Here is a 55,494-nt window from a genome sequence, read left to right as displayed (position 1 = left end):
ATGGGCCCAGATCATGTTTATGACCCCCCCGACGCCCCCGCTTGCGTTACGAGAGGAGGCCGGCCCCCTCAAGCTGCCCGCCACTCTGGCGCTCGGCGACCGCCTCCCGCCGCTCCCCGAGGTCCCGGCCCCGCTCGGCCCCGACGACGGCCCCCGCACCTGGGCCGACATCCGCTACCGCGAGGACGGCCCGGCCGGCTTCCTGGAGTTCTCCTTCCCCGGTGGCGCGATGAGCACCGACCACTGCCGGCGCCTGCTCGCCGCCTACCGCCACGCCTGCACCCGGCCGACGTCCGTCCTGGTCCTCGGTGGCCGCCGGGACTTCTTCTCCAACGGCATCCATCTGCACGTCATCGAGGCCGCCGACGACCCCGCCGAGGAGTCCTGGGCCAATATCCAGGCCATGGACGATCTGGTGCAGGCCGTCCTCACCACCACCGACCGGCTGGTGGTCGCCGCGCTCGGCGGCAACGCCGCAGCCGGCGGGGCGATGCTGGCCCTCGCCGCGGACGAGGTGTGGTGCCGCTCCTCCGTCGTGCTCAACCCCCACTACCGGCTGATGGGGCTCTACGGCTCGGAGTTCTGGACCTACACCCTGCCCCGCCGTACGGGTCCCGAGGTCGCCGAGCAGCTCACCACCCGTGCCCTGCCCCTCACCGCGGCGACCGGGGCGCGGCTCGGCCTGGTCGACCGGATCCTCGACTGTGCCGCGCAGGAGTTCGCCGCGCGGACCGCCCGCCTCGCCGTCCGGCTGGCGTCGGCGGCCTCGACCCAGGCCCGGATCGCCGCGAAGAAGGCCGACCGGGAACGCGACGAGGCCGACCGGCCGCTCGCCGCGTACCGGGACGACGAACTGGCGCGTATGCACCGCATCTTCTTCGACCCGGAGCAGCCCTATCACGCGCTGCGCCGGGCCTTCGTGCGCAAGGAGCCGGCCGGCACCCCCGCGCATCTGAACTCCGCAGCGCCTGCCGGGACATGAGGCACTCCTGCCCGGTCATGAGCGGATATACCCCGACCTTTTCGGCGAGCACCGAAACGCCTCGCCGCAGGGGCCGGCCCCCGCCATGGTGGAGCCCGAGCGCGGGCACTCGTCCGGGCTCGGACCACACGGAACATTTCCGGGGGAAGGAACCCACATGATCCGCAGGATCTCCGCCGTCGCCGTGATGGGGGCCGCGGCCGCGGCACTCGCCCTGTCCGGTACGTCCGTTGCCGCCACCCGGGCCGACGGCCCGCCGGCCCCGGCGGCCCACGGACCGGTCAAGGCCCGTCCCGCCGCCGGCGCCCACCACGCCACGCACGGCCTGGCCAACGCCTGCTGGTACAGCGGCAGCCACTGGTGGTGCAACAACAGGAGTGGGGCGCCCGTCTACCAGCCCGGCAGTACGACGGTCGTCGGCTACATGAACTCCAACCCGTCCTGGTTCGTCTGCCGCAGCGACAACGGCGGTCACGTCGGCGGCCCGCACCCGAACCGGTGGGAGTGGACCCAGGCCGACAACGGGGCGTGGGGCTGGATGAAGGACACCGACATCTCCAGCGAGACCGACCCGCTGCCGGTCTGCTGAGGTGCGCCCGGGGCCGGTGACCGACACCCGTCGGCCACCGGCCCTGTGCCGTGCGCCGGTGCGGCAGTGGACCTATGGAGCGGGCTGGTACTTGTAGCCGATGCCGAACACCGTGGTGATGGCGTCGCGCGGGCCGGGCCCCAGCCGCCGGCGCACCCGCGCGATGTGGACGTCGACCGTACGGTTGCTGGACTGGCAGCTGGGCCAGACGGCGGCCATCAACTGCTCCCGGGTGAAGGTGCGCTGGGGATGCCGCACCAGGTGGGCCAGTAGATCGAATTCCAGCCTGGGCAGCTCCAGCTGGCGGCCTCGGGCGAAGACGGTGCGGGCCGCGGTGTCGATCCGGATCGGCTCCGGCCGGGGCCGGCCGGCAGGGGAGGCGTCGGGGGCGGGCTCCTCGCGCGGGGGCGCCAGGATGATGTGGACCTCGTCCGACGGCAGCCGGTGCACCGAGACGGGTTCCAGGTCGTGCAGGGTCAGTTGCCACGTGCCGTCGGGGAGCCGGTCGACCGCCAGCGGCGGCTCGTCGCCCGGCCCGGTTGTGGGCGGCTGCCCGGGGCCGGCCTCCTGTCGTAACGCAAGCGGGGTCGTCGGGGAGTTCATAAACATGATCTGGGCCCATTCCTCTTGCAAAGCAGGCGTGTACGGACAGACAGGGCGGTGCTCGACGTTCAGGGTGCTGAGGTGACGCAGCGATCGCGCCGCGGACGGGTGGTGCGGCGACCGGGCGCGTCTGCACAGAGGTGCGCCCAGCGGGGGCGATCGCTCCGTTCGTACCGCGAGAACGCTCGCGCCCATGCCCGTACCCAGCCATGACGTGGTGCGAAGTCACGGCTTCCGGTCCGGATGAACGCTACATGTGATCGAGCAGTTCCGGAAAGTAGCTTCCGCGAATTCGGTTGCTCTTGAGCCGACTTTGTGATTCGTGGCGCCAACTGGGTTGACGGCCCGTCTCGTTGGGTGAGACGGCCTGCCGCGCCGCCCCGTCCGGCGTGGTGGGGAGGGTCGTGCGGACCGGCCGGGATCCGTGGGGGGGGGTGTCGAGATCCTTTCGTGCGCGCCGCCTCGGCGGCGTTCCCCGGCGCGCGTCGGGTCTGCGGGGGGGCGGAGGGAGTCGAGGCCCGGCCCCTGTGGGCCGAACTGCACGGTGCCCTCTTGTCAGGTGCGATACGGAGGGGTAATAAGCATCGATGTTCAGTTGTGGAGGTTGCGTGAACGTGTGAATATGCCAAATTAATGCCCTGTAACTAACGGTGCGTCAAAGTGGAGAGGTTCGGGAGGACCTCCCGAGAAGTTGTTTCTGTTTCAATTTCATCGCAGACTAAAAGGTGCGGAACCAGATATTCCAGGCGGCTTGTTTTCGCGCGGAGTTGAGAATGAGTAGGGTGTGGCCGCTGTCACCTGACCAGTGGCGGCGATCCAGCTGAATTCGGCACAGCTGGAATGCGATGGGGGATGACGCCTTCGTGACCGGGAGGGGACCATGGCGGCCGGCTCATTCGAGGGACAGTACGTGTGGAGTCCAGCAGCCAATGACCGGGCGCTGGCGCACGCGTGTATGGACGTCAGTACGGGACGGTACTTGAGCGCGCACGAGGTGCTGCGGGAAGCGCGGGAGGATTTCGAGGTGCGGGCCCACCGGTCGCTGGTGCTGGCGTCCGTGGCGGCCGACTCCGACCTGGCGGAACGCTGGCTGGCCGAAGAGCCCGGCCCGGAGGCGGCGTTGCTGTGGGCCCGGGTGGCGATGCTCCGCGCGCTGCGCATGGCCGACGCCGGCGACCGGCGCCAGGGCGTCCTGGCGCGGATAGCGCAGACGGCGTGCGAGCGGGCCGCGAAGCTGCTCCCCGACGACCCCACCCCGTGGGTCGCCCAGCTGGCGCTGACCCGCCTGGACCGCCCGCGGGACCCGGCGCCGCAGGGGCTGCTGACCGCGCCGCCCGGCCCCTGGTACCTCTTCGCCCACATCCTCCGGCTGGCTCCCTGGCACCGGGAGGCACACCATCGGTTTCTGTCGTTCTTCTTCACCCGCTACGGCGGTTCGTCCAGCGCGAGCTGGGACGTTGCCGCGTTCCTGAGCCAGCGGGCCCCGGTCGACTCGTCGCTGCGGCTGCTGCCGCTGGTGGCGCTGGTCGAGGACTACAACCCGTCCGCGCTGCTCGCGGACCGCACATGGGAGCAGCCCCAGTGGATCACCACCGCCACGGGCATCTACCGCAACTGGTTCCCCAGGGTTGCCGATTACCGTTTCACGCCGGTGCTGGATCTGGCGTATCTGGCACATGCGCTGTTCATGGCGAATCGCGAATTCGAGGCGCGCGAAGTCTTCACGGCCATGGGGCCGTATGCCTCGCGCATGCCCTGGAGTGCATTCGGTGATCCCGAGGATCAATTGACCAAGGCCAGACGTTCCTGCGGGCTTCCCGTGCCGCACGACGGCTGATGCACAAAAAAGTGTCCGGGCGCGCTGGATTCATCGTCTCATCGTCGCGCGGGACCGCTTCATTCCGTTCCAACCGTTCGATCAACTCACCCCCACACATTCCCCGGTACCCCAGAAAGGTGCGGTTGTGTCCGAGCGTACGTCGCCACCTCGCTCGAAATCCCCCCACGCGGCAGATTCCGTCACTCTCGACGATGACGCCACGCTCCACGCCATGGGCTATCCGCGGAAACTCACCCGCAGATTCCGCGCGTTCGACAATTTCGCCATCTCCTTCACCATCATCAACATTATTTCCGGAATCTTCTCTTCCTTCGGCTTCGGGATGAACGCCGGCGGGCCGCTGGTCCTGATCTTCGGCTGGATCGGCGTCTCGGTCATGGTGCTGTTCGTCGGCGCCGCGATGGGCGAGATCGCCTCCGCCTATCCGACCAGCGGTGCGCTCTACTTCTCGGCCGGCAAGCTGGCCAAGCGCCACCAGGGCGCGTGGTCCTGGTACACGGGCTGGCTGAACTTCGTCGGCCAGGTCGGCGGCACCGCCGCCACCAACTTCGCCGCCGCCACGTTCATCCAGGCATTCCTCGCCATGCAGTGGCCGGACTACCAGCCGACGCCCCAGGAAACCGTCGGCCTCACCGCGGCCATCCTTCTTCTCCAGGCGCTGGCCAACGCCTATACGGTGCAGCTGGTTGCGGTGGTGAACCGCATTTCCGTGTGGTGGCTGCTGATCGGCATGGTGGTGATCGTCGGCGCCCTGACCGTGATCCCGACCGACCATCAGTCGCCTTCGTTCGCACTGCACTTCGTCAACAACACCGGCTTCACGCATGCGGTGTACGGCGGAATGCTGGGCCTGCTCGTCACGAGCTGGACCTTCACGGGTTTCGACGGCAGTTTCCACATGTCCGAAGAAACGGTGAAGGCAACCGTCAACGCGCCCCGCGGCATCATGCGCGCGATCAGCTACTCCGCGCTCACCGGACTGATCCTCATGCTCGCGTTGGTGTACGCGATCCGTGACTACGGGCATGCCGCGAGTGCCGACGCACCGCCCGTGCAGATTCTGATCGACGCGCTGGGACAGGGCACCGCGAAGTTCCTGCTGTTGATCGTTATCGGGGCCATGCTGTTCTGCGGTCTGGCCAACATGACCAGCAATACGCGGCAGATCTTCGCCTTCTCCCGGGACGGTGCGATGCCCGGCTCCCGCTGGTGGCATTCGGTGTCCGAGCGGACCCGCACCCCCGTCAAGGCCGTCTGGCTCGCCGCGGCCTGCCCCCTGGTGCTGGTGCTGCCCGGCTGGTGGTCCCACACCGCCTTCACCGCCGTGGTGAGCGTCAACGTCGTCGGACTGTTCCTCGCCTATGCGGTGCCCATCTTCCTGCGGCTGCGGCTCGACGACTTCCAGGCCGGGCCGTGGAACCTGGGGCGCTACGGCAAGCCCGTCGCGGCGATCGCGGTGGTCTGGATCCTGGTCAGCAACGTGCTGTTCATGCTGCCGCAGGCGTACCCGATCACCCCCGCCTCGTTCAACTACGCGCCCGTCGCGCTGGCCGTGGTGCTGATCATCGCCACCGTGTGGTGGTTCGCCACCGCCCGAGGGCGCTTCCAGGGGCCGGTCAGCTACGGCCGTCCCGACGAGGTCGCCGCGATGGACCTCATCTAGGGCCGGACCCCCCCGTGGTGCACAGGGCGGGCCGGCCGCTTACGTGGCCGGCCCGCTCCGCTCACCGTCACCGGCCCTGCAACACCCCCTGTTCGCTCGCCCCCTGACCCCACCAGAAGGGACGAACCCCCGGTATGCCCACGCTCGGAAACGCACCGGACCCGCAGCCCGTCACCGGCGAACTCACCGTCACCACCGCCGCGTTGGACGACTGGCACCAGGTCGCCCAATGGGCCGCCGACGAGGAGTGGAACCCCGGACGCGGCGACACCGCCTGCTTCCACCCCACCGACCCCGCGGGCTTCTTCGTGGGACGCCGCGACGGCCGGACCGTCTCCGCCGTTTCGGTCGTCAACTACTCCGACACCTACGCGTTTCTCGGCTACTACCTCGTCCACCCCGACCACCGCCGGCAGGGCCTGGGGCTCGCCACCTGGCGCGCCGCCCTCCCGCACGCCGGTGCCCGGACCGTGGGCCTCGACGCCGTCCCCGCCCAGCAACACACCTACGAGCGGGCCGGGTTCACCCCGGCGTACGAGACCATCCGCTACGGCGGACGCCCCGCCGGCCCCGGCACACCGCCGCCGGAGGTCGTCCCCGTCACCGGTGCGCACCTCGACGCGGTGGCCGGCTACGACCGGCGCTGCTTCCCCGCCGACCGCCGTGCCTTCGTCACCCGTTGGCTGACCGCCCCCGGCCACACCGCCCGCGTATTTCTGCGCGACGGAGCGGTCGCCGGCTACGGGGTGATCCGTCCGGCCCGCACCGGCCATCGCATCGGCCCGCTCTTCGCCGACACCACCGAGGCCGCGGCGGCCCTCTTCGACGCCCTCGCCGCGACCGCCGGCCCGGCAGCCGAGGTCTTCCTCGACATCCCCGGCCCCCGGCACGCCGCCCGCACCCTGGCCACCACCCGCGGCCTGACCCCGCAGTCGCACACCGTCCGGATGTACACCGGCCCCGTCCCGCCGGCGGACCAGGAGCGCACCTTCGCGGTCACCAGCCTGGAACTCGGCTAGGCCGGGCCGGGCCAGGGCAGTCGTCGGTTTCCCCGCCCGGTCCGGCGCCGGGCGGGGAAACCGACGGTCCGTCATGCGCCGACCGTGCCGTCGATGGCCTCGCGCAGGAAGTCCGCATGGCCGTTGTGGCGGGCGTACTCGTGGATCAGATGCAGCATCACCAGGCGCAGCGAGACATGCTCGTCCCAGCGGGGCTGGTAGCCCGTGACGTCGAGCGAGGCGGCCGCCCGCTCGATCCGGCGGGCGTGGGCCACCTCGGTCTGCCAGGCGTCGAACGCCTCCGCGCGGGTGGCCGTGCTCGCGTCGTACGCCACCTGGTAGTCGCCCTCGGCCGACCAGACCAGCGGGAGGTCCTCGCCGTTGATCACCCGCCGGAACCAGCTGCGTTCCACCTCGGCCATGTGCCGCACCAGACCGAGCAGGGAGAGCGTGGACGGCGGGCTCGATCGGCGTCTGAGGTCCTCGTCGGACAGGCCGTCGGTCTTCATGGCGAGCGTGGCCCGGTGGAAGTCCAGAAAGGAGCGCAGGGTCTCCCGCTCGCCGGCGCGTACGGGCGGGGCGATGCGTTCGGTGGTCACGGTGGGTTCCTTTCCGCGGCGCGTTCCCGGGCAGGGCACGGCCGGTGGGGTGTCGGGGTGCTGAGGGGATCACGGTGCTGCGCGCCGTCTGCGGGGGGCCGGACCTGGCGGAAGTGCGGTGGCCAGGGCGGCAGGACGAGAGTCCCGGGCGCGGGCAGGCGGCGGTCGAGAGGATCTTTGCGGCTGCCGCGGGCCGCCGCAAGGTGTTTACGGGAGCCGGCGGGACGGCGGGCGGTGCACGGCAGGTCGCGCCTCCCGGGGGCGGCGGATGACGCGTACCGGGTCCATGACGGCGCCGGAACCGGCCGCTCGCTCGTACCGGACTGCCCGGAGTCCGTGAACGGCCCCGGAACCGGCGGGCGGCCCGTTCCGCGGACGGTGCGCCCACGGCACACCCCACCGCGGAACGGGCCGCCCGGCCGCTCCCGGCCCCGGCCTCAGTCGTCGGCCGTCACGGCAGATACCGCTCGATGGCGCCGGGACCTTCCTCGGCGATCAGGCGCCTGGCCCATTCCAGGCTCGCGGGGGTGGGTTCGCGCCCGGACGCCTTCACCAGGTCCTCCGGGTCGTAGGGCCGCTCGCTACCGGTGTACAGCTCGGCCGGCCGCCGCTCGGCCGACTTCTCCCTGCCATTGGTCGTCACAGGTCCTCCTCTGTCCGCGCCCGCCGGGTCGCCGGGACCTCGCTTGGTTCCATCATGGGACCGCCTCCGAACACCCGCACGATGTGCGCCGGGCCGGTCCGGGGCCCCGGACCGCCGCGGCCGGTCAGCCGTCCGGCCGCGGAGCCCCCGGATACCGCGGCGGGAACGCCTGCTCGGTCCAGATCGTCTTGCCGTACGGCGTGTAGCGCGTGCCCCAGCGCTGCACCAGCTGCGCGACGATGAACAGCCCCCGTCCGCCCTCGTCGTCACTGGCGCTGTACCGCAGGTGGGGCGAGGTATGACCGGTGTCGGACACCTCGGTCAGCAGGGTCTGATCGCGCAGCAGCCGCAGGTGCAGCGGCCCGGACGCATGCCGTACGGCGTTCGTCACCAGCTCGCTGACCACAAGTTCGGTCGTGTAGGACAGCTCTTCCAGGCCCCACTCCGCGAGCTGCCGGGTGGCCAGCTCGCGGGCTTGGCCCGCGGCCGCGGGCTCCGTGGGCAGCTCCCAGGCCGCCACCTGCCGGGCGTCCAGCTCGCGGGTGCGCACCAGCAGCAGCGCCGAGTCGTCGGCGGCCGGCCCGTCCGGCAGCAGCGCGTCCAGCGCCCGGTCGCAGAGCTCGTCCAGCGGCCGGTCGTGCTCGCTCAGCACCCGGCCCAGGATCTCCAGCCCTTGGTCGACGTCCCGGTCGCGGGCCTCGACCAGCCCGTCCGTGAACAGCGCGATCAGGCTGCCGGCCGGCAGCTCGATCTCCAGGGACTCGAACGGCAGGCCCCCCAGGCCCAGCGGCGGGCCGGCCGGCAGAGCGGGGAAGGACAGGCCGCGCTGCGGGGCGACGACGGCCGGCGGCAGATGGCCGGCCCGCGCCATGGTGCACCGCCGCGACACCGGGTCGTAGACGGCATACAGGCAGGTCACGCCGATGGTCACATCGTCCGGCGGGCCGCCGTCCCCGGCGGCCGTGGCGGGCCGGCCCTCCGTGGTGGGTCCCACCAGATCGTCCAGCCGGCTCAGCAGCTCGTCGGGGGACAGGTCCAGCCGGGCCAGGGCGCGGACGGTCGTCCGCAGCCGCCCCATGGTCGCCGCGGCCTGCAGGCCATGGCCGACCACGTCCCCGACGACCAGCCCGACCCGGGTACCCGACAGGCCGATCACATCGAACCAGTCGCCGCCGACCCCGGCCCGGTCGTCGCTGGGCAGATAGCGGTAGGCCAGCTCGACGGCGGACTGTGGCGGCAGATGCTGCGGCAGCAGGTTGCGCTGGAGGGTGAGCGCGGCCCTGTGCTCCCGGGCGAAGCGGCGGGCGTTGTCCAGGCAGACCGCCGTGCGGATGACCAGCTCCTCGGCGAGTTCGGTCTCCTCCTTGTCGAAGAGCGAGGGATGGGAGTCACGGAGGAAGGTGACCAGCCCCATCGGGGTGCCGCCGGCCCGCAGCGGTACGACCAGGGCGCCCTCGTCGCGCACCAGCCCGCCCGAGGACAGGCTGCGGTACTGGAGCGAGCCGGGCGGGTACTCGACGCGGTGCGGCCCCGTCGGCGGGCCGTCCGAGGCGCCGTGGACGGAGCGGGCGGCGACCCGCATCAGGGTGGGCACGCGGCCGTCGGACCTCCCCGGCTCCTCGCCGTCCAGTACGGACCCGACCAGATCGACGGTGACCAGGGACGCGAAGTCCGGCACCGTCACCTCGGTGATCTCCCGCGCGGTGACGGTCATGTCGAGCGTGGTGCCGATCCGGGCACCGGCCTCCACCAGCAGGTTCAGCCGGCGTTGTGCCTGGTAGCGGCCGGTGATGTCGAAGGCGTCCTCGCACACCCCGAGCACCTGGCCGCGGGCGTTCTGCAGCCGGTAGTAGGCGCAGGACCAGACATGATCGACACCCGGGTCGGAGGGCAGCTGGCCGACGAGGTGCAGATCGAGGATCGGTTCGCCGGTGTCGATGACCTGGTGCATCACCGCGTCGAGGGTGCGCGGATAGCCGTCGGTCATGAACTCGGCGTCCGGGTACAGCTCGTCGGCCCGGGCGCCGAGGAACTCCCGCAGCGGCAGTCCGACCTCCCGTACGTACGCGGTGTTCGCCCAGGTCAGCCGCAACTCCGTGTCGTAGATGCCCAGGCTCACCGGGGACTGGGTGGCCAGGCCGTGCAGCATCGCCTGGCGGGACTCCCACATCCGGTGTGCGCCCAGCTCGGCCGCCACCAGCACCCGGGCCGGCAGGGAGCCCGCGCCGTCGGGCACCTTGGCGAGCGCGCAGATGGCCACCGCCATCCGCAGCAGCCGGCCGTCGCGGTGCCGCACGGCACGTGACTGGCTGGTGCTCAGCGAGGCGTCCGGCGACTGCTCGGCCCAGGCGTCACCGGCCGGAACCAGCGTTTCCAGGTGACGTCCGATGATCTCCTCGGGGCGGTAGCCGAGCAGATCCTGGGCGGTCGGACTCCATCCGATGACCGTGTCCTGGGCATCCAGAACCGCTGTGGCCGCCCTGGTGACGTCGAGGGGACCACGGAAGTCGGCACTCTTCGCCGCGTTCCATGCGTTCATGGCATCAACCCAGCCCGGTTCAGTATCTACAGCATCGAGCCGGAGCAGGACCGGCACAACCGCGCTGCACGAGGACGCGCCCTTGGTGCGGCGGTGCCCCGTCGCTGGCAGAGTGGGAAGGGGTGGTGAGCGACAGGAGGCAGATGTGAGGTCGGCTTGTGACCCCGTCACCGCGGTACGTGGTGCTCCGTGCTGGGTCAGCCTGATGGCTCACGATCTGGAGGCCGCCCAGAAGTTCTACTCCGCGGTACTGGGCTGGCGGTTCCGCCCGGCATCTCTCGGTGAGGAGTTCTGCGTCGCGGTGGCCGACGGGGAGCCGGTTGCCGGCATCGGGGCCCTCGCCCAGAGCTTCCAGGTCGCGGTGGCCTGGACGTCGTATTTCGCGGTGGAGAACGCCGATGAGACCGCGGACCGGATCCGCGAGCGCGGGGCGACGGTCGCCGTCGGGCCGCTCAAGCTCGGCCCCGGGCGCGCCGCCCTCGCCGCCGACCGCGACGGTGCCACCTTCGGCTTCTGGGAAGGGCAGACGCTGGCCTGGTCGGTGGGGCAGGGCAATGCCCCCGCCTGTCTGGAACTGCGCACCCGCGATGCCTTCGCCGCCGCCATCTTCTACGCGGAGGTCTTCGACTGGGCCTCCGGGAAGCCGGGTGGCTGCGACGTGACCTACGAACACGACCAGGTGATCGTCCGCGACGGCACCCACACCGTGGCCACCCTGCGCGGCGGTGGGGTGGAGTCCGCCCCGGACCCGCGGGTGCGCCCCCGCTGGCATGTCCACTTCCCGGTCGGTGACGTCGAGAAGGTGGCGGCCGCCGCGGTGGCGGCCGGCGGGACGGTCACTCCCGTGACACCGACCGAGAGCGGGGGCTGGCAGGCCGTCGTCCGCGATCCCGACGGCGGCCTCTTCACCATCACGTCGCCCTGAGGGCCCGGCCGCGCCGCACCGCGTATCGGTCCTGCGCTGCGTATCGGCCCGCACGGCGCTCGGCCCCGCGCCCGTTCACGACGGAAGGGCGCGGGGCCGAGGACGCAGTGGGGTCCGCAGGGGTCAGTTCAGGGAGTCACCGCTGCCCGCACCGGGGTCAGCGCTGCCGCCGGCTCCCGGGTCCTGGGCACCCGTACCGGGGTCCTGAGCTCCCGTACCGGGGTCCTGCGCACCGGCTCCCGGGTCCTGGGCTCCGGTACCGGGGTCCTGGGCACCGCCGGCGGCTCCCGGGTCCTGCGATCCGGCGCCGGCGCTGCCGGCACCGGCGTTTCCCGCTCCGGCGTCGGCGCCGCCCGCGCCGTTGGCACCGCCGGCTCCGTTGGCGCCGCCCGCGCCATTCGCACCGCCGGCGCCGTCCCCGGCGCCGATCTCCGCCTTGGTGGCCTTGAGGGCGTCGGTCACCGGCTGGAAGAAGGTCTCGCCGCCCTGCGTGCAGTCGCCGCTGCCGCCCGAGGTGAGGCCGACCGCCGAGTCGCCGGAGAACATCGAGCCGCCGCTGTCGCCGGGCTCCGCGCAGACGTCCGTCTGTATCAGTCCGTTGACGATGTCGCCGTTGCCGTAATTCACCGTCGCGTCAAGGCCGGTGACGGTGCCGTCGTGGACGCCGGTGGTGCTGCCCGAGCGCTGCACCTTCATGCCCACGGCGGCCTCGGCGGCCTTGGTGATCTTCTGGGTGCTGCCGTTCCCCAGGTCGACCGAGCTCTCCGGCTTGGCAGCGGCGTCGTCGTACTTCACCAGTGCGAAGTCGGTCTTCGGGAACTTGGAGTCGGCGACCGTGCCCAGCGGCTGGCTGCCGCCCTGGTCGGCCGTCCAGGTCTTGGAGTCGTTACCGCAGTGACCCGCCGTCAGGAAGGCGGGTGCGCCCTTGACCGTGACGTTGAAGCCCAGCGAACAGCGTGCGTTGCCGCCGAAGATGGCGCTGCCGCCGACCGGCCCCGCGGCCTGTCCGCCGCCGTCACCGGCACCACCCGCGTCGCCGGCACCGCCCGCCGCCTGCCCGCCTCCGCCGGAGCCGGCACCGCCGTTGGCCGCGCCGCCGGAGGCCGCGTTGCCCGCGCCGCCGGCCGCCGCGGCCCCGCCGGAGTCCCCGGCGCCGCCCGCCGCCTGCCCGGCACCGCCGCCGGCCGCGCTCCCCGCCTCCCCACCGTCGTACCGCTTGAACTCGCCCTGGGACCGCTTGACGGTGACCATGCCGGCGCCCATGCCGCCCGTGGTCTTGGTCAGCGTGGCCATCTTCGCGCCGGTGACCGTTCTGTCGGCGACCACCACGATCTTGTTGGTCTTCGGGTCGATCGACCAAGCGGTGCCGGGGATCGAGGCGTTGTCGCGCAGCGTCTTCGCACCGGCCTTCAGCGCGGTCATGCTGTTCTGCACGACCTTGGCGACGGCGCCCTTGGCCGCGACGCTCGCGGCGTCGTCCTTCGACAGGACGTTCATGACCAGGTGGCCGTTGCCGCTGTCCAGGTACCACCCGGCGGACTGGTCCCCGAGATCCGCCTTCAGGGACGCCGCCAGCTGTGTGGCCGAGTGGGCGCTGAGCGTCTTCGGGGCCGCCGGCTGGTCCTGGCTCGCGTTGGCGTTGGGGAGCAGGATCGCTGCGCCCGCGATGGCGACCGCAGCGGCGCCGGCGATGGCGCCGGTCCGCTTGTTCACATGTCGGTGGCTCAATTGACTGACCTCCAGGGACGCACAGGAACGAGGCACACGGGAGGCGGCGGTGCGTCGCGTCAGCTCCCGTGTGGTTGCACTCAGTCCTACGTAGCCCCGTGCACCCGGGTCTCACGGCCACTCAAGCTGTGATGAATTCCGACGCTTGCGGTGGCGAACGTTTACACTCCCGAGCCCGTCTCGCCCGTCCGGAGCAGCCCGGCGCCCACGCGCGGGCGGTTTCCGGAGCCTGACCGGAAGGCCCCGGTCCGCCCGGCGAACGGCTGCGCCGGGCGGACCGCTGACCTGGGCACGGTCAGTCCGATGGCTGATTTTCTGCGGTTTCCGCGGTCCGTGTGAGGCCTGTGACCCGTGGAAACAGCGGGGCGTAAAGGGCAGCTGTGACCGCGCTTAAGAAAACCTCGATGGACCCGGAGGCCGAGGTAGGGAAGATTTCCTGACGAAGATCGGGCGGCCGGGGCGGGCCCCCGGCAGGTCACGTACGTACGGGAGCCGTTGCGGTGAAGGCGCTGGTCAAGCAGGAGGCAGAGCCGGGGCTCCGGCTCATGGACGTACCGGAACCGGACATCGGTCCGGGCGATGTGTTGATAAAGGTCCTGCGCACCGGCATCTGCGGCACGGATCTGCACATCCGTGCCTGGGACGGCTGGGCCCGGCAGTCGATCGACACCCCGCTGACGATCGGCCACGAGTTCGTCGGCGAGGTGGTGGAAACCGGCCGCGACGTCGCCGACATCAAGGCCGGCGATCTGGTCAGCGGCGAGGGCCATCTGGTCTGCGGGAAGTGCCGCAACTGCCTGGCCGGCCGCCGTCATCTGTGCCGCGCCACCGTCGGCCTCGGCGTCGGCCGCGACGGTGCCTTCGCCGAGTACGTGGCGCTGCCCGCCACCAATGTCTGGGTGCACCGCGTCCCCGTCGACCTCGATATCGCCGCCGTCTTCGACCCGTTCGGCAACGCCGTGCACACCGCGCTGTCGTTCCCGCTGGTCGGCGAGGACGTACTGATCACCGGCGCCGGACCGATCGGCATCATGGCCGCGGCCGTCGCCCGGCACGCCGGCGCCCGCAACGTCATGATCACGGACGTCAGCGAGCCGCGCCTGGCCCTGGCCCGCAAGGTCGGCGTCAGCCTGGCCGTCAACGTCGCCGAGACGCCGATCGCCGAGGGCCAGCGCGCACTCGGCCTGCGCGAGGGCTTCGACATCGGACTGGAGATGTCCGGCCGGCCCGAGGCGATGCGCGACATGATCGACAACATGACGCACGGCGGCCGGATCGCCGTCCTCGGGCTGCCCGCCGAGCAGTTCCCGGTCGACTGGTCCCGGATCGTCACCTCCATGCTCACCATCAAGGGCATCTACGGCCGGGAGATGTTCGAGACCTGGTACGCGATGTCCGTGCTGCTCGAAGGCGGTCTCGACCTGGCGCCCGTGATCACCGGCCGCTATCCGTACCAGGACTTCGACGCCGCCTTCGACGACGCCGCCAGCGGCCAGAGCGGCAAGATCATCCTCGACTGGACCGTCTGACGCACCGCTCCCGGCCGGCTCCGTCCCACCCCAACTCCTGGAGAAAATCCTGATGTTCGACTCCGTACGCGACGAACTGCGCGGCACCCTCGAAGAGATCCGCGCCGCCGGACTGCACAAGCCCGAGCGCGTCATCGGCTCCCCGCAGTCCGCCACCGTGGCGGTCACGGCGGGAGGAAACCCCGGCGAGGTCCTCAACTTCTGCGCCAACAACTACCTGGGTCTCGCCGACCACCCCGAGGTCGTCGCGGCCGCGCACGAGGCGCTGGACCGCTGGGGCTACGGCCTGGCCTCGGTCCGCTTCATCTGCGGCACCCAGGAGGTCCACAAGGAGCTGGAGCAGCGGATCTCCGGCTTCCTCGGCCAGGAGGACACGATCCTCTACTCCTCCTGCTTCGACGCCAACGGCGGCGTGTTCGAGACCCTGCTCGGCCCGGACGACGCGGTCATCTCCGACGCCCTCAACCACGCCTCGATCATCGACGGCATCCGCCTGTCCAAGGCCCGCCGCTTCCGCTACGCCAACCGTGACCTGGCCGATCTGGAGCGTCAGCTGAAGGAGGCCGGGAACGCCGGCCGCAAGCTGGTCGTCACCGACGGCGTCTTCTCCATGGACGGCTACGTGGCACCGCTGCGGGAGATCTGCGACCTGGCCGAGCAACACGGTGCCATGGTGATGGTCGACGACTCGCACGCCGTCGGCTTCGTCGGCCCCGGCGGCCGCGGCACCCCCGAACTCCACGACGTCATGGACCGCGTCGACATCATCACCGGCACCCTCGGCAAGGCCCTCGGCGGCGCCTCCGGCGGCTATCTCGCGGCCCGCGCCGAGATCGTCGCCCTGCTGCGCCAGCGCTCGCGCCCGTACCTCTTCTCCAACTCGCTCGCCCCGGTGATCGCCGCCGCCTCGCTGAAGGTGCTCGACCTGCTGGAGTCGGCCGGCGAGCTGCGCGAGCGGCTGCACGCCAACACCGCGCTGTTCCGCTCCCGGATGACCGAGGAGGGCTTCGACGTCCTCCCCGGCGACCACGCCATCGCCCCCGTCATGATCGGCGACGCGGCGGAGGCGGCCCGGATGGCGGAGCTGCTCCTGGAGCGCGGGGTGTACGTGATCGGCTTCTCCTACCCCGTGGTCCCGCAGGGCCAGGCACGGATCCGGGTGCAGCTGTCCGCCGCCCACTCCACCGAGGACGTCAACCGCGCGGTCGACGCCTTCGTCGACGCGAGGGCCGCGCTCGGCGGCTGACGCGGCCCGCGGGCCGCTCCTGCGAAACTGGAAGCATGATCGAAGCACGACGGCTGCACATCCTCCGTGCGGTGGCCGACCACCGCACGGTCACCGCCGCGGCCGCCGCGCTCTACCTCACCCCCTCGGCGGTCTCCCAGCAGCTGGCCGCCCTGGAACAGGAGACCGGCCACCGACTGGTGGAGCGCAGCGCCCGCGGCGTGCGGCTGACCGCCGCGGGCGACATCCTGCTCAGCCACGCCAACGCCGTCCTGGCACAGCTGGAGCGCGCCGAGTCCGAGCTGGCCGCCTACGGCTCGGGAGAGGCCGGCACGGTGACCGTCGCGGCCTTCGCCACCGGCATCGGCCTGGTCGTGGCGCCCGCGCTCACCGCGCTGGCCGTGACCGCCCCCGGCATCCGGGTCCGCGTCCAGGACGCCGAGGGCGACGCCAGCCTGCTGATGGTCCTCGACCGGCAGGTCGATGTGGCGGTGGCCGTGGAATACCGGGGCGCGCCCCGCGCCGACGACCCGCGGCTGACCCGCGTCCCGCTCTACGCCGAGCCGTTCGACGCGGTCCTGCCGCCCGGTCACCGTCTCGCCGAGGCGGCGCAGGTGGCCGTGGCCGACTTGGCGGGCGACTGCTGGATCGGCCCCTACCCCGGCAACCCCTGCCATGACGTGGTCGTCCTGGCCTGCGAATACGCCGGTTTCGAGCCGCGGCTGGAGCACTCCTCCGACGACTTCCGCGCCGTCGTCTCGCTCGCCTCGGCCGCGGCGGGGGTGGCCCTCGTCCCCCGCTCCGCCCTGCGCGACATGGACCTGACGGGCGTGGTGGTCCGTCCCGTCGACGGGGTGGCCCCCACCCGGCGGGTCTTCGCCGCGGTACGCCGCGGAGCCGAGGACCACCCCCTGCTCCGCCCGGTCCTGGCCGCCCTGCGGGAGGCGGCGGCGCCGCAGGGGTGAGCGGAGGCCACCGCGCGCCGCACGGCCGTACGGACGGCTGCCGTCCGGCACCTGCCCGGCCGCGCCGGACATGCCGACCCGGACCGCCCGTGGCAGGCTCGTCACGGCGGCGGCCCGGTCGGGCGCCGGGGCAACCCCGGTTCGGAGGCGAGGCGGATGTCGGTCGGTCCGGCCGGCCCGGTCGGCCCAGCGGAGGCCACCGAGCTCCAGGATCCGTACGCGCCGGTGCGCGACCGCGGATACCTCAAGCTCCTGCTCGTGGCGGCGGCGGTCGGCTTCCCGGTCTGTGCCGTCGCCTTCGGCTTCCTCGCGCTGGTCCACGCGCTGGAACCGCTGCTCTACGAGGACCTGCCGCGGGCGCTCGGCTTCGCCGGCCCGCCGATCTGGTGGCCCGTCCCGCTGCTCGTGGTGGCCGGTCTCCTGGTCGGACTGACCGTCCGTCATCTGCCGGGCCACGGCGGCCATGAGCCGGCCGACGGGCTGTCGCTGAGCGGCGCGCCCCCGCTCTCCGCGCTCCCCGGTGTCGTGCTCGCGGCCCTGGCCTCCCTCAGCTTCGGCGCGGTGCTCGGCCCCGAGGCGCCGCTGATCGCCCTCGGCGGCGGCCTGGCCCTGGGCGCCGCGCGGCTGCTGAACCGGGGGATGCCCGCGCAGGCGGCCGCCGCGGTGGGTGCCGCCGGCAGCTTCGCCGCGATCAGCGCACTGCTCGGCTCCCCGCTGCTGGGCGCGTTCCTCCTGATGGAGGTGTCGGGGCTGGGCGGTCCGATGCTGGGGATCGTGCTGGTGCCCGGCCTGCTCGCGGCCGGGATCGGTGCGCTCATCTTCACCGGGCTGGGGGACTGGACCGGCCTGGGGACGTACTCGCTCACGCTGCACGACATCCCGCAGGCCGCGGGGCCGACGGTCCCGGAGTTCGGCTGGGCGCTGGTCATCGGAGTGCTCGCGGCGGTGGCGGCGACCGGGGTACGGCGGCTCGCGGTGTTCCTCAAGGGCCGTGTCGTCCGCCATCGCGTGCCGGCGACGATGCTGGTGGGGCTGGTGGTGGGCGCCCTGGCGGTGGCCTTCGCCGCGGCCACCGGCAAGTCCGCCACCGAGATGCTCTATTCGGGCCAGTCGGCGCTGGGCTCGCTGTTCCGGGAGAGCGCCGGCTACACGGTGCCGGCGCTGCTGCTGCTGATCCTCTGCAAGGGCCTGGCGTACTGCGCGTCGCTGAGTGCCTTCCGGGGCGGCCCGATCTTTCCCGCGCTGTTCCTCGGTGCGGCAGGCGGTGTCGTGCTGTCCCATCTGCCCGGCCTGTCGCTCGCCCCGGCCTTCGCGATGGGCGTCGGCGCGATGTGTGTCGCGATGCTCAAGCTCCCGATGACCTCGGTGCTGCTGGCCACACTGCTGCTGGGACGCAGCGGTCTGACCGTGATGCCGCTGGTCATCGTCGCCGTGGTGGTCTCCTATGTCGTGGTGCTGCGGCTCACTCCGGCCCCCGCGGCGAGCGCCCCGGCGCCCGCGCCCGGCCCCGCCTGACCGCGCGTCCGCTCAGCGTCGCGGAGTCCGGCCGGTCCGGGTCCAGGTGGCCAACTGGCGCTCCGTCCAGGTGGTGATGATCCGGTCCGCCGGTACGCCGCACTCCTCGGCGCGGGCACAGCCGTAGATCTGCCAATCCAGCTGGCCGGGGGCGTGGGCGTCGCTGTCGACGGAGAACAGGCAGCCGGCCGCCAGCGCCTGGCGAAGCAGCCGACGCGGCGGATCGAGGCGGTCCGGACGGCAGTTGATCTCCACCGCGGTGTGCCGCTCGGCGCAGGCCGCGAACACCTCCCCGGCGTCGAAGCGGGACTCCGGGCGCGACTTGCCGGTGATCTGCCGCCCGGTGCAGTGGCCGAGGACGTCCACGAGGGGATTGCGGACCGCGGCGAGCAGCCGCCGGGTCATCGGCCCCTCGTCCATCCGGAGCTTGGAGTGCACGGAGGCGACCACCACATCCAACTGGTCCAGCAACTCCGGCTCCTGGTCGAGCGAGCCGTCGTCGAGGATGTCGCACTCGATGCCGGTCAGCAGTCGGAACGGCGCCAGCCGCGCGTTCACCTCCGCCACCAGCGACAGCTGCCGCCGCAGCCGTTCGGCGGTCAGCCCGCGGGCGACGGTGAGCCGGGGGGAGTGGTCGGTCAGCACACACCACTCATGGCCGAGGTCGCGGGCGGTACGGGCCATCGTCTCGACCGGACTGCCCCCGTCCGACCAGTCCGAGTGCAGATGGCAGTCACCGCGCAGCGCCCCTCGCAGCCGCTGCCCCTGCTCCCCGTCGACCAGCGGCCCGCCCGCCTCGTCCTCCAGGTGTGCCAGATACGTCGGCCGCACACCCGCCAGCGCCTCCTCGACCACCCGGGTGGTCTTGGGGCCCAGCCCCTTGAGCCGTCCCAGGGTGCCGTTCCGGGCCCGCTGGTGCACCTCGTCGCGGGACAGCGCGCCGAGGACGGCCGCGGCCGTACGGAACGCCTGGACGCGGTAGGGCACCGCCCCCTGCCGCTCCAGCAGGAAGGCGATGCGCTCCAGCGCCTCGACCGGTTCCACGCGCGGCTCCTTCCCGGGGCGCCGGCCCCGCAGCGTCCTTTCACGGTGCCGCACCCGGTGGGCGACGGCCACCGGGGTGCCGGTGTTGTCGGCGGTAGCCGCCTATTACCGCCGAGTCCGAAGGCCCGCTGTTATGCGGTTATGTCCGTTCTCCGGGCACTCGATCCATTTCCAGGCGAATAGCATGAGGACAGTGCTGATGATTCCGTTCCATGCTTTCTGTGTATGCAATTGCACCCAATAAGTCCGGGCGAATCGGGCACAGTTCATGATCGTGCAACATTCACAGCGGTTCGCCGGGAGTGTGTGCCGGAGTTCCGGCGGGCGGTCGTGGTCGGGTGCCGGAAAAACTGAAGGTCTTCAAAGGATCTGCACAGTGAATACGCAGTCGGCACCGCCCCTCCGGTGCCGCGCCACCCCGCTGACCTGCGCATAAGCGGTTTGGTGCGGGAATGTCCTGTTCGCCGAACGAGGCATTGCCCGGGCTCCGGAAAGGAAACCGCACAGGATGTGAAGAAGCTGCCACCAAGTCATGGACGCGCGTGCACGTCAGGTAATTCGACGGGACACTGGCGTACGGATCAGCGGTCGTCCGATTAGCAGCGCAACCCGCCCGCATGCTTTGATCCTTCGCACTGCGGGAGTCACGCCATCGGTACCTGATTTCGGGTACCCGACTGCCGCTGCCGCGCCCGGACCACCCCACCGGACGGTACGGACGCAGCTTTATAGAGATATTCATCCGAAGGGAAACATCATGAACTCCACCCCCCAGGTCCAGACCCAGGAAATCTCCGACAGCGACCTGGACAACGTGTCCGGTGGCCTCCTCGGCAACGCGGTCGGCACCGCCGCCAGCACCGTTGACAGCATCGCCCCGGTCTCGGGCGCCGTCGGCACCGCGACCGGCCTGGTCGACGGCGCCACCGGCGTCAACACCTCCGGCGTTGTGGGCACCGCGACCGGCCTGGTCTCGGGTCTCTGAGCCCCTTCTGTGCCGCTAGCGGCACAGTCGGCTCAAGGTGACAACGGCAGGTCGGCGTCCCCTCCTTGCCGACATGCCGCGACGGGTGCCCCGGACCGGCCAGGCCCTGCCAGGCCCCGGGGTACCCGGCAGCCACCGTCCGAACAGACCATTGCAGTTGAGGGAAGAGTGTCGTGCAGTTCCGCCAACAGGCCCTTTCCAAGCTGCAGTCGCCCGAGGAAATCGATCTGCCGGTGCGGTTCGCCCGGCCCCAGGGCTGGCTCGTGCTGACGGTCACGCTCCTCTTCGTGTGCGCCGCCTCCCTCTGGGCGGTGACCGGCACCGTGTCGTCCACCCTGAACGCCCCCGGAATCCTCACCCACGGCCAGGGCAGCTACGTCCTGCAGAGCCCGGTCGCGGGCCAGGTGACCGCCGTGCTCGCCGAAGAGGGCAAACGGGTGGCCGCCGACACCCCCGTCCTGAAGGTCCGTACCGCGCGGGGCAGCACCGTCGTCCGCGCCCTCGCCGCCGGCCGGGTGACCACCATGTCCGCCACGATCGGCTCCGTCGTCACGACCGGCGCGGAGGTGGCCTCCGTGGAGCGGATCGCCCATGCCCGCGACCCCCTGACGGCGATGCTGTACGTCCCGGCCGAGAGCGGCGCCACGGTGCCCGTCGGCGCCTCCGTCGACCTCACCGTCCAGTCCGTGCCGAGCCAGCAGTACGGCGTGCTGCGCGGCCGGGTCAAGGCGGTCGGCCGGACCGCGCAGACCCGCCAGCGGATCAGCACCTTCCTGGGCAGCAGTCAGCTCGGTGAGCAGTTCTCCCGGCACGGCCAGCCGGTGGCGGTCCTCGTCCAGCTCGACCCCGCCCCGCACAACAGGTCCGGCTACGCCTGGTCCACCTCCGACGGCCCGCCGTACGCCGTCGACACCATGACCCTGGCCGACGGCGCCGTCCATCTGGCCGCGCAGCACCCGATCGATTGGCTGCTGCCGTGAGCGCGCCGCAGGACTCCGCCGCCCCGCAGCCGCAGCTGCCGCCGCCCGGCCGCGGACGCCACCGTCCCGAGGCCGGCCCCGGCGCCCGCCGTACCCGCCGCGCGGCGCCGCCCGCCCCCAAGCCCAAGAAGACCAGGACCGTGCGCACCCCCACCGTCCTCCAGATGGAGGCCGTGGAGTGCGGCGCCGCGTCCCTGGCCATGGTGCTGGCCCACTACGGACGGCATGTGCCGCTGGAGGAGCTGCGGATCGCCTGCGGTGTCTCCCGTGACGGCTCGCGCGCCAGCAATCTGCTCAAGGCCGCGCGCAGCTACGGCCTGCAGGCCAAGGGCATGCAGATGGAACCGGCCGCGCTCGCCGAGGTCCAGGCGCCGGCCATCCTGTTCTGGGAGTTCAACCACTACGTCGTCTACGACGGCACGGGCCGCCGCCTCGGCCGCCGCGGCGTCCACATCAACGACCCCGACAAGGGCCGCCGCTTCGTGGCGACGGAGGACTTCGACACCAGCTTCACCGGCGTCGCCCTGGTCTTCGAGCCCGGCGAGGACTTCCGCAAGGGCGGCCGCAAGCCCGGCATCCTCGGCGCCGTACCCGCCCGGATGCGCGGCACGACCGGCACCCTGCTGGCCGCCCTCCTCGCCAGCCTGCTGCTGGTCGCGGTCGGTGCCGCGGTGCCCGCGCTGAGCCGTACGTATATCGACATGTTCCTGATCGGCAACCAGACCTCGCTGCTGGGGCCGCTCTTCGCGTCGATGGCCGCCATGGTGGCGCTGACCGCCGTGCTGACCGGTCTGCAACAGGCGAACCTGCTGCGTGGCCGGATCATCTCCTCCACCCTCACCAGCGCCCGCTTCCTGCGCCATCTGCTCAGACTCCCGGTCACCTTCTTCGCCCAGCGCAGCCCGGCCGATCTGGTCCAGCGGCTGCAGTCGAACGACGCGGTGGCCGAGACCCTCGCGCGCGACCTCGCCGCCGCCGCGGTGGACGGGGTCGTCGTCGTCCTCTACGCCGTCCTGCTGTGGACCTACGACCCCCAACTGACCGTCATCGGGGTGGGGATCGCGCTGCTCAACGTCGTCGCCATGCGGATCGTGGTACGGCTGCGGGCCACCCACACCCAGAAACTGCGCGCCGACACCGCCCGGCTGACCAACACCGCCTACACCGGTCTGCAGCTCATCGAGACGATGAAGGCCACCGGCGGCGAGAACGGCTACTTCCGCCGCTGGGCCGGCCAGCACGCCACCACACTGGAGGAGCAGCAGCGCCTCGGGGTGCCGAGCGCCTGGCTGGCCGTGGTCGCCCCGACCCTCGCCACCCTCAACAGCGCGCTGATCCTGTGGATCGGCGGCCTCCGGGCGGTCGAGGGCCATATCTCCATCGGTCTGCTGGTCGCCTTCCAGGCGCTGGTGACCCGCTTCACCGCACCGATCACCCGGCTCAACGGAGTGGCCGGCCGCATCCAGGACTTCGCCGCCGACGTGGCCCGGCTCAAGGACGTCGAGAGCTTCCCCGCCGACACCCTCTACTCCCGCCCCGGCTCGGACTCCGACACCCGGCGGCTCAAGGGCCATGTGACCCTCGAAGACATCACCTTCGGCTACAGCCCGCTGGACAAACCGCTGCTCACCGGCTTCTCCCTGGCCGTCGGCCCCGGCCGGCAGGTCGCCCTCGTCGGCGGCTCCGGCAGCGGCAAGTCCACCGTCTCGCGGTTGATCTCCGGCCTCTACAGTCCCTGGGACGGCACCATCCGCATCGACGGCCAGCGGCTGGAGGACCTCTCCCGCAGCGCGCTGGCGGCCTCCGTGTCCTTCGTCGACCAGGACATCTTCCTCTTCGAGGGCACGGTCCGCGACAACGTGGCGCTGTGGGACCCCTCGATCCCCGACGACGCCGTCCTCACCGCCCTCAAGGACGCCGCCCTCTACGACGACGTCATCGCCCGGCGCCCCGACGGCATCCACAGCCGCGTCGAGCAGGACGGCCGCAACTTCTCCGGCGGGCAGCGGCAGCGGCTGGAGATCGCCCGCGCCCTGGTCCGGCGCCCCAGCATCCTGGTCCTCGACGAGGTCACCAGCGCACTGGACGCCCGGACCGAGCAGACCATCATGGACAACCTGCGGCGCCGCGGCTGCGCCTGCGTCATCATCGCCCACCGGCTGAGCACCGTCCGCGACAGCGACGAGATCGTGGTCCTCGACCACGGCGTGGTCGTCGAACGCGGCCGGCACGAGGACCTCGTCGCCGCCGGGGGCCCGTACGCCGAGCTGGTCAAGGAGCACTGACTGTGTCATCCATGCCCCCGTCCGCGGTCGTGGGACCGGGCGCCACCGACGCGGTGACCCAGGCGCTGGGCTCGCTGGGCACGCCCGTCGACTGCACCGGGCTGCGCAGCGTTCCCCTGGAGGGCCCGCATGTGCTGTGGCTGGTCACGGGCGGCGCGCTGGACCTCTTCGCCGTCGACGCCGCCCAGCAGGGGCACTGGCACTTCCTCGGCCGGCTCGAAGCGGGCGCCCTGCTGCTCGGCCCGGTCGAGGGCCCGCAGCACACCCTGCTCGGCCGGCCGTCGCAGGACTGTCTGCTGCGCCGGATCCCGCTGCGCGAGCTGCCCCGCCCCGAGTGGGACACGGGACAGTACGGGACGGTGGCGCAGTACGGGGAGCAGAGCCCGTACGGCCACGGGTACGCCGGCCACGCCGAGCCGGCCCCCTCCCCGCTGGAGCACGCCTTCGCCCTGGGCACCGCCCGCAGCCTGGGCGTGCTGTTCGAGGCCCCGCTCGACGGCCGGCCCGGCGACGAGGCGGTGGCCGACGACGACGTCCTGTGGATGCCGGTCCCGCCCGGCAGCGTGCAGTACGGCGCCTCCTACAGCGCGGAGGCGGCCGGCGATCTGCTGGTCGATGCCGGGCTGTGGCAGCAGATGGTCAATCAGCAATACCGGCTGCTGTCCGCCGTCGACCGGTGGATCGAGCAGCTGGAGCGCGCCCACGAGGACCGCACGGCGGCCGGCATCAAGGCCGGTGAGGCGGTCCGTGAGCGGGCCGACCAGGCGCTGTTGGCCTCCATCGGCCGCCCGGACCGGTCCGGGCGGGGGAGCGACGGGCCGGGCCGGGCCGGCGACGACGCCACCTTCGCGGTCTGCCGTACGGTCGCGGAGGCGGCCGGCATCACCCTCACCGAGCCCCCGAAGGGCGGTGCCGTCAACGACCGCGTCACCCCTGTCGAACGGATCGCGGTCAGCTCGCGGATCCGGACCCGCGCGGTCCGGCTCCAGGGCCGCTGGTGGCGGACCAACACCGGCCCGCTGGTGGGCCATCGCGCCAAGTCCGGTGCCCCGGTGGCCCTGCTGTGGCGGCGCGGGCGCTACGAAGCGGTCAATCCGGCCTCCGGAATGCGGATGCGGATCGGCAAGGACAACGCCGAGGAGCTCGAACCGCGTGCCGTGATGTTCTACCGCCCGCTGCCGGAACGGCCCATGAGCCTGTGGCGGCTGATGCGCTTCAGCCTGCGCGGCACCCGGATGGACGTCCGCAACCTGGCCCTCAGCGGTCTGGTGACGGTCGCCCTCGGCGCGCTCGTCCCGCTCGCGACCGGCCGGGTGCTCGGGGTGTACGTGCCCAGCGCCCAGAAGAGCCTGATCGTCCAGGTCGCGCTGGCCGTCATCGTCACCAGCATCGTCTCCGCCGCCTTCATGCTGCTGCAGAACCTCACCGTCCTGCGGATGGAGGGCCGGATCGAGAGTGCGCTGCAGCCGGCCGTGTGGGACCGGCTGCTGCGGCTGCCGGCGAAGTTCTTCACCGAACGCTCCACCGGCGAGCTGGCCAGCGCCGCGATGGGCATCAGCAGCATCCGGCGGGTGCTGTCCGGGGTCGGCCCGGTGGCCGTGCAGTCCGCGACCATCGGCGCGATGAACCTCGTCATGCTGCTGTGCTTCAGCGTGCCGCTGGCACTGGCGGCGATCGGCATGCTGGTCGTCATCGGCGCGGTGTTCCTCGCCATGGGGATGTGGGAGCTGCGCTGGCAGCGACGGCTGGTCAAGCTGGGCAACAAGCTCAACAACCAGGCGTTCCAGACCCTGCGGGGCCTGCCCAAGCTGCGGGTCGCCGCGGCCGAGAGCTTCGCCTACGCGGCCTGGGCCCGGGAGTTCGCCCGTACCCGCGAGCTCCAGCAGAAGGCCGGCCGGATCAAGAATCTGACCACCGTCCTCAACGCGGTCTATCTGCCGCTCTGCTCGCTCATCATGTTCATGCTGCTGGCCGGACCCGCCCGCGGCAGCATGTCGGCCGGGTCCTTCCTCACCTTCAACACCTCGGTGACCATGCTGCTGACCTCGGTCACCCAGATCACCGGCGCCTTCGTCACGGCCGCCGCCGCGCTGCCGATGTTCGAGGAGGTCAAGCCGGTACTGGACGAGAAGCCGGAGGTGCGCGGCGCCAGCGCCCAGCCCGGGGCCCTCTCCGGCGCCATCGAGGCCAAGAAGCTCTCCTTCCGCTACACCGACGACGGCCCGCTCGTCCTCGACGAGGTCTCGCTGCGGGTCCGGCCGGGTGAGTTCGTGGCCGTCGTCGGCCCGAGCGGCTGCGGCAAGTCGACCCTGCTGCGGCTCCTGATCGGCTTCGACCGGCCCACCGCCGGCAGCGTGCTCTACGACGGCCAGGACCTGACGGCCCTGGACCAGGCGGCGGTGCGCCGCCAGTGCGGCGTCGTCCTGCAGAACGCCCAGCCGCTGACCGGCTCGATCCTGGACTGCATCTGCGGCGCGGAGGCCTTCACCCAGGAGGAGGCCTGGGCCGCCGCCGAGATGGCGGGCCTGGCCGAGGACATCAAGCGGATGCCGATGGGCCTGCACACCATGATCTCCGGCGGTGCCGCGATCTCCGGCGGCCAGCGGCAGCGTCTGATGATCGCTCAGGCGCTGGTCCGCCGCCCGCGGATGCTGTTCTTCGACGAGGCCACCAGCGCCCTGGACAACGAGACCCAGCGCATCGTCAGCGACAGCACCCGCAAGCTCAGCGCCAGCCGGCTGGTGATCGCGCACCGGCTCTCCACGGTCATGGACGCCGACCGCGTGATCGTCATGGCGGACGGCCGGATCGTCGAGCAGGGCCCGCCGGCCGAACTGCTCGCCGACACCGGCGGCGCCCTGCACGACCTGGTGCGACGCCAGCTGACCTGACCTGACCGCCGGGAGGGGGCGTCCCCTCGACCCCCCGGGACCCTCGGGACGCCCCGCCCACCGGGCCATGCCATTCCCCGTATCCCCGCCACGCACCGCTTATCTTGCAAAGCAGTCAGCGGACGGAGAATAAGATGGCCAGAGCGAAAGACCTGTTCGACGCCATGCCACCCGACCGGCGCCGGCGGCTGCGGGACATCGCCCACGAGGTGTCGCTGCCGCGCGCCACCCGCCTCTTCGAGGAGGGCCGGCGGGCGGACCGGTTCTGGATCATCCGCAGTGGACAGGTCGTGCTCGACCAGCGCGTCCCCGGCCGCCAGGCCGCGGTCGTGGAGACCCTCGGCCGCGATGAACTGCTCGGCTGGTCCTGGCTGTTCCCGCCCTACCTGTGGCATCTGGGCGCCCAGACCGTCGGCCCGGTGGACGCGGTGGAGTTCGACGCGGCGGTGGTCCGCGAGCTGTGCGAGTCGGACCCCGTCCTCGGCCGGGCGATGTACCGCTATGTCGCCGAGACGGTGGCCGACCGCCTGCACGGCACCCGGGTCCGCCTGCTGGACCTGTACGGGCCTCAGGGGAGCGGGCTCGATCCGTGAGAGGGCACTCCAAGAATCTGCCGCAAGTCACTCCCGCCCGCTTGTGACCCGTGACAGTCCGCTCTGTGCCCCAGCACCATGAACCCGGGCCGGTGACCGTCCGACAATCGCCTGCATGAGCCATCTCGCCTGGGACGATGAACAGGACTTCGCCGACGCCGACCGTGGGTTCGTGGCCCGTCTCGACCCCTGCCTCATCCGGGACGCCGAGGGCCGCGTCGTCTGGGACAACGACGCGTATGCCTTCCTGGGCGACGACTGCCCGCCCACCGCGCACCCCTCGCTGTGGCGGCAGAGTCGGCTCGTGGCCCGGCAGGGGCTCTACGAGGTTGTGCCGGGGATCTACCAGGTGCGTGGGCTGGACATCTCGCACATCACCTTCGTGGAGGGCGACCGGGGGGTGCTTGTCGTCGACCCGCTGATCAGTACCGAGGTGGCGGCGGCCGCGCTGGCGCTGTACCGCGAGCACCGTGGACCGCGGCCGGTCACCGCCGTCCTCTACAGCCATTCGCACCTCGACCACTTCGGCGGGGTGCGCGGCGTGGTCGACGAGGCGGACGTGGCGGCCGGGCGGATACCGGTGATCGCCCCGGCCGGCTTCCTGGCCCACGCGGTCGGTGAGAACGTCTTCACCGGCCCCGCGATGGTGCGCCGGGCCGGCTACATGTACGGCACCACGCTGCCCAAGGGGCCAGCCGGGCAGATCGGTTGCGGCCTGGGCCAGACGACCTCGACCGGCTCCGTCGGTCTGATCGCCCCCACCCTGGACATCACCGCGACCGGCCAGGAAGAGGTGATCGACGGTATCCGGATGGTCTTCCAGCTGACGCCCGGCACCGAGGCGCCGGCCGAGATGAACTTTCACTTCCCCGAGCGGCGGGCGCTGTGCGTGGCCGAGAACGCCTGCCACACGCTGCACAACGTCCTCACCCTCCGCGGCGCCCTGGTCCGTGACCCCAGTGCGTGGGCCCGCTATCTCACCGAGACCCTGCGGCTGTTCGCCGATTCAAGCGACGTCGTCTTCGCCTCCCACCACTGGCCCACCTGGGGAGCCGATCGCGCGGTCCGGTTCCTGGAGGAGCAGCGCGATGCCTATGCCTACCTGCACGACCAGTCCGTACGGATGATCAACGCGGGGCTCACCGGCGCCGAGATAGCCGAGGAGCTGCGTTTTCCGCCCGCCCTGGAGCGTGCCTGGCACGCCCGCGGCTACTACGGCACTCTCAGCCACAACGCCAAGGCCGTGTATCAGCGTTACATGGGCTGGTTCGACGGGAACCCGGCCCATCTGTGGCAGCATCCGCCGGTGGCCGCGGCCCGGCGCTATGTGGAGTTCATGGGCGGTGCCGACGCCGTGCTGGCCAAGGCCCGTCAGGCGTACGAGGCGGGGGATCTGCGCTGGGTGGCCGAAGTGGTCAACCACGTCATCTTCGCCGAACCCGACCATGCCGAGGCCCGCGCCCTCCAGGCCGACGCCTTCGAAAGGCTGGGCCAGGCTGCCGAGTCCGGTCCCTGGCGCAACTTCTACCTCGTGGGCGCCGCCGAGCTGCGCGGCGCCGACGCCGGGAGCCCCGCACACCCCGCGCCCGACCTCCTTGCCGCGCTCACCGCCGAGCAGATCTTCCAGTCCATGGCCGTCCGCCTCAACGGCCCCCGGGCCGGCGACCGGCGCCTCCTCCTGCGCTGGGAGATCGGGTCCGGGCCGGACGGGACCGACCCGGCCGCCGGCCCTGAGATCTGGACGCTGTTGTTGTCCAACGGCGCGCTCACCCCCATGCCCGGCGACGCGCCCCGCGGCGAACGTCCGCATGCCACGCTGCGCCTGGCACGCACCACTCTGAATGCGGTCCTCAGTGGTGCCACCACGTTCCTCGACGAGATCACCGCCGGTACCGTCACCGTTGACGGCGACTCCGGGGCGCTGCTCGCCTTCAACTCCCTGTTGGACAAGCCGGAGTGGAACTTTTCGATCGTTACGCCGTGACGGGGGCTGCGGTTCAGCCCTCGTCGCCGGCGTCGCGTAGCAGTAGTGCCGCGAGGGCCAGGGCCGCGCCCCGGGGTGTGGAGAGATCGAGCCCGGTGAGGGCGGAGAGCCTGGCCAGCCGGTTGTCGACCGTGTTGGGGTGGAGGGTCAGCCGCCGGGCGGTGGCGCGGCGGTCCTGCGCCTGTTCCAGATGGGTGCGGAGGGTTTCGAGGAGTTCGGGCCGGTCGGCGACCGGGTCGAGCAGCGCGGCGATCCGGTCGCTGCCGGCGCTGGGGCGGGACAGCTGGTATTCCAGCAGGACGTCATCGAGCCGGTGCAGCCCGGCCGGATGGCCACAGGCCCGGGCCACCCGGATGATCCGGGCGGCGGTCCGTGCCGCCTCCGGGATCTGCCCGCCCTGCTCCGCGGGCACGGCCGCGAGCCGTACGCCCGGGCCGCCGGCCTCGGTGAGCCGCTCGGCGAGACCGGCCGGGAGCCGGGCCCGGCCGGGCACGATCGCCTGGCCTCCGGCGCCGTCGAACAAGGTGAGGACCTCCGTGTCGAAGGCCCGGTCCAGCACCGTCTGGAGCCGTCGTGCCACCCGTCGTACGGCGACCGGCGCCCGCGGGCCGTCCGGCAGTTGTACGGCCAGGACCAGCGACGGCCCGTCGAGTCCGCTGCCGGCCGGGGGGAGGTCGGTGCCCGCCAGCAGCCCGCGGACCTGGGCGCGGCGCTCCTCGCGCCGTTCGGTGGCGAGCGCCGCCTGTTCATCGAGGTAGGTCTCGGTGACGGCACTCACCACCCGCTGCTCGGCACCGAGCAGATAGCCGGCCAGCTCGACCAGCGCGGCCTCCTCGCCGGGCCGGGCGGCCTCCCGCAGCGCCTGCCACAGCACCCGGGCCCCCACGCAGTGGGTGGAAAGCAGCAACTCCAGCGGCATACCCTCCTCGGCCCGCTGGGCGGCGCGCTCGCGGAAGAACCCGGTGTCGTCCGGGCCGGGTTGCGGATCGTGCACCACCCGTTCCAGGAACAGCCGCAGCCCGTGCCGCGCGGTCGCCGCGATCTCCACATCCCGGACGTCGGCGGGGAGTTCGGCATAGCCGTGCAGCTGCGCGAAGGTGTCCTGGGACATCAGCCGGGCGAGTTCGTTCACCCGGGGCACACAGCGCGCGGCGAGCGACCGTACGGCATCAGGCACCTCGGGGACCGGCGCCCGCGGTTCGGGCATGGCGGAAGGGTGTGCCGCGCCCGCTGTCATCGACCGCCTCCCGGTGCCGGTGGTGACGCGTCACCTCGTAGGGTCGGAGCCGTGAGCTACCGCGCCGGTCCGCGATCCTACTAAGGATCTGTCGGCCCTGGTGGGTGGGCGGCTGACGGGGCGTCAGCGGCGGGGCGCGGGGGCGGGGCTGAAGTCGTCCCGTGGACAACGCCCTCATGTCTGTGGAGCGGCTGACGATGATGACCTGCGCGCAATGGGCCGGGAGGCCGTGCGTGAAGCGGCTCCGCTCCTGCGGCGAGAGGTACCGTACTATCCTTGTTTCTTCCAGTTTCCTCGCAGGTCGTAGGTCTACCCGCTGGCGTAGGTCTCAGCGGGCGCGCCCCGGTGGAGGGGCGCTTGCCGGTGGCGGCGGCAAACCAGGCCGGGGGACGGTTGCAGGAGGTGCAGACCATGGTGCGGCGTTCGCGACTGCGGCCGGTGGGGGATGTGGCAGCGGCCGACTGGGTGGTGGCGGGGGTCGGGCCGTTCGGGTCCGGCGTGGGTGCTTTCGTACCGCACGGATTCGAGGCGTACGCGCGGATTCTGCATCCGGCGTCGGCGTCCGACGAAAGCCCCGTGACGTGGGCAGAGGTGGCCGCGTGGTCGGGCAGGGTGGTGCATCCGCGGGTGCAGTTCCGGGCGCTCGCCACTCCTGCGTCGGAGGTGCGAGCGGCGAAGCCCTGGGAGGAGGAGCCCGAACCGGGCGTGCTGCCTCCTGCCACGCTGGCGGCGCTGTGTGACGTCCTGGCCCGGCACACCACGTCGGGTGACCGCTGCTGGTTCTGCGTCTGGGACGGGTACGAGTCCATGTCGGACGGCCGCGCGACCCTCACTTTCACGTCGAAGGAGGGGGACGGGCAGCCGGAGCCGGGTCTGCTGCCACCGGAGTTTCCGTCGGGCATCGTCGACGGCCCTCAAGTGGAGTTGCCGGAACGCAGCTATCTCCTGCTTGAGGGCCCGCTCGACGCTGCGGGGGAAGTGGCGATGTCACTCTCTCCGCAGTCGCCCAACGTGTTCTGGCCCGACGACCGGGCCTGGTGTGTCGCAACGGAGATCGACCTCGACTCCACCTATCTCGGTGGCACGGCGGCGCTCGTCTCCGATGTGCTGGCGGATGAGCGACTGGAGGCCGTGCCGGTCGAGGTGACCGATCCCGTGTGGGAAGACAGCGATGAGGTCAATCGCTGATTCCCCGGGTCAGCACCTGGTGAGGTGCACCTTGGAGGTCTTGGCGGCCATGTTCGCCGTGTGCGGGTGGTAGCCGGGGGGCGCGGTGATTTGGGCGGCCGACTCGCCCTGGTAGTAGCCGGTCCGGCAGACGAGCGCCGCGTTGCCCCTGGCGGCGGCCCGCCCGACGCTCCCGTAGGCATTGATCTTCGACCCGTGGTTGCTGAAGAGGCCGATCTTTGCGCGGATCATCCTCACCGGCTTGGTGCAGGTCACGCGGACCCGGACGTTGACCGTACCCGGCACGTGGCCGGAGTGGTGCGGCGCGCCGTGGTTGGCCCCGATGAACACCATCTCGCAGTGGATGACCCGTGAGCTGGCGGTGGCTTTGCCATGGGCCGAGGGGTAGAAGGTGAGCTCGGTCTTGCCGAGGACCCGGGCCGAGCCCGGGCCGGGAGTCGCCGCTCCCGCCGTGGACACGGTGCCGACGACAGCGAGGGCTGCCGCGGCTCCCAAGATCCCCACTCGCTGCACGAGGCGAGATGTGGCGTCCCATCGACGTAACTTCATGTTTCGTCTCCTTCCGCTGATACCGGTGCTCGGTCGGCACGTCGAACCTGCATGTGACGTGGCCGACGAGTTTCCGCCCGAGACGGCGTGGACCGTCCATCGCAACATTCCGGTGCTCCGCAGTCCCCCGTCAGGACGTCGAAAGCCTCTAATGGATAGACATGTCTGTCAACGGCGTGAACATGAGGCGTAGTTGGGCTTTTCTGCGCAGCGTGGAGACACCGCCTCAGGACAGGAACGGAGCCGCCGCGGTTGCGTGGGGACGCGTGACACCGCGCAGTGGCCCTCCGGTACGGCAAGCTCGCCGTCTGCTTCTCCCGGGCGGAAAAGGGCGCCCCTGCCCCGGAACCGCCTCCGCTCCCGGGCCGACTATCTGTGCCGGGCCGTGACCGCGGCCCGCCGACCGCGGCTGCGGCGGGTGAGACGGCCGGGGCACGGCCGGTGAGCGTAGGGGAGAAGCGCCATGCGTGCTGGGAAGTTGTGCGGGATCGCGGTGGTCGTCGCGCTGGGCGCCACGGCGTGCGGCGGCAGCGGCGGCGGGGAAGCGGGCACGGACAAGGCCGCCTCCGGGGCCGGTTTTCCCGTGAAGGTCGCCGACTGCAAGGGCTCGCTCACCTTCTCGTCCGCACCCCGCAAGATCGTCACCAGCAATGCCGCCGCCCTGGAGATGCTGTTGCGGCTGGGCGCGGGCGACCGGGTCATCGGGACCGGGTTCCCGCCCGGCAAGGGGACGCTGCCGGGCGCGCTGGACGGCGCGGCCCAGAAGGTGCCGGTGCTGGGAAAGTCGGTGATTCCCAAGGAGAAGCTGCTCGGCTCGGGCGCAGATCTGTACGTCGACACCTTCGCCTCGATGAACGGCATGCAGGGGGCCGGCGACGCGCCGACCGAGGAGGAGTACACGGCGGCCGGCATCAAGCACCTCCATCTGACCTCCACCGCCTGCGCGCCGACGGCCGGCAAGGCGCAGGACGACCTGTCCGTTGTGGAGAACGACATCAGACGGCTGGGCGCGGTGACCGGTACCGGCAAGCGGGCCGACGCCCTGGTGGCGGGGATGCGGGCGAAGGTCGGCGCGGTGCGCACGGCGGTCGGTGACGTCGCCCCCGACAAGCGGCCGACGTACTTCTTCTTCGACTACGACGCGGGCACCAAGCAGCCGGTCGCCGTCTGCCGCACGCAGGTCGCCAATGCCGTGATCCGCCAGGCCGGCGCGCGCAACGTCTTCGACGGCTGCGACGGCGACTTCAAGCCGGTCTCCTGGGAGGACGTGGTCGCCAAGAACCCGGACTGGATCCAGCTCGGGGTGCGCAACCGGGGCAGCGCGGCGGCCAACGCCAAGGCCTTCGACGAGGCCGCGACGTTCCTGAAGAACTTCCCCGCCACCAAGGACCTCGCGGCGGTGCGGAACGGGAAGTTCCTGCGGATCGGCTCGGAGCGTACGACGATCGCCGGGGTCGGCAATGCGGACACCGTCGAGGAGATCGCACACACCGTCCATGCCGACCGGTTCAAGGCGGCTCGGAAGTGACGCAGACGGAGACGGTTGTGGAACCGGGCGCCCGGGCGGCGGACGACGGGCGGTCCGCGCGCCGCACCCCGCGCGCCGGGCTGCTCGCCGCCGGGCTCGGGATCGCGCTGGTGGCGGCGCTGACCGCGGCGGTCTGCCTGGGCTCCACCGACATCGCGCCCGGACACGTCTGGTCGGTGGTGCTCCAGCGGCTCGGCGGAGCGCCGCCCCGGCCGGGCACCGACGACCTGATCGTGTGGCAACTGCGGGTGCCGCGTGCGCTGTTGGCGGCACTGGTCGGTGCGGGGCTCGGGCTGGTGGGGACGGCGACCCAGGCGATGGTGCGCAATCCGCTGGCCGACCCCTATCTGCTGGGTATCTCCAACGGCGCCTCGCTCGGCGCGGTCGCCGCCATCGTGCTGGGCGCCTCGGCCGGCGACCTCCTGGGGCTGGGGCTCTCGGCGGCCGCGTTCGCCGGTGCGCTGGCCTCGTTCGCGCTGGTGTGGTGCTTCGCCCGGCGGGGCGGCGGCTTCTCGCCGCTGCGGCTGGTGCTGGCCGGAGTGGGCATCGGGCAGTTCCTCTCCGGCTTCACCAGCTATCTGGTGTTGCAGGCCGGCGATGAACAGCAGACCCGGAGCGTGCTGTTCTGGCTGATGGGCAGCCTGGGCGGGGCCACCTGGAGCGTCCTGTGGCTGCCGGCGGCCGCGGTCGGCGCCGGGCTGCTGGCCCTCCAGGCGCGGGCCCGAGCCATGAACGCGCTGCTCATGGGCGACGAGACCGCGGCCGGCGTGGGCGTGGACGTCACCCGGCTGCGCAGGGAGCTGTTCGTGGTGACCGGACTGCTGACCGGCGTCCTGGTCGCGGTCTCCGGCGCCATCGGCTTCGTGGGCCTGATGGTGCCGCATCTGTGCCGGCTGGTCCTCGGCGGCGACCACCGTCGGCTGCTGCCGCTGTCCGCGCTGACCGGCGCGTTGCTGCTGGTGGTGGTGGACGTGGTGTGCCGTACGGCGATGGACTCCCAGGAGCTGCCGGTGGGCGTCGTCACCGCGATGATCGGGGCGCCCGTCCTGCTGTTCCTGCTGGACCGGCGGATGGAGGCGGGCCGGTGACCGTCGAGATCGAGGATCTGCACGTCGGCTATGCGGGCCGCGACGTCGTCGCCGGAGTGCGTTTGATGGCGGCGGCCGGCGAGATCGCCGGGCTCGTCGGGCCCAACGGCAGCGGCAAGTCCACCGTGCTGCGGACCGTCTACCGGCATCTGCGGCCCACCGCCGGCCGGGTGCTGCTGGCCGGGACCGACCTGCGCACCCTCACCCCGGGACAGACCGCACGGCAGGTCGCCGCGCTGCCGCAGGAGCGCGGCAGCGACTTCGAGCTGACCGTGCACGAAGTGGTGGCGATGGGCCGTACGCCCTACAAGCGGGCCTTCGCGGGCGAGGACCGCGCCGACCGGGAGTGCGTGGCCGGCGCCCTGGCGGCCGTCGGCATGGCCGGGCAGGGCGCCCGCCGGTTCTCCGCGCTGTCCGGGGGCGAGCGGCAACGGGTGCTGCTGGCCCGTGCGTTCGCCCAGGACCCGGAGGTGCTGGTGCTGGACGAGCCCACCAACCACCTCGACGTCCGGCATCAGGTGGAGCTGCTCGCGCTGCTGCGGGCCCAGCGCCGCACGACGCTGATCTCCCTGCACGACCTGAACGCCGCGGCCTCCCTGTGCGACCGGCTGCATGTGCTGCACGCCGGGCGGGTGGTGGCGTCCGGCGCCCCGCGTACGGTGCTCACGCCGCAGCTGCTGGCCGAGGTGTTCGGGGTGCGCGCCGCGGTCACCGCCCACCCGCTCACCGGTGATCCGCTGATCGCCTTCGACCATCGCGAGCCGCTGCCCGCCGGCGACGGCTGACGGGCCCGCCCCGCCGCCTCACCCGGCCGCGAAGTGGCTCGGCTGCCCCCGACGCAGTACCGGGCGGCCGAGCCGCTCGGCGTCCGCGCGGTGCAGCAACTCCCGGCGTCCATCGGGGTGTTCGAGCACGCACGAGTGCCAGGGCGTCATCCACACATCGGGCGCGTCCAGCAGCCGGATGCCGAACTTGGCCGACCCCCGCGGCTGCGGATGGATGGACAGCCGGAACGCCCCCGGGTGGTGTGCCGCGATCAGCTCGCCCCAGGCGCGGCTGCGCTGCATCACCCCGTAGGCCCGGCGCCGGCAGTTGCGTTGCCGGGCCGACCGGGTCCCCGCGAACGAGACGGAGTCCTCGAAGAGGAACTTGGTGATGCCCTGGTACAGCCGCCGGGTCGGCTCGTCGGTGCGCGTCAGGGACCGCAGGGTCTCCAGGGCCGGGGCGTAACGCTCATGGACCAGGGTCCGCTTGGCGTCGTGCGACAGCTCCTGCCCGTACACGTCCCGCAGGTCGAAGACGTCCAGCTGGGTCAGGCCCTCGTCGTGGATCAAGGTGCGCAGGGCGTCGGCATAGGCATCGATGTCACGGTCGGGCACCTGGATGAGATCGCTGAAGACATGGCCGTCCGAGCAGAGCACCATCCGCGCCCCGGGCGGATGCACGGCGGCGATCCGGGCGCACAGCCCGTCCAGGAAGCGCAGCGCCAGCCGTTCGCCCTCGTCGGGCAGGTGGCCGAGCACCTTGGCCGGATTAGGGGACTTGCACGGGAAGCCCGGCAGGGTGAAGACGATCGGCTCGCCCGCCGCCACCGGACCGGCCAGCTGCCGCAGTTGGGCGGGGAAGGCGTCGGGGGTGTCGTCGTGGCCGGCGTCCAGGGTGCGCCGGTGCGGCAGCAGGATGCCGAGCACCGCCGCACACACGGCCTGGACATCGGCGCGCGCGCCGGGAGGCGCCGGTACGGTCAGCACGCGGCATCAGGCCCACTCGTGACGGGACAGCGGCCCGCGGCGCCGTAGGTCACCGGCAGCCGGTCGACCCCGCGTGCCAGGACGGCCGGGATCCAGTTCAGCTCGCTCTCCGGGACGGCCGGCCGCAGGCCCGGAAGCCGTCGCAGCAGGGTGCCCAGGGCGATCTGGAGTTCGATACGGGCGAGCGCGGCACCGGGACAGAAGTGGATGCCGTGGCCGAAGGCGAGGTGCGGGTTGGGGGAGCGGTCGAAGTCGAGGGTGTCCGCGTCGGGGAACTGCCGGGCGTCGCGGTTCGCCGCGCACAGCGACACGATGATGGAGTCGCCCGCCGGGATCCGGGTCCCGTGCAGGTCGGCGTCCTCGGCGAGGAACCGCCAGGTCGTCAGCTCGAAGGCGCTGTCGTACCGCAGGAGTTCCTCGACTGCGCGGGGCAGCAGCTCCGGACGGTCGGCCAGCGCCGCGAGGTGCGCCGGATGCCGCAGCAGGGTGACCAGGGCCGTGGTGATCTGGTTGGTGACCGGCTCCTGCCCCGCCACCAGCAGCTGGAAGATCATGGAATCCAGCTCCTCCTGGCCGAGCGCTCCGGCGTCGCGGGCGGCCACCAGCCGGGAGAGCAGATCCTCGCCGCCCACCGCGCGCTGGTGGCGGACCAGATCGGCGATGTACTGCTGCAGCCCGCGCAGCCGCGCCTCGTACGCCGGGCGGCCCGGGTCGGTGGGCCCCACGGGCTGGACCACCTTGCCCCAGTCCCGGTCGAAGCGGGCTTCGAACTCCTCGGGCAGACCGATGACCTCGGCGAGGACCCGGAAGGGGAAGCGGGCCGCGAAGGCCGCGACCAGATCGGCCTCGCCGCTCTCCGGGAGGTCGTCGAGCAGGGCGTCGGCCATCGCCTGGAAGCGCGGACGGAGCCCCTCGACGCGCTGCGGGGCGAAGGCGTCACCGAGCAGCCGGCGCAACTCGGTGTGCCGGGGCGGGTCCTGGTGCAGCAGATGCACCTGGAGCTGGGAGTGCTGCGGCTCGGGCATGATCGAGGCGCGGGCCCGCCAGGCCGCATTGCCCCGCGAGTGGTGCTTGCCCAGCCGGGCGTCGGTCAGCGCCCGGTGGGCGGCCTCGTAGCCGGTGACCAGCCAGGCGCACACCCCGCTGGGGAAACGCACCCGGTGCACGGGTCCGCGCTCGCGCAACTCCGCGTACAGGGGGTAGGGGTCGCGCTTGTACTCCGGCCCGTAGAGCTCCACGGGATCGGGATCGGACGGTCTGGACACGGAATCCTCCTCGGGTGACCGGCAACCGCGCCCGGACGGCACGGTGTTGGAGAGGTCGGGCACGGCGCGCGCCGAGTTCCCGCCGGGCGGGGAGAATTTCGGCCGGCCGGGGGAGCGGGGCGGCGAAGCGGGCGGTGCAAACCCAGTTAGTCGGCTCCGGGGGCCGCACGGTTCCGGCGACGGAACGGGACAAACCTCACGTGCCGACGGGCCCCCGATCGCCCCCCTCGCACCCTCCGCAGCTGCCACCATGACGCGATGTCCAGCTCTTCCGCCGACCCCGGTCGGCCCCCTCGTCGCCAGGCCGTCCCCCGGCTGCTGCCCGCACGATCGGTCCTCGGATTCCTCGCGCTGCTGGTGGTGCTCGGCACCCTCGCGTACGCCGCCGGTGCCGCCGTCGGCCCGGTGGCCCCGGGGCTGCATCCGGGCAGCGGCAGCCGTCCGGGAGGCGATGCGCCCGACGGTGGCGGGGACATGGGAGGGATGCACGGCATGGGCGCCGCGGCCCCCCGCCCGGTGCCGGTGGGAGCGTCGCGATGACGCCACAGCCCCGCCCCGTCCCCACGCCGCAGCGGACCGACGAGCGCACCACCACCCTCACGGTCGGCGGCATGACCTGCGCCGCCTGTGTGGGCCGGGTCGAGAAGAAGCTCGGCCGGCTGGACGGGGTCGCCGCCTCGGTCAACCTCGCCACCGGCCGGGCCACGGTCAGCCACCCCGCGGCGGTGCCCGTCACCGACCTCATCGCCACCGTCGAGGCCGCCGGCTTCACCGCCGGCCTCCCCGAGCCCGAACCGGAGCCGGAAGCGGACGCGCACCCGGCACCGGCCGCCGGCCCGGACGACGGGGACGCCGCCGCCCGCGCCGAGCGCCACCGGCTCCTGGTGACCGCGCTGCTCTCGCTGCCCGTGCTGGTGCTGTCGATGGTGCCCGGCTGGCAGTTCCGCAACTGGCAGTGGCTGTGCTTCGTACTGGCCGCACCGGTCGCCCTGTGGGGCGCCGCCCCCTTCCACGCGCGTGCGCTGCGCGGGCTGCGGCACGGCGCCGCGACCATGGACACCCTGGTCTCCCTCGGCGTCGCCGCCTCCTTCGGCTGGTCCGCCTATGCGCTGTTCCTCGGCGGGGCCGGTGCGCCCGGGATGACCATGCCGTTCAGCCTGCTGCCCACGGCCGGCGACGGCGTCGCGCACCTCTACCTCGAAGCCGCCGTCGGCGTCCCGCTGTTCGTACTGGCCGGGCGCCGCATGGAGGCCCGGGCCCGGCGCGGGACCGGCGCCGCGCTGCGGGCCCTGGCCGAACTCGCCGCCAAGGACGTCGCCGTACCGACGCCCGACGGCGAGCAGCGCATCCCGGTGAGCCGGCTGCGGGTCGGGGACCGCTTCCTGGTCCGGCCCGGCGAACGGGTCGCCACCGACGGCACCGTCGTCGAGGGCAGTTCCGCCCTCGATCTGTCCCTGATCACCGGCGAGAGCCGGCCGGTCGAGGTCGGACCGGGCGCGGCGGCCGTCGGCGGCGCGGTCAACTCCGGCGGTCTGCTGGAGGTACGGGCCGCCGCGGTGGGCGCCGACACCCAACTCGCCCGGATCACCCGGCTCGTCGAGGACGCGCAGACCGGCAAGACCAGGATCCAGCGGCTGGCCGACGCGGTGGCGGCGGTCTTCGTCCCCGCCGTACTGACCGTCTCGGTCACCGTCCTGGGCTTCTGGCTCGGCGCCGGAGCCGACCCGCAGGCCGCGGTGACCGCCGCGGTGGCCGTCCTGGTCGTCGCCTGTCCCTGCGCGCTGGGGCTGGCCACCCCGACCGCGCTGCTGGCCGCCACCGGCCGGGGCGCCCAGTTGGGGATCCTGGTCCGCGGCCCGGAGGCGCTGGAGCGGCTGCGCCATGTCGACACCATCGTGCTCGACAAGACCGGCACCCTCACCACGGGGCAGATGGGCGTCACCGCCCTCACCGCTCGCTCCGGCGGGCTCGACGCCCCCGAGGTGCTGCGGCTGGCCGCCCTCGTCGAGCAGGGCTCCGAGCATCCGCTGGCCCGCGCGATCACGGCCCACGCCCGCGAGCGGCACCCGGACCCACAGCAACTCCTGCTGCCCGTACAGGACTTCACCGCGACGCCCGGCCACGGTGTCGAGGGCACGGCGGACGGGCACCGGGTGGCCGTCACCCGCCCCGGCGACCTCGACGGGCTCCCGGCCCCGCTCCCGGAGGCGGTGCGTTCCGCGGAGGCCGACGGCCGCACCGCCGTCCTGGTCACCGTCGACGGCACCCCGGAGGCGGTACTCGCCGTCGGCGACACGCTGCGCCCCGACAGCTATCGTGCCGTCGACCATCTGCGCCGCCTGGGGCTGCGGCCGGTCCTGGCGACCGGTGACCGCGCCGCCACCGCCCGGGCGGTGGCCGGCCATCTCGCCGTCACCGAGGTGCACGCCGAGGCCCGCCCCGAGGACAAGGCCGACCTGGTCCGCACCCTGCAGGAGCAGGGCCGCCGCGTCGCCGTGGTCGGGGACGGGGTCAACGACGCGGCGGCGCTGGCGCTCGCCGACCTCGGTATCGCCATGGGCAGCGGCACCGACGCCGCGATCGGCGCGGCCGACGTCACCCTGGTCCGCGAGGACCTCCAGGCCATCGCCGACGCGGTACGGCTGGCCCGGCGCACCCTGGGCACCATCCGCACCAACCTCGGCTGGGCCTTCGGCTACAACCTCATCACCGTGCCGCTGGCCGCCGTCGGCCTGCTCAACCCGATGCTCGCGGCCGCCGCGATGTCCGCCAGCTCCCTGCTCGTCGTGGGCAACAGCCTCCGGCTGCGCGCCTGGCGCCCGCGCGCAGCCACCACCGCCCGCCGCCCTCACGGCTCGCGGCGGGCCCAGACCCGTGGGGAGACCACATGACGCGGCCACCCGTCCAGGCCCTCGCCGTTCCGCTGCTCACCTGCCTGGCGACCCTCGCCCTGCTCACCCTCTGGACCGCCGCCGGCAACGCGGGCACCCCCGCGCGGCTGAGCGTGGCCGAGGGCCGGGTACTGATCCCCGCGGGCTCCGATGCCACCGCTGCGTTCTTCACCATCCGCAACACCGGCGGCTCCGACGACGTCCTGACGGGGGTCACCGGGCCCGCCGGCCACCGCGCGATGCTCAGCCGCACCGTCGACATCGGCGACAACGCCCGCAGCATGGCGATGGCCGAGGACGCCACCGTCCCGGCCGGCGACGCCCTGACGATGACCGCGACCACCCTGGACATCATGGTGAGCCCACCGCCCCGGCTCGCGCCCGGCGACCGGCTCACCTTCACCCTGCACTTCCGCCACAGCCCACCGCGCACCGTACGGGCCGTGGCCGTGGCGCCCGGCCGGTGAAGCACGGCGACGGGGCTCATGGCCGGGTCCGCCCATGAGCCCCGTTCGCCCCGCCGGGACCGGCCCGTCAGGCCACCGCGGCCGCGAGATCCCGCGGCCGGCCCGCCGACTCGGGCCGCTCGGCCTCCGCCAGCAGCCCGACGAGCGTCTCGCGGGCACGTGCCACCCGGGACCGCACGGTCCCCACCGGGCAGCCGATCACCCCGGCCGTCGCCGCGTACGGCAGGCCCAGCAGCTGCGTGAGGACGAACGCCTCCCGCCGCTCCGGCGCCAGCGCCGCCAGCAGTTCGGCCAGCGCGACGCCCTCGTCGAAGCCGGGCACCCCACGCGGCTGTACCCGCTCCGCGGCCGTCTGCCAGTCGTCCGTGGCGGCCAGCCGGGGCCGGACCGCATGGGACCGGATGCGGTCCGCCACCACCCGCCGGGCGATGGTCAACAGCCAGGTACGGGCCGAGGACCGGCCCTCGAACCGGGGCAGACTGCGCAGCGCCCGGACGTAGGTGTCCTGCACCAGGTCGTCGGTCGCCTGCGGATCGCCGCTGAGATGGGTCACATAGCGCCGCACATCGAGCTGGGTGGCCCGGACGAACTGCTCGACGGCCCGCTCGTCACCGCCGCGGGCGGCCAGCGCCCAGCCCGTCACGCTCTCGTCATCGCGCATTCCGGCACCGCCCCTCGCTGCGCGGACCCGCTTCGGGGAGGATGGGCGCATGCTCTGCACGCGCATCCGTACGGCACTCTCCGCCCGCCTGGACGGCGAGGAACTGCCCCCCGGTCTCACCGCCCGCCGGCTCGACGAGCACCTCGCCGACTGCCGGGACTGCCGGCGCTGGGAAGAGCGGAGCCGTGCGCTGACGACCGGTCTGCGCCGCGCCGCGGAGCGAGCCGAGGACGACGCCCCGGCGGTCGCCGATGCCCTGCTCGCCCGGCTGCGGCCGGCTTCCGTACGGCCGGGGCCGGTGCCTCCCGGCGGTGCGGACAGTGGTGGGAAACGGGCCGGTTGAGCCGGCCGGGGCGGCGGCGTACGGGCGTGTGCCCGCGCCGGCCGGGGCGCCCGAAGCGGACGCGGGCGGCAGCGCCACCGGCATCCGGACAGGATTCATCATCTGGAGTCCTTCGCATGACCCGGTCGCCGCGCACGGCGGGGACCGGTGAAGTCGGAGCCGGTCAGGGGCGCGAGTCCTCTGCGCCCGTGTGCCGGCTCGGGAATTCGACCGTGCTGTCAGCCGACAGCCGGCTCATACGGCGGACCCCGCAACGACCTCGCGTGGGCCAGCAGCAGCTGGTGCACCGCCCGCCGCGGCTCCTGCCGGGCGGCCCGCGCGGCGGGCGGTGCCGGGGGCAGGACGATCCGCAGGACCAGCACCAAGGGCGCGAACAGCCAGGCCGACACGCACCGCAGGAGCCGGAACGCCGCCCGCTCGCCGCCCCACAGCCACCCGGCGCTGAGCAGCGCGACCAGCAGATGGGCCGCGAGCATGCCGGACGCGCTGCCGTGCATGCCTGCCATGCCGGAGGCGGTGTCGTGCATCCCGGCCATCCCGGACGCACTGTCGTGCATCCCGGCCATCCCGTCCGGTCCGGCCAGCCGGCTCATGTGGTCCATGCCGGGCACGGAACCGGTGTGTTCCCGAGCGGAGGCGGCCGCCATCTGCCGGTGCATCAGCTGAATGAGCTGCGCGGAGTCGTCGTCCGGGAGCGGCGTCCCGCCGGCACCGCACAGCCAGGTGTCCGCCCACCGCCGCGCGAGCGAGCGCGGTGCGCCGCCCGCGGGCCCGGCGAGCGCCTGGCCGAACGAGAACGCGGTGTGCAGCGCCGCTTGGGTGCCGACGGTCAGCAACCCCACCAGCAGCGGGCCGCGTTCCCGGCCCGCGCAGCACCAGGCACCGGCCGCGGTCACCGCTCCGGCCGCGAGCAGCATCCACGCGGGAACCGCGGTATCCGACATCACCACGTGTCCCAGCGCGGCGAGCAGCACGCACACCACCGCGAACACCGCGGCGCGTAGCCCCCTGAGAACCTGCCCCGCATCCATGACAGGCCCATCGTCGCACCCCGCTCCCGGAACCCGACGAGGGCCCCCGACCTGCGGCGTCCGCCGTCGCCGCGAGGCGCTCTCCCTCGTGGTCCGGCCCGGCGGTCGTCGGCGGCACACGGAACGGGGCGCGGCCCCCGGCCACGCCCCGTCGGCTCCGTTCGGTCTCCTAAGGCCGGGGGCCGATGACCTCCGTACCGTCCCGCACCGTGAGGGCGAGCACCGGGCAGCAATCGGCGGCGTCCAGCGCGCGTTCGTCCTCGTCGATCCGGTCGTGCAGCGGACGGGCATGGCTGCCGTCGAGCGCGAAGAGATCCGGTGCGATGGCGGCGCAGGATCCCGAGGCGATGCACTGCCGGGGCTCGATCTCCACGTTCCAGGTCATCGGCTCACCACCCCACCGGCATCACCCGGGGCCCGCGCACCAGCATCTGGCTCTTCCACTCCACATCGCCGGCCAGACGCAGCCCCGGGAACCGGGTGAGCAGCGCGCCGAGCGCCTCCTGGAGTTCCAGGCGGGCCAGCGGCGCCCCCAGACAGTGATGGACGCCGTGACCGAAGCCGAGATGCTGGTTCGCGGCCCGGGAGATGTCCAGCGTGCCGGGCGAGTCGAAGCGCAGCGCGTCCCGGTTGGCCGCGCCCATCGCGATCAGGACCGGGGTGCCGGCCCGCACCAGCGTCCCGCCGACCTCGACGTCCTCGGTCGCGTAGCGGGGCTGGCCCGCGCCGCTGCCCAGCGGGACGAAGCGCAGCAGCTCCTCCACGGCACTGCCGATCAGCTGCGGCTGCTCGCGCAGCAGGGCGAGCTGGCCCGGGTGATCCAGCAGCGCCAGGACGAAGTTGGGGATCTGGGTGGCGGTGGTCTCGTGCCCGGCGACCAGGATCCCGACGCACAGGTCGACGAGTTCGAGCTCGGAGAGCCGGTCGCCGACGTCCCGGGCATCGATCAGCGCCGTCATCAGATCGTCCCGCGGTGCCTGCCGGTGCTCCTCGATCAACTGGCCCATATAGGCGCGGAGTTCCTCGAGATTCGCGTCGAACTCCGCCGCCGTCAGGGAACTTGTCGACAAGGCGGCATCGCTCCACACCCGGAAACGCGGCCGGTCCTCGGCCGGCACGCCGAGCATCCGGCAGATCACGGCGACGGGAATGGGCAGCGCGTAGCGGTCCACCAGATCGACGGGCGGCCCGGCGGCTTCCAGCTCGTCGAGCAGCTCCCGCGTCAACTGCCGTACCTGGGGGCGGAGTTTCTCGACCTGTCGGACGGTGAAGGCCTTCGCCACCAGGGTCCGCAGCCGGGTGTGATCGGGTGGGTCCATGCCCAGGATGCCGCTGTCGCGGCGCCCTTCGGACTGCCGGGGCTCGTCGTGCAGGGCTCCCGCGGCGCGGCTGAAGCGCTGGTCCCCGAGGACGAACCGGGCCTCGGCGTACCGGGTCACCAGCCAGGCCGGCTCTCCGTAGGCCATCTGTACCTTCAGCAGTCCCGGGCGGTTGCGGGCCTGCTCGTACTCCTCGGCGAGCGCAAGGCTCTCGGCAAGATTGAACGGGTAGGAGAGGGGTGCTGTATCGATCGTGGTCATGGCGACCTCCCTTGTGTAAGCACCTGCTTACAAACCGTAGGACGCTCCCTCGGAGTGGTCAACGACGCATTGTGGCCGTCCTGCTGACGGCCCGACGGAAAGGAAGCGTGGCGATGGCCAAGCCCCCGCAGGACGGCGCGGCGAGCGCACACCGCCGGGACGCGCAGGGCACGCGACTGCGGCTGCTGGACGCCGCCTCGGAGCTGTTCGCCGAGCGCGGCTACGAGCGCGCGACGGTGCGTGACATCGCGGCCCGGGCCGGAGCCAATCAGGCCCTGCTGTTCCGGTACTTCGGCTCGAAGAAGGCCCTGTTCGGCGAGGTCATGGCGCGTGGCGGACAGGAACAGCTGCGCACCACTCCCGCCGAGCGGCTGTTCGAGGTCGCACTGCGCGGCATGCTGGCCGGCGGCGGGGACGGCGGCGACCGTTCGCTGGAGGTGTGTCTGCGCTCGATAGGCGGCAGCGACGAGATCGCCGATGCGCTGCGCGGACTGGGGGAGGAGTACGCGGAGGTCCTCGCCACCCTCTCGGAATCCGATACCGGGGGGCTGCGCGGCGATCTGGCGCTGTCGTGGCTGCTGGGAATTGGCTTGATGCGAGTGGTGGTCGCCAAGGAACCGCTGGCGAGCGCCGACCCGGACACCGTGTGCTCGCTCGTCGTGGGCGCTCTGGGAGGGCTGCTGGAGAGCATGCCGAAGGATGGCCGGAGCAAGGGGGGAGCCGGTGACGGCGGGGAAGGCGGCGGCGGGGAAAGGGCCGGGAATCCGGAGTGAGCGGGCGGGGGTGCGGTGTGCCGCCGTGCCTCGTGCTGCGTTCCAGTGACTCTCCGGCGGGTCGCAAGTCGGGGAACAAATGCACCTTTATTGTCATGTTTGCAGAGAATATTCTTTTTCTGCACCAGTCGAGTGAAGGTGGAAACATGCTCCGTTCGATTCCTCGCGGCCTTGCATTGGCCGGCCTGACCGCGGCTGCCCTGGTGGTGCCGACGGCCGGTGCCGCCACCGCCGCAACCGCGCCCCCCAGCAGCAGCTCGCAGAGCACGATGTGCCTTCGCTGCGACCGGGGCCACCACCACTTCGGGCACCGTTACTGCAAGTGCCGCCACGACCGCCGCCACGGCCACCACGGCCGCTTCGGGCACGGCGGCCACGACGGCTACGACGGGTACGACGGCTTCGGCCGTGACGACAGCCGTCGCGACGGCTACGGCTACGGCCGCGACGGCGGTTACGACCGCGACAGCTACGACCGCGACAGCTACGGGCGGGACAGAGACGGGCGGGACAGGGACGGACGCGACGGCTACCGCCGCGACGGCCGGCGCGACCGGGACGGCCTGCTCGGCCTCGGACTGCTCGGCATCCTCTGACCCCTGTCGGTCAGTCATGCCGCGGGCCCGGGACACCCCTCCCGGGCCCGCTGCATGCTGTGCCGCCCGCGCCGTGGCGCGGGAGCGCCCGGACGGGCTCCGTCAAGAGGTCCAACGCCCTGTCGGCCACCGGTGGTTGCCGGGCGCCGATCGCTCCGGGGGCGCGCCCTCCGGCCCGTACCGCGACGGAATGATCGCCTCCTGTTTTTCGATTCTGGCAAACATTGTCATTGGCCTTGCTTGATGGCAGGATTAACCCGTCACATCGCGAATGGGGGATTTGCGGTCAATGGGGGACGGGGGAAGAGTCCCTTCTGTGTAGCGCACGCCTGACCCGTGTGCGCGGCCAACAAGCCCGTGGGATCTCGCTTCTGCGAGACAGCTGCCTTGCGCTGCCCACTTTCAACGGTTTGGACTCTGGTGATAGCGGAAGAAGTGTATGATCTCGTGCTGGATGATCTCTTCATTCAGCTGGACCAACTGGTTCCGGGAAGTTCCGTTTTCCTGAAAATGGAAGGTCTCAATCCAGCGGGTTCGGTAAAGCTCAAGACGGCTGTCGCGTTGGTCGCGGCGGCCGAGAACGCCGGGCTCCGTTTTCCGCGGACCCGCCTGATCGAGTCGACGTCGGGAAACCTCGGCGTCGCCCTGGCGATGGTGTGCGCGGCGAAGGGCTATCCGCTGACCTGTGTCACGGACCCCAATGCCACCGTCCGCTCACGGCGCCTGATGGCCGTTCTCGGTGCCGAGGTCGTGGTGATCGAGGCCAGGGACGCCCACGGCGGCTTTCTGCAATCAAGGATCGACTACATCTCCGAGCGCCTGCGCCGCGAGCCCGACCTGTACTGGCTGAACCAGTACGCCAACCCGGCCGGGCCGCAGGCACACCGCGACCGTACGGGCCGCGCGCTCGTCGAGGGGCTCGGCCACATCGACTACGCCTTCATCGGGGCCGGCACCACGGGGACGCTGATGGGCTGCGCGGAGTACCTCCGCCGGCACAGCCCCGCCACCCGGATCATCGCGGTGGACGCCGTCGGCTCGGTGACCTTCGGCGGCCCGGCGGCCCGCCGCCACATTCCCGGACTGGGGACGAGCCGACGTCCGGAAATCCTCGATACGAGGAACCTCGACGACATCGTGCTCATTTCCGAGGCGGATTCCGTCGAGATGTGCCGAACCCTTGCCCGGGAACGGGGGCTGCTCCTGGGCGGCTCGACCGGCACGGTGCTGTGCGCCGTACAGGACGCCGCCAAGAAAATACCGGAAGGGAGCGTGGTGGTGGCGATTTCTCCGGACCTCGGTGACCGCTATCTGGAGACCATCTACGACGACGCGTGGGTGGCCGAACGCTGGCCCGAGATAGTCGGCCACTAGTTTTCTCGGGCACCGGCCCGAGAGGGGGGAATTATTGTGTTCAATTTTGAGATAGTCGCCGGTGAAACGGTGCGCAATGTCCTGCACGGGAAACGCGGGGACGTGCTCGGCATTGTCAGCAGTGCCTATCAGGCACATGAGGCGGGGGATTCCGTCAACCCGGACAGCTACTTCCTCCGCTTCCCGGACAAGCCGGATTCCCGGATCATTGCGCTGCCGGCCTACTTGGGCGCCGACGTCCAGCTCGCCGGCATCAAATGGATCGCGAGCTTCCCGGGCAACACCCGGATCGGAGCCCCGCGCGCCTCGGCCGTCCTCGTGCTCAACGACTACGAGACCGGGTATCCGATCGCCTGTCTCGAAGCCGCGAGCATCAGCTCGGCACGTACCGCCGCCTCCGCGGCCGTCACGGCGACCGCGCTGCGCCCGGACGGCTTCGAGGGGACCCGGATCGCCGTGGTGGGCGGCGGAGTCATCGCGCGCAACATCTGCGACTACCTGAACGTCGCCGGCTGCGCACCGGACGCCTACCTCGTCCACGATCTCGACGAGTCCTCCGGTCAGGCTCTCGCCGGCCACATCCGCACCACCCAGGCCCGTCCGGCGTCCTTCACCGCCGACCTCGACGCCGCGCTCGCGGCCGACACCGTCGTCTTCGCCACCACCGCGCTCGAACCGTACGTCACCGCGCCGTTCAGGCCCGGTCAGCTCATTCTCAACATCTCGCTGCGCGACCTCGCGCCCGACGTCGTCCTGGCGGCGGACAACATCCTCGACGACGTCGAACACTGCCTCAAGGCCAACACGTCACCGCATCTGGCCGAGCAGCGCTCCGGGTCCCGCGAGTTCGTGACCGGAACCCTCGCCGGAGTGCTGAACGGCGAGGTGAAGCTCTCGGCGGAACGCCCGGTGATCTTCTCGCCGTTCGGCCTGGGCGTGCTGGACCTGGCCGTGGGAGCCTTCGTCCTGGGCGAGGCGCGCAAGGACGGCAACACGATCGAGGTGCCCAACTTCTTCGGGGAGACGCGCCGGTGGTGAGCCACATACCCCTCTCCGTCGCCCTCGTCGGTGCCGGATCGCGCGGCCTGGGCGTCTTCGAGCGGCTGGTCGCGCACTGCCTGGAGCGGCCGACTCCGCTCACCGTCCACCTCATCGACCCACAGCCCTTCGGCGCCGGATTCCACCTGTCCGACCAGCCCGACCACCTGCTGCTCAACACCGTCTGCGGACAGCTCTCCGCCTTCGCCGACGCGCGGATGGTGGACGGCCCCGTCCCGGTCGTGGGCCCGTCGCTCCACGAGTGGTGCCGGCGCCGGGATCTGCGGCTGGCCGACGACGGCTACACCGTGCGCGCGGGCGAAGGGCGGGAGATCCAGCCGAACGACTTCCTGCCGCGCCGGCTGCTGAGCGAGTATCTTGCCTGGGCCGCGGAGGAGATCACCGGCGCGGCCCCCGAGAGCCTCACCCTGATCCGGCACCGTACGACCGCCGTTGACGTCCTCCCCGGCGGATCCGGGACCGAGACGGTCGTCCTCGCCGACGGCAGCCGCATCGAGGCCGATGCCGTCTTCGTCACCGTCGGCCACCATTCGCTGTATCTGCCCGCGGCGCCGGCTCCCGATCCCCGACTGGTCACCCGCCCCTATCCGTTGCCCACGGCGCTCGACGGCATCGGACCGGGCGAGCGGGTGGCCGTCCTCGGCATGGGGCTGACCGCCATGGACGTCCTCGCCACCCTGACCCTCGGCCGCGGCGGCAAGCACCTCACGGACGCGGCGGGGATGCGCTATCTGCCCAGCGGACGCGAGCCGTCGATCGTCCTCACCAACCGCTCCGGGATGCCCTCGCGCAGCCGCCCCCGGCTCCGGCAGGGGCGGGTGCGCTTCGCGCCGCTGGCCCTGACCACCGAGCGCCTCGACGAGATCCGGTCCGGCACACCGGACGGCCGCCTCGACTTCACCCGCGACGTCCTGCCGCTGATCGAGGCCGAGATGGCACTCGCCTACTACCGCACCCTGCTGGCCCGCGAGTACGGCGACGCCACCAGCGCCGGACTGGAGTTGGCCCGGCGCTGCGCACGCGGCGGCCACGAGGCGCTGCTCGGGGAACTGCGGGCGCGGTTCGGCCGCTGCCCGGTGGCCGGCATCCTGTCCGCGGACCTCACCGACCGGCAGTGGACGGGGTACGACGTCTACCGCGACTGGTTCACCGCGGAGGTCGCCGCCGACCTGGCCGAGGCCCGCGAAGGCCTCGGCGTCGCCCCCCTGAAGGAAGCCCTGGAGGTGCTCCGGGACCACCGCGATGTGCTGCGCGCGGTCATCGATCCGCCCGGTGTCGACGACGCGTCGCTGGCCACGTTCTTCGGGGAGTTCGCCTCCACGGTGAACCGGCTGGTGATCGGTCCGCAGCTGGACCGGTCGGCGGAACTGCTCTCGCTGATCGACGCCGGGATCGTCCGGCTCGGCCCCGGCCCGCGGCCCAAGATCGTCGCACCGGCCGGTCAGGGCCCCTGGCGGCTGGAATCCACCTGTCTGGCCCGGCCGTTGCGGATGGAGGTCGACCACGTCGTGCAGGCGCACGTGCGCGAGCCCGGCGCGGACCGGGTGGCCGGATCCCTGCTGGGCACGCTCGTCGCCGCGGGTCGCGTCCGTACCCTCGCGCACCGCGGAACGGCCGTGCAGGGGCTGGACGTCACCCGGCAGGGCCAGGGCGTCGACCGCACGGGCACACCGCAGCCGCGGCTGTTCTTCCTCGGACCGCACACCGAAGGATCCAGCTACTACAACCACTACGTCCCCTCGCCCGGCGTGCCCTCCCGCGCACTGCTGGACGCCGAACTCGCCCTGCGTACCGCCCTGCCGTCTCTGATCACGAGGAAGCGATGAACACCAGCGACACCTACACACCGTGGACCCAGGAGTACCGGCCCGAGACCCGCGCCGCACAGGGCGACGGCTGGCGCTCTCCGACCACCGGCGCCGTGCCGCCCGCGATCAGCCTGGGCGCCACCTACGCCCGGGACAGCGAGTACCGGGCACCCGCCGGGCTCGCGTACCTGCGCGACCAGGGCACCCCGGGGTACGAGCAGGCCGAGCAGGTCGTGGCGGGCCTGGAGGGCGGCTCGGACGCGCTGCTCTTCTCGTCCGGAATGGCCGCCGCCACCGCGGTCTTCCAGGTACTGCCGGCCGGCGCGCGGGTCGTGGTCCCGCAGACCATGTACTTCGGACTCACGAAGTGGCTGCGGGAATTCGGTCCGCAGCGTGGCCTGGACGTCGTCCAGGTGCCCATGAACGACCTGGACGCGGTGGCGGCCGCCGTGGACGCGGCCCCGACCGCACTGGTCTGGGCGGAGTCCCCGGCCAACCCCACCTGGCTGGTGACCGACCTCGCCGGCTGCGCCGAGATCGCCCACCGGGCCGGCGCGCTGTTCGGCGTCGACAACACCGTCCCCACTCCGGTGCACGCCCGGCCGTTCGACCTCGGCGCCGACCTGATCATGCATTCGGGCACCAAGTACCTCAACGGCCACACCGATGTCGTCGCCGGACTGCTCGTCAAGGCGCCGCAACCCACCGAGGCCCGGGACGCCGTCTGGGAGCGGCTGCAGCTGCACCGCCGGCTGACCGGCCCGATCCTCGGCCCGCTGGAGACCTACCTCCTGGTGCGGGGTCTCCGGACGCTGTTCCCCCGGATGCGCCAGATCTCGGCCACGGCGATGGCCGTGGCCGAGCACTTCGCCGCCCACCCCCTGATCCGGCGGGTCGCCTACCCGGGACTCCCCACCGACCCCGGACACGAGATCGCCGCCCGGCAGATGACCGGCGGATTCAGCGGCATGCTCTCCCTGCATGTCGACGGCCCGTGGCAGCAGTCCCTGCGCACCGCCAACCACTGCGAACTCTTCATCCGCGCCACGTCGTTGGGTGGTGTGGAGAGTCTGGTCGAACACCGCTATACCTTCGAAGGGCCGGACAGCACCTCGCCGAAGGACATGCTGCGCCTGTCCATAGGTCTGGAGAGCCCCGCAGACCTCGTCGCCGACCTCGAACAGGCCCTGGAAAAGGCCGTGAAGGAAGACCGTTGAGCGCACAGACCCCCACCCCCCACCCCGACGCCGCACCGCCGGACACCTCGGGTCCGCCAGGCGCGGCGGACGCGCCCCCGGACGGCGGACACCGGCGTGGCTTCCTGCACGACGTCTCGCTGTCCGCCGTACTGGCCGGCTTCGTCGCCGTCGTCGTGTCCTACTCCGGCCCGCTGGTCATCGTGCTCGCGGCGGCCTCCGCGGGGCATCTGACCACCGCACAGACCAGCTCCTGGGTGTGGGCCATCTCCATCGGCAGCGGCCTGACCTGTATCGCGCTGAGCCTGCGCACCAAGATGCCGGTGATCACCGCCTGGTCGACGCCGGGCGCGGCCCTGCTGGTGACGAGTCTGGGCGCGTACTCGTACGCGGAGGCCGTCGGGGCCTTCCTCGTCACCGGACTGGTGATCACCCTGGTCGGTCTGACCGGAGTGTTCGGCTGGCTGATGCGGCAGGTGCCCACCGCGGTCGTCTCCGCGATGCTCGCCGGCATCCTGTTCTCCTTCGGCACCGGGGTGTTCACCTCGCTCAAGACCGCACCGCTCCTCGCCGGTTCGGTGCTGCTCACCTACCTCCTGGCGAAGCGGTGGCTGCCCCGCTACGCGGTGCTCGTCGCGCTGACGGCGGGTGTCGTGGCCAGTGCGGCCGGCTCGCGGCTGGACATCCATCTGGACCGGATCGAGCTCGCCAGGCCGGTCCTGACGACCCCGGACTTCTCGGTCGCCTCGCTCATCGGCATCGCCGTGCCGATGATCCTGGCGACGCTCGCCTCGCAGAACGCACCGGGCATGGCCGTGCTCACCGCGTCCGGCTACCGGCCCAAGGACCGCCTGCTGATCGGCTCCACGGGACTGGTCTCCACGGCGCTGGCGCCCTTCGGCTCGCACGCCATCAACCTCGCGGCGATCACCGCGGCCATCTGCACCGGTCCCGAGTCCCACCGCGATCCGAAGCGGCGCTATGTGGCCGGTGTCTCCTGCGGAGCGTTCTACCTCCTCATCGGGGCGTTCGGCTCCACGCTGGTGGTGCTGTTCGCCGGGCTCCCCAAGGAACTCGTGGCGGCGGTCGCCGGGGTGGCGCTGCTCGGGGCCCTGGCCGGTGGCCTGACCGGGGCGGTGAAGGAGGAGAAGGACCGCGAGGCGGCACTGATCACCTTCCTCGCCACTGCCTCCGGCGTCAGCCTCTTCGGCATCGGATCCGCCTTCTGGGGGCTGCTCTTCGGCGTCCTCGCGCACCTCGTCCTGACCCGCTGGCGCCGTACGCCCACGGCCGCCGCGGCCTGAGCCGAGCGGCCGTTCGCCGGCGGCACGGCACACCGTGACCGGCCAATCGCGGCCCGCCGGACACCTCCGGGTGCCCGGCGGGCCACGCCGGACCCAAGGGGCCAGGAAGTCGGCCCGTGTGGTCAGGAGGAGCCGGACCCCGTCCCGTCCTGCGGCAGTTTCGTCACCTTCTGCGGCCGCGACCCCGCACCGTCGGCGAGCGGGGAGACCGTGCCGGACGTGCCGGTCGCCTTCTTGAGGCTGTCGAGGATGGCCATCCCCTGGCCGACGATGCCGGAGACGATCTCGTTCATGCCGTCGGTGCCGTTGAGCACGGTCAGCCGGGAGCCGGAGATGCCCTCGGCGGCCGCCTGGGCGAGCGCGGGGAGGTTCTCGACGGTGCGGTTGGCGGCGATCAGCTCCTGGTTGCCGTCCCGGAGCGAGGCCGCGAGCGCCGTGTTGGCGTCGGCGCGCGCCTGGGTCACGGCCCGTTCGGTGTAGGCGCGGGCGTCCGCCTCGTACCGGACCTGGTCCCGCCGTGCCTCCGCCAGGGTGCGCAGCCGGTAGGCCTCCGCGTCCGCCGGGCGGCGCACCTCGCCCTCCAGCCGCTGCGCGGCGAGCGACGCCTGCCGCTGGGCCAGCGCGGTCTGCTCCTCGATGACCTCCTGCGAGGCCCTGGCCTGCGACAGCGGGCCGGCCTGGGCGGCGCGGGCGTTGTACTGCTCGGTCTCGGCGTGGAACCCGGCCCGTTTGATCGCGGTGTCCCGCTCGTACTCGGCCTTGAGCGCCGCCGCCTGCTGCTCCCGCTGGGTGGCCTCCTGGTCGGCCTTGGCCTGCGCGATCCGGGCCGCGCTGGCGACCGCCGCGGCGTGCGGGGCGGCGAGGTTGGTGATGTATCCGGAGGTGTCGGCGATCTCCTGGATCTGCAGGGCGTCGACGACGATGCCGAGCTTTTCCATCTCGGAGTGGCTGCCGTCCTTGACCTCCTGGGCGACGCGGTCCCGCTCCCGGATGATCTGCTCGACGGTCAGCCCGCCCACGATCGAGCGCAGATGACCGGCGAAGATCCGGCCCACCAGCTCCTCCATGGTGGCCTGCTCGTCCAGGAACCGGCGTGCCGCATTGGCGATCGACGTCGGGTCGTCCCCGACCTTGAAGACGGCGACCGCCCGGACCCCGATCCGGATGCCCTGCTGGGTGACGCAGTCCTCGGAGATCTCCGCCTCCCGCAGCGACAGCGACAGCAGGCTCGCCTTCTGCTTGACGGGCAGGACCCAGCTGCCGTGGCCCGTGACGATACGGAATTGCGCGTCCCCGGCCCGGCGCTTCGAGCCGGAGATCAACAGCGCCTCGTTCGGCGCCGGAACATGCCAGAACAACATTGCGGGACTCCCGGTCCGATGCGGCCGGCTGCCCGTGCGTGGGCGGGCACGGCCGCGGAGGGAAAGCCGGCTCACGGCCGGCCATGATCACCGGTCCGGCCAGGTCATGCGGGCAACGGCGCGACGATCACCGAGCGCGCCGAGGTGTGGTCCACCACGATGACCTGGGTATGCCGGTCGATGGGCACAGGTGACCAGGCGGCGAAGGCCTCGGTCCCGCCGCGCACCGGCAGCAGCACCTCGCCCGGTCCGTCGGCGGGGATCGACACGGTCACCCGCCCGATCACCCCGATCGGGCTGAAGTCCGTCTCATCCGTCGCGCTCACCCGGGTTCCGTCGCTGGTCAAAGCCGCTGCCGGCGTGGTGGCCGGGCAGCGGGAACTCCTCGACAACTCAACGGTACTCCGGCCCCGGCGCCGCTTCAGGGCGCCGGTCCGGCAGCCGGTGGACGACGGTTTCAGGCCTCCAGACGGGCGGGACGGGCCGCGGGCACCGGCCTTCTCGGCGGCAGGACATCGGGCGCGCGGTGCGGCCGGAGGGCCGTGAGGGCGATCTCGGTCTCCTCCATCAGCGCGCGATAGGAGACCAGCCGCTGCCACTCCGGATCGGCGACTCCGGGCACGGTGCGCGCACGCTCCGTCCACAGCTTCGCCAGCCCTGCGTACACGGGGGTCTGTCGGACGATCTCCGCGGTGAGCCATCGCGGGACGGAGCCGGGGCGGGGGAGGGACGTCTGTCCGTGACCTGCGACGGTGCCGGAAGAGGGGACGCTCATGGCCGTAGAAACGATTCTTCCGGCATGTGGTCACGACGTATTTTTGCCGCTGCCGCCGTTTCCACAGCGGAGGCAGGGACGTCTGTCTCTCGAATCACCTTATGCAGTGATCTATAGCTGGGAAGCGGTCCAATACGGACGACGGGACGTTGTCGCAGTCATGGAACCCAGGGAGTTGTGGGAGCGCCACGCGGTCCTCGCACAGGCGTTTTGCAGCAGCGATGACGAGGTCCGCCGTACGCAGGGACTCCTCGACGAGGCCGAGGCCCGTCGTTCCCGGACCCTGGCCGCCTTCGCCGTGACGGTGGGCAGCGACGCGGTGGTGGCGGACCTGCTCGGCCTGGACGAGCGCGAAGTGCGCCTGGCCCGGCGCACGGTGGGCAAGGACGACGCCCGCGCGGTCGCCAAGAGCCTGCTGTCCCAGCCCGCGTGCGAGCAGGCCCCCGCGCAGCCGGCCGCCGTACCTCCTGCGGGCCCGTCCACCACGAGCCGGCCCAGCGTGAGCCCGCCGACCGCGGGTCCGCCGGTCACGGGCCCGCCGGCCCCGGCCTGGTGGTGGACGAG

The 55,494-nt window shown here is 72.2% G+C and carries 48 protein-coding genes and 1 pseudogene; 32 read left to right on the top strand and 17 right to left on the bottom strand.

Features of this window, described 5'->3' with window-relative positions; translation table 11 throughout:
- A partial coding sequence (locus EST92_RS10400) for an enoyl-CoA hydratase/isomerase family protein (RefSeq protein ID WP_135789046.1) occupies window positions 1-982 on the top strand: 982 nt, incomplete at its 5' end.
- Window positions 983-1,139: 157 nt separating this feature from the next.
- On the top strand, window positions 1,140-1,571 hold the full coding sequence (locus EST92_RS32560) for a hypothetical protein (protein WP_275540870.1): 432 nt from the start codon (window positions 1,140-1,142) through the stop codon (window positions 1,569-1,571).
- A 72-nt stretch (window positions 1,572-1,643) separates the two neighbouring features.
- Here the strand turns inward: EST92_RS32560 and EST92_RS10390 are convergent, their stop codons facing one another.
- The gene (locus tag EST92_RS10390; protein ID WP_254068750.1) at window positions 1,644-2,180 is read right to left on the bottom strand and encodes a winged helix-turn-helix domain-containing protein; all 537 of its coding nucleotides are present in this window, start codon (window positions 2,178-2,180) and stop codon (window positions 1,644-1,646) included.
- Between the two features lie 874 nt (window positions 2,181-3,054).
- Between EST92_RS10390 and EST92_RS10385 the strand changes: the two genes are divergently transcribed.
- The 3 genes from EST92_RS10385 (at window position 3,055) to EST92_RS10375 (ending at window position 6,696) form a co-directional block, all read left to right on the top strand.
- Complete coding sequence (locus EST92_RS10385; RefSeq protein WP_174243977.1) at window positions 3,055-4,011, top strand: hypothetical protein; 957 nt, start codon at window positions 3,055-3,057, stop codon at window positions 4,009-4,011.
- A 214-nt stretch (window positions 4,012-4,225) separates the two neighbouring features.
- Complete coding sequence (locus EST92_RS10380) at window positions 4,226-5,677, top strand: amino acid permease (protein WP_129280645.1); 1,452 nt, start codon at window positions 4,226-4,228, stop codon at window positions 5,675-5,677.
- A 134-nt stretch (window positions 5,678-5,811) separates the two neighbouring features.
- Complete coding sequence (locus EST92_RS10375; protein ID WP_129280644.1) at window positions 5,812-6,696, top strand: GNAT family N-acetyltransferase; 885 nt, start codon at window positions 5,812-5,814, stop codon at window positions 6,694-6,696.
- Window positions 6,697-6,767: 71 nt separating this feature from the next.
- Here EST92_RS10375 and EST92_RS10370 read toward each other — a convergent pair whose 3' ends face one another.
- The 3 genes from EST92_RS10370 to EST92_RS10360 form a co-directional block, all read right to left on the bottom strand.
- Window positions 6,768-7,274, bottom strand: a complete 507-nt coding sequence (locus tag EST92_RS10370) for a DinB family protein (RefSeq protein ID WP_129280643.1) — start codon at window positions 7,272-7,274, stop codon at window positions 6,768-6,770.
- A gap of 451 nt (window positions 7,275-7,725) precedes the next feature.
- Window positions 7,726-7,917 (bottom strand): hypothetical protein, encoded by a 192-nt coding sequence (locus EST92_RS10365; protein ID WP_129247071.1) that lies wholly within the window; start codon window positions 7,915-7,917, stop codon window positions 7,726-7,728.
- Window positions 7,918-8,041: 124 nt separating this feature from the next.
- Window positions 8,042-10,456 (bottom strand): SpoIIE family protein phosphatase, encoded by a 2,415-nt coding sequence (locus EST92_RS10360; protein WP_129280642.1) that lies wholly within the window; start codon window positions 10,454-10,456, stop codon window positions 8,042-8,044.
- Between the two features lie 205 nt (window positions 10,457-10,661).
- On the opposite strand from EST92_RS10360, the gene EST92_RS10355 reads away from it, so the two are divergent.
- Window positions 10,662-11,381 (top strand): VOC family protein, encoded by a 720-nt coding sequence (locus tag EST92_RS10355; RefSeq protein ID WP_129280641.1) that lies wholly within the window; start codon window positions 10,662-10,664, stop codon window positions 11,379-11,381.
- A gap of 123 nt (window positions 11,382-11,504) precedes the next feature.
- On the opposite strand, the gene EST92_RS10350 is transcribed toward EST92_RS10355, so the two are convergent.
- Entirely contained in the window at window positions 11,505-13,094 is a 1,590-nt protein-coding gene (locus EST92_RS10350) for a S1 family peptidase (protein ID WP_129280640.1), read from the bottom strand.
- Between the two features lie 515 nt (window positions 13,095-13,609).
- Between EST92_RS10350 and tdh the strand changes: the two genes are divergently transcribed.
- From tdh to EST92_RS10330, 4 genes are all read left to right on the top strand, one after another.
- Complete coding sequence (tdh, locus tag EST92_RS10345) at window positions 13,610-14,638, top strand: L-threonine 3-dehydrogenase (RefSeq protein ID WP_129280639.1); 1,029 nt, start codon at window positions 13,610-13,612, stop codon at window positions 14,636-14,638.
- A 52-nt stretch (window positions 14,639-14,690) separates the two neighbouring features.
- Window positions 14,691-15,884 (top strand): glycine C-acetyltransferase, encoded by a 1,194-nt coding sequence (locus tag EST92_RS10340; RefSeq protein ID WP_129280638.1) that lies wholly within the window; start codon window positions 14,691-14,693, stop codon window positions 15,882-15,884.
- Window positions 15,885-15,919: 35 nt separating this feature from the next.
- The gene (locus EST92_RS10335; RefSeq protein ID WP_129280637.1) at window positions 15,920-16,828 is read left to right on the top strand and encodes a LysR family transcriptional regulator; all 909 of its coding nucleotides are present in this window, start codon (window positions 15,920-15,922) and stop codon (window positions 16,826-16,828) included.
- Between the two features lie 156 nt (window positions 16,829-16,984).
- Window positions 16,985-18,343 carry a chloride channel protein gene (locus EST92_RS10330; protein ID WP_174243976.1) on the top strand — a complete coding sequence of 453 codons (1,359 nt, stop codon included), beginning with the start codon at window positions 16,985-16,987 and terminating at the stop codon, window positions 18,341-18,343.
- A 12-nt stretch (window positions 18,344-18,355) separates the two neighbouring features.
- Here the strand turns inward: EST92_RS10330 and EST92_RS10325 are convergent, their stop codons facing one another.
- A complete protein-coding gene (locus tag EST92_RS10325; protein ID WP_129280636.1) occupies window positions 18,356-19,387 on the bottom strand; it encodes a PHP domain-containing protein in 1,032 nt (343 codons plus the stop codon).
- Between the two features lie 757 nt (window positions 19,388-20,144).
- On the opposite strand from EST92_RS10325, the gene EST92_RS10320 reads away from it, so the two are divergent.
- The 6 genes from EST92_RS10320 to EST92_RS10295 all read left to right on the top strand — a co-directional run bounded on the left by EST92_RS10320 (window position 20,145) and on the right by EST92_RS10295 (window position 29,105).
- Window positions 20,145-20,372 carry a type A2 lantipeptide gene (locus EST92_RS10320; RefSeq protein WP_093481848.1) on the top strand — a complete coding sequence of 76 codons (228 nt, stop codon included), beginning with the start codon at window positions 20,145-20,147 and terminating at the stop codon, window positions 20,370-20,372.
- 173 nt (window positions 20,373-20,545) lie between these two features.
- Window positions 20,546-21,352: an HlyD family efflux transporter periplasmic adaptor subunit gene (locus EST92_RS10315; protein WP_129280635.1), complete on the top strand. Its 807-nt coding sequence runs from the start codon at window positions 20,546-20,548 to the stop codon at window positions 21,350-21,352.
- Window positions 21,349-23,637, top strand: coding sequence for an NHLP family bacteriocin export ABC transporter peptidase/permease/ATPase subunit (locus tag EST92_RS10310; RefSeq protein WP_129280634.1), 2,289 nt, complete (start codon window positions 21,349-21,351; stop codon window positions 23,635-23,637). Before EST92_RS10315 ends, EST92_RS10310 begins: the two co-directional genes overlap by 4 nt.
- A gap of 11 nt (window positions 23,638-23,648) precedes the next feature.
- Window positions 23,649-26,528, top strand: coding sequence for an NHLP bacteriocin export ABC transporter permease/ATPase subunit (locus EST92_RS10305; protein ID WP_129280651.1), 2,880 nt, complete (start codon window positions 23,649-23,651; stop codon window positions 26,526-26,528).
- Window positions 26,529-26,662: 134 nt separating this feature from the next.
- On the top strand, window positions 26,663-27,121 hold the full coding sequence (locus EST92_RS10300) for a cyclic nucleotide-binding domain-containing protein (protein WP_129280633.1): 459 nt from the start codon (window positions 26,663-26,665) through the stop codon (window positions 27,119-27,121).
- A gap of 115 nt (window positions 27,122-27,236) precedes the next feature.
- Window positions 27,237-29,105 carry an alkyl sulfatase dimerization domain-containing protein gene (locus EST92_RS10295; protein ID WP_129280632.1) on the top strand — a complete coding sequence of 623 codons (1,869 nt, stop codon included), beginning with the start codon at window positions 27,237-27,239 and terminating at the stop codon, window positions 29,103-29,105.
- 13 nt (window positions 29,106-29,118) lie between these two features.
- Here the strand turns inward: EST92_RS10295 and EST92_RS10290 are convergent, their stop codons facing one another.
- Window positions 29,119-30,312 (bottom strand): PucR family transcriptional regulator, encoded by a 1,194-nt coding sequence (locus EST92_RS10290; protein ID WP_129280631.1) that lies wholly within the window; start codon window positions 30,310-30,312, stop codon window positions 29,119-29,121.
- A 441-nt stretch (window positions 30,313-30,753) separates the two neighbouring features.
- On the opposite strand from EST92_RS10290, the gene EST92_RS10285 reads away from it, so the two are divergent.
- Window positions 30,754-31,530, top strand: coding sequence for a hypothetical protein (locus EST92_RS10285; protein WP_174243978.1), 777 nt, complete (start codon window positions 30,754-30,756; stop codon window positions 31,528-31,530).
- A gap of 9 nt (window positions 31,531-31,539) precedes the next feature.
- Here the strand turns inward: EST92_RS10285 and EST92_RS10280 are convergent, their stop codons facing one another.
- Complete coding sequence (locus EST92_RS10280; RefSeq protein ID WP_174243975.1) at window positions 31,540-32,079, bottom strand: hypothetical protein; 540 nt, start codon at window positions 32,077-32,079, stop codon at window positions 31,540-31,542.
- A gap of 463 nt (window positions 32,080-32,542) precedes the next feature.
- On the opposite strand from EST92_RS10280, the gene EST92_RS10275 reads away from it, so the two are divergent.
- From EST92_RS10275 to EST92_RS10265, 3 genes are read left to right on the top strand one after another with little or no spacing between them, the layout of a single operon-like run.
- Window positions 32,543-33,607, top strand: a complete 1,065-nt coding sequence (locus tag EST92_RS10275) for an ABC transporter substrate-binding protein (RefSeq protein ID WP_174243974.1) — start codon at window positions 32,543-32,545, stop codon at window positions 33,605-33,607.
- A 17-nt stretch (window positions 33,608-33,624) separates the two neighbouring features.
- Entirely contained in the window at window positions 33,625-34,695 is a 1,071-nt protein-coding gene (locus EST92_RS10270; RefSeq protein ID WP_129280648.1) for an iron ABC transporter permease, read from the top strand.
- A complete protein-coding gene (locus EST92_RS10265) occupies window positions 34,692-35,480 on the top strand; it encodes an ABC transporter ATP-binding protein (protein ID WP_129280629.1) in 789 nt (262 codons plus the stop codon). Before EST92_RS10270 ends, EST92_RS10265 begins: the two co-directional genes overlap by 4 nt.
- A gap of 18 nt (window positions 35,481-35,498) precedes the next feature.
- Here the strand turns inward: EST92_RS10265 and EST92_RS10260 are convergent, their stop codons facing one another.
- Complete coding sequence (locus EST92_RS10260) at window positions 35,499-36,446, bottom strand: isocyanide synthase family protein (RefSeq protein WP_254068748.1); 948 nt, start codon at window positions 36,444-36,446, stop codon at window positions 35,499-35,501.
- Window positions 36,440-37,711: a cytochrome P450 gene (locus EST92_RS10255; protein ID WP_129280628.1), complete on the bottom strand. Its 1,272-nt coding sequence runs from the start codon at window positions 37,709-37,711 to the stop codon at window positions 36,440-36,442. The genes EST92_RS10260 and EST92_RS10255 overlap by 7 nt, the downstream gene beginning before the upstream one ends.
- Window positions 37,712-37,969: 258 nt before the next feature.
- On the opposite strand from EST92_RS10255, the gene EST92_RS10250 reads away from it, so the two are divergent.
- Genes EST92_RS10250 through EST92_RS10240 form a run of 3 tightly spaced genes read left to right on the top strand, consistent with a single transcriptional unit; the run spans window position 37,970 to window position 41,069 of the window.
- On the top strand, window positions 37,970-38,251 hold the full coding sequence (locus EST92_RS10250) for a hypothetical protein (protein WP_254068746.1): 282 nt from the start codon (window positions 37,970-37,972) through the stop codon (window positions 38,249-38,251).
- On the top strand, window positions 38,248-40,602 hold the full coding sequence (locus EST92_RS10245) for a cation-translocating P-type ATPase (protein ID WP_129280627.1): 2,355 nt from the start codon (window positions 38,248-38,250) through the stop codon (window positions 40,600-40,602). Before EST92_RS10250 ends, EST92_RS10245 begins: the two co-directional genes overlap by 4 nt.
- On the top strand, window positions 40,599-41,069 hold the full coding sequence (locus EST92_RS10240; protein WP_129280626.1) for a copper chaperone PCu(A)C: 471 nt from the start codon (window positions 40,599-40,601) through the stop codon (window positions 41,067-41,069). The genes EST92_RS10245 and EST92_RS10240 overlap by 4 nt, the downstream gene beginning before the upstream one ends.
- 67 nt (window positions 41,070-41,136) lie before the next feature.
- On the opposite strand, the gene EST92_RS10235 is transcribed toward EST92_RS10240, so the two are convergent.
- Complete coding sequence (locus EST92_RS10235) at window positions 41,137-41,730, bottom strand: sigma-70 family RNA polymerase sigma factor (protein WP_129280625.1); 594 nt, start codon at window positions 41,728-41,730, stop codon at window positions 41,137-41,139.
- A 49-nt stretch (window positions 41,731-41,779) separates the two neighbouring features.
- Between EST92_RS10235 and EST92_RS10230 the strand changes: the two genes are divergently transcribed.
- Complete coding sequence (locus EST92_RS10230; RefSeq protein ID WP_129280624.1) at window positions 41,780-42,073, top strand: zf-HC2 domain-containing protein; 294 nt, start codon at window positions 41,780-41,782, stop codon at window positions 42,071-42,073.
- A gap of 218 nt (window positions 42,074-42,291) precedes the next feature.
- On the opposite strand, the gene EST92_RS10225 is transcribed toward EST92_RS10230, so the two are convergent.
- The 3 genes from EST92_RS10225 to EST92_RS10215 all read right to left on the bottom strand — a co-directional run bounded on the left by EST92_RS10225 (window position 42,292) and on the right by EST92_RS10215 (window position 44,684).
- Complete coding sequence (locus EST92_RS10225; RefSeq protein WP_129280623.1) at window positions 42,292-43,104, bottom strand: PE-PGRS family protein; 813 nt, start codon at window positions 43,102-43,104, stop codon at window positions 42,292-42,294.
- A gap of 169 nt (window positions 43,105-43,273) precedes the next feature.
- Window positions 43,274-43,489: a ferredoxin gene (locus EST92_RS10220; protein WP_129280622.1), complete on the bottom strand. Its 216-nt coding sequence runs from the start codon at window positions 43,487-43,489 to the stop codon at window positions 43,274-43,276.
- A 4-nt stretch (window positions 43,490-43,493) separates the two neighbouring features.
- On the bottom strand, window positions 43,494-44,684 hold the full coding sequence (locus EST92_RS10215; RefSeq protein ID WP_129280621.1) for a cytochrome P450: 1,191 nt from the start codon (window positions 44,682-44,684) through the stop codon (window positions 43,494-43,496).
- Window positions 44,685-44,797: 113 nt separating this feature from the next.
- On the opposite strand from EST92_RS10215, the gene EST92_RS10210 reads away from it, so the two are divergent.
- The 7 genes from EST92_RS10210 (at window position 44,798) to EST92_RS10185 (ending at window position 52,794) form a co-directional block, all read left to right on the top strand.
- Entirely contained in the window at window positions 44,798-45,457 is a 660-nt protein-coding gene (locus EST92_RS10210; protein WP_129280620.1) for a TetR/AcrR family transcriptional regulator, read from the top strand.
- A gap of 146 nt (window positions 45,458-45,603) precedes the next feature.
- Window positions 45,604-46,053 (top strand): hypothetical protein, encoded by a 450-nt coding sequence (locus EST92_RS10205; protein ID WP_129280619.1) that lies wholly within the window; start codon window positions 45,604-45,606, stop codon window positions 46,051-46,053.
- A gap of 435 nt (window positions 46,054-46,488) precedes the next feature.
- Window positions 46,489-47,427, top strand: a complete 939-nt coding sequence (sbnA, locus tag EST92_RS31765) for a 2,3-diaminopropionate biosynthesis protein SbnA (protein ID WP_203525339.1) — start codon at window positions 46,489-46,491, stop codon at window positions 47,425-47,427.
- A 36-nt stretch (window positions 47,428-47,463) separates the two neighbouring features.
- Window positions 47,464-48,465 carry a 2,3-diaminopropionate biosynthesis protein SbnB gene (gene sbnB, locus EST92_RS31760; protein WP_216849087.1) on the top strand — a complete coding sequence of 334 codons (1,002 nt, stop codon included), beginning with the start codon at window positions 47,464-47,466 and terminating at the stop codon, window positions 48,463-48,465.
- Window positions 48,462-50,312, top strand: coding sequence for an FAD/NAD(P)-binding protein (locus EST92_RS10195; protein WP_254068744.1), 1,851 nt, complete (start codon window positions 48,462-48,464; stop codon window positions 50,310-50,312). Before sbnB ends, EST92_RS10195 begins: the two co-directional genes overlap by 4 nt.
- Entirely contained in the window at window positions 50,309-51,511 is a 1,203-nt protein-coding gene (locus EST92_RS10190; RefSeq protein ID WP_129280617.1) for a PLP-dependent aspartate aminotransferase family protein, read from the top strand. Before EST92_RS10195 ends, EST92_RS10190 begins: the two co-directional genes overlap by 4 nt.
- Window positions 51,508-52,794 carry a benzoate/H(+) symporter BenE family transporter gene (locus tag EST92_RS10185; protein ID WP_129280616.1) on the top strand — a complete coding sequence of 429 codons (1,287 nt, stop codon included), beginning with the start codon at window positions 51,508-51,510 and terminating at the stop codon, window positions 52,792-52,794. Before EST92_RS10190 ends, EST92_RS10185 begins: the two co-directional genes overlap by 4 nt.
- 122 nt (window positions 52,795-52,916) lie before the next feature.
- On the opposite strand, the gene EST92_RS10180 is transcribed toward EST92_RS10185, so the two are convergent.
- From EST92_RS10180 to EST92_RS10170, 3 genes are all read right to left on the bottom strand, one after another.
- Entirely contained in the window at window positions 52,917-54,155 is a 1,239-nt protein-coding gene (locus tag EST92_RS10180) for a flotillin family protein (protein WP_129280615.1), read from the bottom strand.
- Window positions 54,156-54,259: 104 nt separating this feature from the next.
- Complete coding sequence (locus tag EST92_RS10175; protein ID WP_129249095.1) at window positions 54,260-54,481, bottom strand: hypothetical protein; 222 nt, start codon at window positions 54,479-54,481, stop codon at window positions 54,260-54,262.
- Window positions 54,482-54,612: 131 nt separating this feature from the next.
- On the bottom strand, window positions 54,613-54,930 hold the full coding sequence (locus EST92_RS10170; RefSeq protein WP_129280614.1) for a hypothetical protein: 318 nt from the start codon (window positions 54,928-54,930) through the stop codon (window positions 54,613-54,615).
- A 160-nt stretch (window positions 54,931-55,090) separates the two neighbouring features.
- Between EST92_RS10170 and EST92_RS31590 the strand changes: the two are divergent.
- Window positions 55,091-55,494 (top strand): annotated as a pseudogene (locus tag EST92_RS31590) (hypothetical protein); the annotation flags it as partial.

Origin of the sequence: Streptomyces sp. TM32 (assembly GCF_004122755.1) — a bacterium.
Taxonomy (GTDB): Bacteria; Actinomycetota; Actinomycetes; order Streptomycetales; family Streptomycetaceae; genus Streptomyces; species Streptomyces sioyaensis.
This window is presented reverse-complemented; position numbering and strand designations above follow the sequence as displayed.

Coding starts and splice junctions, on each gene's coding strand:
- EST92_RS10180 (WP_129280615.1), bottom strand. CDS start 54,155: ATGTTGTTCTGGCATGTTCCGGCGCCGAACGAGGCGCTGTTGATCTCC.
- EST92_RS10225 (WP_129280623.1), bottom strand. CDS start 43,104: ATGGATGCGGGGCAGGTTCTCAGGGGGCTACGCGCCGCGGTGTTCGCG.
- EST92_RS10390 (WP_254068750.1), bottom strand. CDS start 2,180: ATGTTTATGAACTCCCCGACGACCCCGCTTGCGTTACGACAGGAGGCC.
- EST92_RS10240 (WP_129280626.1), top strand. CDS start 40,599: ATGACGCGGCCACCCGTCCAGGCCCTCGCCGTTCCGCTGCTCACCTGC.
- EST92_RS10285 (WP_174243978.1), top strand. CDS start 30,754: ATGGTGCGGCGTTCGCGACTGCGGCCGGTGGGGGATGTGGCAGCGGCC.
- EST92_RS10360 (WP_129280642.1), bottom strand. CDS start 10,456: ATGAACGCATGGAACGCGGCGAAGAGTGCCGACTTCCGTGGTCCCCTC.
- EST92_RS10380 (WP_129280645.1), top strand. CDS start 4,226: ATGGGCTATCCGCGGAAACTCACCCGCAGATTCCGCGCGTTCGACAAT.
- EST92_RS10340 (WP_129280638.1), top strand. CDS start 14,691: ATGTTCGACTCCGTACGCGACGAACTGCGCGGCACCCTCGAAGAGATC.
- EST92_RS10205 (WP_129280619.1), top strand. CDS start 45,604: ATGCTCCGTTCGATTCCTCGCGGCCTTGCATTGGCCGGCCTGACCGCG.
- EST92_RS10305 (WP_129280651.1), top strand. CDS start 23,649: ATGCCCCCGTCCGCGGTCGTGGGACCGGGCGCCACCGACGCGGTGACC.
- EST92_RS10330 (WP_174243976.1), top strand. CDS start 16,985: ATGTCGGTCGGTCCGGCCGGCCCGGTCGGCCCAGCGGAGGCCACCGAG.
- EST92_RS10215 (WP_129280621.1), bottom strand. CDS start 44,684: ATGACCACGATCGATACAGCACCCCTCTCCTACCCGTTCAATCTTGCC.
- EST92_RS10230 (WP_129280624.1), top strand. CDS start 41,780: ATGCTCTGCACGCGCATCCGTACGGCACTCTCCGCCCGCCTGGACGGC.
- EST92_RS10275 (WP_174243974.1), top strand. CDS start 32,543: ATGCGTGCTGGGAAGTTGTGCGGGATCGCGGTGGTCGTCGCGCTGGGC.
- EST92_RS10235 (WP_129280625.1), bottom strand. CDS start 41,730: ATGCGCGATGACGAGAGCGTGACGGGCTGGGCGCTGGCCGCCCGCGGC.
- EST92_RS10170 (WP_129280614.1), bottom strand. CDS start 54,930: ATGAGCGTCCCCTCTTCCGGCACCGTCGCAGGTCACGGACAGACGTCC.
- EST92_RS10250 (WP_254068746.1), top strand. CDS start 37,970: ATGTCCAGCTCTTCCGCCGACCCCGGTCGGCCCCCTCGTCGCCAGGCC.
- EST92_RS10280 (WP_174243975.1), bottom strand. CDS start 32,079: ATGAAGTTACGTCGATGGGACGCCACATCTCGCCTCGTGCAGCGAGTG.
- EST92_RS10210 (WP_129280620.1), top strand. CDS start 44,798: ATGGCCAAGCCCCCGCAGGACGGCGCGGCGAGCGCACACCGCCGGGAC.
- EST92_RS32560 (WP_275540870.1), top strand. CDS start 1,140: ATGATCCGCAGGATCTCCGCCGTCGCCGTGATGGGGGCCGCGGCCGCG.
- EST92_RS10290 (WP_129280631.1), bottom strand. CDS start 30,312: ATGCCCGAACCGCGGGCGCCGGTCCCCGAGGTGCCTGATGCCGTACGG.
- EST92_RS10335 (WP_129280637.1), top strand. CDS start 15,920: ATGATCGAAGCACGACGGCTGCACATCCTCCGTGCGGTGGCCGACCAC.
- EST92_RS10245 (WP_129280627.1), top strand. CDS start 38,248: ATGACGCCACAGCCCCGCCCCGTCCCCACGCCGCAGCGGACCGACGAG.
- EST92_RS10295 (WP_129280632.1), top strand. CDS start 27,237: ATGAGCCATCTCGCCTGGGACGATGAACAGGACTTCGCCGACGCCGAC.
- EST92_RS10375 (WP_129280644.1), top strand. CDS start 5,812: ATGCCCACGCTCGGAAACGCACCGGACCCGCAGCCCGTCACCGGCGAA.
- EST92_RS10300 (WP_129280633.1), top strand. CDS start 26,663: ATGGCCAGAGCGAAAGACCTGTTCGACGCCATGCCACCCGACCGGCGC.
- EST92_RS10190 (WP_129280617.1), top strand. CDS start 50,309: ATGAACACCAGCGACACCTACACACCGTGGACCCAGGAGTACCGGCCC.
- EST92_RS10220 (WP_129280622.1), bottom strand. CDS start 43,489: ATGACCTGGAACGTGGAGATCGAGCCCCGGCAGTGCATCGCCTCGGGA.
- EST92_RS10355 (WP_129280641.1), top strand. CDS start 10,662: ATGGCTCACGATCTGGAGGCCGCCCAGAAGTTCTACTCCGCGGTACTG.
- EST92_RS10320 (WP_093481848.1), top strand. CDS start 20,145: ATGAACTCCACCCCCCAGGTCCAGACCCAGGAAATCTCCGACAGCGAC.
- EST92_RS10385 (WP_174243977.1), top strand. CDS start 3,055: ATGGCGGCCGGCTCATTCGAGGGACAGTACGTGTGGAGTCCAGCAGCC.